Genomic DNA, 56,253 nt, shown 5'->3' on the forward strand with positions numbered 1-56,253 from the left:
AACGCCAGCACGTACCACGCTGGTGCGAGCGGCGACACGCCCATCAACACCGTAACCACTATTGGCGTTAGTCCACCGAAAATGGCATACGAAACGTTATAAGAGAACGAGATCCCGGTGAAGCGTACCTCCGGCGGAAAGGCCCGGACCATCACGTACGGTACGGCGCCAACGACCCCCACGCACAGCCCAACGATGCCGTACAGCAGGAACAGCTGTTCAGGATGGGTGCCCGCCAGATGATAAAAAGCCCAGCTCGACGCGGCCAGCAGCAGGCTGCCGACGATAAAGGTCACGCTGGCACCAAAACGATCCGCCGCCAGCCCGGCGGCCAGACAGCCAAAGCAGAGCATAATCGTCGCGATGCTGTTCGCCTGCAACGTTACCGCAGGCGCAAAACCGTACTGCTTTTGCAGCCAGACCGGCGACATCAAAATGACCACCACGATACCCGCAGACAGCAGCCAGGTGAGCAGCATCGACACCACCACCGCTTTTTTATGCCGCACCACCACCGTTTTCACCGGCAGTTCTTGTGCCAGCGTCTTCCGCTGCTGCATTTCCAGAAATATTGGCGTCTCCTGCAACCAGCGACGCAGGTACATCGCCACCAGCCCGAACGCTCCCCCCAGCAGGAAAGGAATACGCCAGCCCCAGTCGTAAACGGCCTGCTGCGTCATGCTGGTATTGATGAGGGTTGCCACCACGGAGCCAAGCAGAATGCCAACCGTTAGCCCGGCCGTCAGCGTTCCGCACGCAATGCCGATGCGGCGCGCCGGGACGTGCTCGGCGACAAACACCCACGCGCCCGGCACTTCTCCACCAATGGCCGCGCCCTGGAGCACGCGCATCAGCAGCAGCAATAACGGAGCGATAATGCCCATCGACGCATAGGTCGGCAAGAGGCCAATGGCCAGCGTCGGCACGGCCATCAGCAGGATACTGAGGGTAAACATCTTCTTGCGCCCGACCAGATCGCCAAAGTGCGCCATGACGATGCCGCCCAGCGGACGCGCCAGATAACCGGCAGCAAAAATGCCGAAGGTTTGCACCTGGCGCAGCCATTCCGGAATATCCGCCGGGAAGAACAGCGCACCCACGACGGCGGCGAAGAAGACGAAGATGATGAAGTCGTAAAACTCCAGCGCGCCGCCTAAGGCAGCGAGCGTGAGAGTTTTGTAGTCCTGTCGATTCAGAGGTCGGGCGTTATGTGACATAGCGAACCATTGTGCGTGTATTGTGGATTTATTTTTACAGCAATCGTAAAGAAAAAATTACTATATCGTAAATCCATTTACACGCTACTGCCGCTGGCGCGAATGTCACATTTTAATCAACTTCAGGAGATTGTCTCGCGGCGGGCGCTTTTCGGACGAAATGCTGCTACCACGTTGTCGTCAGTTTCAACGTACGGCCCGTCAAGCAGCTGTATACAATACGGTACACTTGCAAAGATGCCGTGGACGATGACGCTACCATCCTCGGCCTTTAAGCCTTCCAGCGTCTCTTTGATCGACTTCGGCTGCCCCGGCAGGTTCAGGATCAGCGCCTGTTTGCGGATCACCCCGACCTGACGGGAAAGAATGGCCGTCGGAACAAAGTGTAGACTGATCTGGCGCATCTGTTCACCGAAGCCCGGCATTTCCCGATCGGCGATAGCGAGCGTCGCGTCAGGCGTCACGTCGCGGCGCGCGGGGCCGGTTCCGCCCGTCGTCAGCACCAGGTGGCAGCTCATCTCATCCACCAGCTCGCACAGGGTCTGCTCGATGATCGGCTGCTCGTCCGGGATCAGGCGAGTCTGGATCTCAAACGGGGTAGTCAGCGCGCTGCCCAGCCATTCTTCCAAAGCAGGGATGCCTTTATCCTGATAAACACCGCTGGAGGCGCGGTCAGAAATCGACACTAAGCCGATGCGTAAGGTATTCATATCCATTCCATTCAAAAAGTACTGATTAATGGGAATGATACACGCAGAGAGAAAATTCAGACAGAGGCGGGGGGAAAGACGCGTGACCGGGAGCCCGGTCACGCAGAATGATTACAGCAGGTCGCCGATCATTTTTTCCAGTTTTTCCTGGTCGATAGCAAACTTACGGATACCGTCTGCCAGTTTGTCTACTGCCATTGGATCCTGGTTATGCTGCCACAGGAACTCGGATTCCGTGATGCGCTCCGGGCGCGCTTTCACTTCACCGGTGTACGACAGTTTACGCTCGATAGCGCCTTCGCTTTCTGCCAGCTCTTTCAGCAGCGCAGGGGCGATGGTCAGGCGGTCACAGCCGGCCAGCTCGATAATTTCACCGACGTTACGGAAGCTTGCGCCCATCACAACGGTCTCATAGCCGTGCTGTTTGTAGTATTCGTAGATTTCCGTCACGGAAATCACGCCTGGATCTTCAGACGCCGCGTACTCTTTCTTGTCGGTGTTGGCTTTGTACCAGTCCAGAATACGGCCCACGAACGGAGAAATCAGGTATACGCCAGCTTCGGCACAGGCACGCGCCTGCGCGAAGGAGAATAGCAGAGTCAGGTTACAGTTGATCCCTTCTTTTTCCAGCTGCTCGGCGGCGCGAATGCCCTGCCAGGTAGAGGCCAGTTTGATCAGGATACGGTCGTTGCTGATGCCCGCATCGTTGTACAGTTTGATCAGGCGTTTTGCTTTGGCGATAGAGGCTTCGGTGTCGTAGGACAGGCGAGCATCAACTTCAGTTGAGATACGGCCAGGAACCAGTTTCAGAATTTCCAGACCGATGTTCACCGCCAGTTTGTCGGTAGCATCCACAACCTGCTGCGCGCGGTCATTGCTCTGCGCTTTCGCCCAGGTCACCGCTTCGTCGATCAGTTTGCGATACTCAGGGATCTGCGCAGCGTTAAGGATCAGAGAAGGGTTGGTTGTAGCATCCTGCGGCTGGTACAGCTTCATAGCCGCAATATCTCCGGTGTCAGCGACGACAGTGGTGAACTGACGAAGGGAGGTCAATTTATCCGTCATGATAGTGTTTCTCTTTTAACGTTCCCTGGATAATTCACACTACCGACAGCCTGCCAGCAGCGGAAAAATGACAGGTTTACTTGTTAGGGGGATGTAACCGGTCTGCCCTGATGATAACACGAGTGAGAGGCAGCGCAACCGCAGACAGTGCGCTTAGGCAGAGTATGATAAACTCACAATATTAACAGGCTGCTAAGTAACAGCATGCACAATCAGTGGTAGCGCTTACATATTCACTTTGGCATCAACAAGAGGGACGTTAGTGCCTGATTTCTTTTTCTTTATCAACGAAGTCCTCTGGGGTTCGATCATGATTTACCTGCTTTCAGGGGCAGGTATCTGGTTTACGTGGCGCAGCGGGCTGATTCAGTTTCGCTATATCCGCAAATTTGGCAGAAGTCTGAAAAACAGCGTCACCCCACAGCCGGGCGGTTTGACCTCGTTTCAGGCGCTCTGTACCAGCCTCGCCGCACGCATCGGCAGCGGCAACCTGGCCGGTGTTGCGCTGGCGATCGGCGCGGGCGGTCCGGGCGCCGTGTTCTGGATGTGGGTAACGGCGATTATCGGCATGGCCACCGCCTTTGCCGAATGCTCGCTGGCCCAGCTCTATAAAGAAAAAGACAGCAAAGGCCAGTTTCGCGGCGGACCTGCCTGGTATATGGCTCGCGGGCTGGGAATGCGCTGGATGGGCGTTCTGTTCTCGATCTTTTTGCTGGTGGCGTATGGCCTGATTTTCAACACCGTTCAGGCAAATTCCGTCGCCCACGCGCTGCGCTTTGCCTTCAATTGTCCGGAGTGGCTGACGGGCGGCGCGCTTGCCCTTCTCACCCTGCTGACCATTGTGACCGGTCTTAAAGGGGTAGCCCGCCTGATGCAGTGGCTGGTTCCCCTGATGGCGCTGCTGTGGGTGTCCACCAGCCTGTTGGTATGCGCGATACATATCGACGAGGTGCCGAACGTCATCGCCACCATCTTCAAAAGCGCGTTTGGCTGGCGCGAAGCGGCGTCCGGCGCGCTGGGTTACACCGTTAGCCAGGCCCTCACTGCCGGGTTTCAGCGGGGGATGTTCTCCAACGAAGCGGGAATGGGCTCCACGCCAAATGCCGCCGCCGCGGCCGCATCCTGGCCCCCGCATCCCGCCGCGCAGGGCATTGTGCAGATGATTGGCGTCTTCACGGACACCATTGTTATCTGCTCCGCCAGTGCGATGATAATGCTGCTGGCCGGCGCCGTTGAACATCCATCCGGCAGTACGGCAGGCATTCATTGGGTACAACAGGCGCTGGTCTCACTCGTTGGCGGCTGGGGCGCCGGTCTTGTCGCCCTTGTCGTGGGGCTTTTTGCCTTCAGCTCCATTGCGGTGAACTATATCTATGCCGAAAACAACCTTGTCTTCCTGAACGTCGATTCGCGTCTGGCGCGCAACGTCCTTCGCGCGGCTGTGCTGGGGATGGTGTTCGTCGGCTCCCTGCTCAGCATGCCGATGGTCTGGCAAATAGCGGACGTCATTATGGCGCTGATGGCCATCACTAACCTGACGGCCATTTTGCTGCTTTCACCGGTTGTGGCGCTGATCGCGCGGGATTATCTGCGTCAGCGCAAGCTTGGCGTGCCGCCCGTCTTTGACGCCACACGCTATCCCGAAATCGAGTCACAAATTGCCCCTGGCACCTGGGATGATTTGCCGCGGCAATAACAGCTATCGATCAAATCAGGGCGATTTTTTGTTAAAGTCGCTCTAAATTTCCTGCAAGGACTGGATATGCTGATTCTGATTTCACCTGCAAAAACGCTCGACTACCAGAGCCCGCTCGCCACTGAGCGTTATACCCAGCCGGAACTGCTGGACTACTCGCAACAGCTGATCCACGAGGCGCGTAAACTGTCGGCTCCGCAGATCGCCTCGCTGATGAGCATCAGCGATAAACTCGCCGACCTGAACGCCACCCGTTTTCACGAGTGGCAGCCTGACTTCACGCCCGACAACGCGCGCCAGGCGCTGCTGGCCTTTAAAGGTGATGTCTACACTGGCCTGCAAGCAGAAACGTTTAGCGAAGCCGACTTCGATTTTGCCCAGCAGCATCTGCGCATGCTGTCCGGCCTGTATGGCGTACTGCGCCCGCTGGATCTGATGCAGCCGTATCGTCTGGAGATGGGTATTCGCCTGGAAAACGCCAAAGGCAAAGATCTGTACCACTTCTGGGGCGATGTGATCACCGACAAGCTTAACGCGGCGCTGCAAGCCCAAGGGGATAACGTGGTGATCAACCTGGCCTCCGATGAGTACTTCAAATCGGTGAAGCCGAAAAAGCTGAATGCGGACATTATCAAGCCGGTGTTCCTCGACGAGAAGAACGGCAAATTTAAAGTGATCAGCTTCTACGCCAAAAAAGCGCGCGGTCTGATGAGCCGCTTCATCATTCAAAACCGCCTGACAAAGCCGGAGCAGCTCACCGCTTTTAACAGCGAAGGGTATTTCTTCGACGAGGCATCGTCAGGCAAAAATGAGCTGGTGTTTAAGCGTCACGAGCAATAAAAGACAACCCCGCCAGCTGGCGGGGTTTGTGTTAATGGTGTTTCCTGTCCGGGCCCGGAAGATGATCGTCATGACGGTGGCGATCGTGACGATCGCGATGTTCATCGTGCGGACGCCAGTGGTTGTCGCGCCAGTCATAGTGCGCTTTCCACCAGTCATGGTCGCGCCAGCGGCCGCCATCCCAGTAGTGTCCGTTATTATCCCGATCGCCAATTTGCAGCTTTACCGCAGGCACGAGGGTGATCTCAGCGGCCTGCACCGCCATGGGAGAGACCAGCATCAGTGAGAGCGCGATGAGTGCAGGTTTCAGTGTAGACATAGGTGACTCCTTATTCTTCTTGCCCAGCGTGGGCCGATGTAAGGAGAGTACGTGATGGGAACGGCGGATGTTATTCTCTGCAATCCTAAACGCTAAGTGGCCGCATTTATTGGGAATTTCTGCTTTTTCCCTGCTGTTTTTCTCCTTAATTTCTCCATAAAAAAGCCGGGTGGCGGCTGCGCCTTACCCGGCCTACGGACCGGAGCTGTCGTTGCCGGGTGGCGCTGCGCTTACCCGGCCTACGATTGGGTTCGTTGGGGTCGTTGTGGATCTTGTAGGCCCGGTAAGGCGTAGCCGCCACCGGGCAAGAGAATCACGCTCGGGTCATCATCAGCTTACGCAGTGCTGCAAAATCTGCCGGCAGCTCATGGGACAGCAGCGGCAGATCGGCGCGCTCGGCCAGCTCTTTTGGCAGCGGCAGCGTTTCACCCAGGATCGCTTCCACGCTCTCCTTAAACTTCGCCGGATGAGCGGTTCCGAGGAACAGGCCATACTCGCCCGGCTGAAGCGCGTCGCGCAGCGCACGGTAAGCAATCGCCGCGTGCGGCTCAGAGGTATAGCCCACGGCTTTCAGCTCACGCATGGTCGCCTTGGTGGTTTCATCCGTCACCGCAGCGTAGCCGAGGTCGCCCAGACGCCAGACCTTACGGCGGAACAGCTCTTCCACACGCGGCCAGTTGTTAGGCTGTGACACATCCATCGCATTGGAGAGCGTGGCCTGCGTCGCGTTCGGCGCCCATTTCCCGTCTTTCAGGTAGCGTGGTACGGTGTCGTTGGCGTTAGTGGCGGCAATAAAGCGCTTCACCGGCAGACCGAGTGATTTCGCCAGCAGGCCCGCCGTCAGGTCGCCGAAGTTGCCGCTTGGCACGGAAACCACCAGCTGATTGCGCGCGTCCTGCGGCAGTTGCGCCACCGCTTCGAAGTAGTAGCAGATCTGCGCCAGCAGACGGCTGATGTTGATCGAGTTGGCGGAGTTCAGGCCCAGCGCCACCTTCAGCTCTTCGTCGTCGAAGGCCTGCTTCACCAGCGCCTGACAGGCATCGAAATCGCCGTCGATCGCCACGGTTTCAATGTTGCCCCCAAGGGTGCAGAACAGTTTTTCCTGAAGCGGACTGATTTTGCCCTTCGGATAGAGGATCACCACGCGGACGTTTTTCAGGCCGTAGAACGCATGGGCCACCGCCGCACCGGTATCGCCGGAGGTTGCGGTCAGAATCGTCACCGGTTTGTCGCCGCTGATGTGGGTAAGCATCTGCGCCATAAAGCGGCCGCCGAAGTCTTTAAACGCCAGCGTCGGGCCGTGGAACAGCTCCAGACAGCCGACGTCCGGCTCAACCTGCTGAACCGGAGCCGGGAAAGCAAACGCCGCACGCACGCGCTCTTCCAGCAGCTCCTGCGGGATTTCATCGCCGATAAACGCAGACAGAATTTTGGTGCTGCGGGTGACAAAGTCCTGCTTCAGCAGCTCATCGATTTCGGTCAGCTGGAATTCCGGCAGGTCGTGCGGGAAGAACAGCCCCTGATTTTTGCCCAGCCCCTGCGTGACCGCCTGCGCGAAGCTGACCTGCTCGTTATGATCTTTAAGGTTGTAGAGTTTCATTCGTTATCCCAGTACTCGTGCGCCAGCCGTGTCCAGACGGCAAATATGAACAAAGCCTTCCTGATTTTGCAGGTAGTGTTTAGAGAGCCAGTCCGCCACGCGCTGCGCGGTGTCTGGTTTGTCGCACAGGGCGAACAGCGTCGGGCCGGAGCCGGAGATGCCGCATGCCTGCGCGCCGATATCCATTGAAGCCTGTCGCGCCTCGTTAAAGCCAGGCAGCAGCTTCGTGCGGTACGGCTCGGCAATCACGTCTTTCATGAGTTTCGCCGCCAGCTGCGGCTGGCGGGTGTAGCAGGCGTGAATAAAGCCCGCCAGGTGACGCCCGTGAGCGATACAGTCCTGACGACGATACTGCGCCGGCAGGATCGCGCGCGCTTCAGCGGTCGAGACCTTAATGCCCGGATAGGCCAGCACCCACAGCCACTCGTCAAACCCTGGCACCTGCTGGCTGATGATGCCATTTTCTTCAATCATCAGCTGCATGCCACCGAGGAAGCACGGTGCGACGTTATCATAGTGAATACTGCCGGAGATGCGCCCTTCCAGCTCGCCCATCAGCGCCAGCAGACGGCTGTTGTTCAGCGGCTTGCCGCAGTGCTCGTTCATCGCCACCAGCGCGGCGACTACCGAACACGCACTTGAGCCCAGGCCCGAGCCAATCGGCATGCTTTTTTCCAGCGTCATGGCGACCGGCACGTTTTTGCCGATCTCCTGACAGAAGCGTTCCCAGCACTGATAAACGATATTCTCGCGTGGTTCAGGCGGCAGCTTGCTGGCGAAACGGCCAACGTTATTCAGGCTGAAGCGCTCTGCCGCCTCAACCGTTACCGTATCGCCCAGCAGCGAACCGTCCACCGGCGTCACCGCCGCACCCAGCACGTCAAATCCGACGCTCATATTGGCGCTGGAAGCCGGGGCATATACTTTAACCATCTTAAACTCCTAACTTCCATGACAGGGTACGCAGCAGATCGGCAAACACGCCCGCCGCCGTCACATCATTCCCTGCGCCATAGCCGCGAAGCACCAGCGGCAGTGGCTGATAATAGTGGCTGTAGAACGCCAGGGCATTCTCGCCGTTTTTCACCTTGTACAGCGGATCGTTGCCATCCACTTCGGCAATCTTCACCCGGCAGACGCCATCCTCTTCAATGTTGCCAACATAGCGCAATACCTTACCTTCATCACGGGCTTTCGCCACGCGAGCGGCAAAGGCATCGTCAAGCTGAGGTAAATTCGCCATAAAGGCGCTGACGTCGCCGCTGTCATCAAATTCTGCTGGCAGCACCGGCTCAATCACGATATCCGAAAGCTCCAGCTCGCGGCCCGTTTCGCGCACCAGGATCAGCAGCTTGCGCGCCACGTCCATCCCGGAGAGATCGTCGCGCGGATCCGGCTCGGTGTAGCCCAGCTCGCGCGCGGCACGGGTGGCTTCCGAGAGGCTCATCCCTTCATCCAGCTTGCCGAAGATAAACGACAGGGAGCCGGAGAGGATGCCGGAGAAGCGCTGCAATTCGTCGCCCGCGTTCAGCAGGTTTTGCAGGTTCTCGATGACCGGCAGGCCCGCGCCCACGTTAGTGTCGTACAGGAACTTGCGGCGCGACTTGCTCGCCGCCAGACGCAGCTGGTGATAATAATCCATCGACGAGGTGTTGGCCTTTTTGTTCGGCGTCACCACGTGGAAACCTTCGCGCAGGAAGTCGGCGTACTGGTCGGCCACGGCCTGGTTCGAGGTACAGTCGACGATCACCGGGTTGAGCAGATGATACTCTTTCACCAGGCGGATCAGGCGGCCCAGGTTGAACGGCTCTTTCGCCTCTTCCAGCTCCGCCTGCCAGTTTTCCAGGTTCAGACCGTGGACGTTAGTGAGCAGCGCTTTCGAATTCGCAATTCCGCAGACGCGCAGATCGATGTGCTTTTTCTTAAGCCACTCCTGCTGGCGCTTCACCTGCTCCAGCAGCGCACCGCCGACGCCGCCGACGCCAATCAGGAACAGCTCGATGACCTGATCGGTGTTGAACAGCATCTGGTGAACCACGCGCACGCCGGTGGTCGCATCGTCGTTATCGACTACAACTGAAATTGAACGCTCGGACGAGCCCTGCGCAATCGCCACGATGTTGATATTGGCACGCGCCAGCGCGGCAAAGAATTTAGCAGAGATACCGCGCAGGGTGCGCATGCCGTCGCCAACGACGGAGATCACCGCCAGACGCTCCTGAATAGAGAGCGGCTCCAGCAGCTCCTCTTTAAGCTCCAGATAGAACTCTTCTTCCAGCGCGCGACGGGCGCGCAGGCAATCGCCCTGCGGTACGCAGAAGCTGATGCTGTATTCGGAAGAGGACTGGGTGATCAGCACCACCGAGATACCGTTGCGGGACATGGCGGCAAACACGCGTGCAGCCATGCCGACCATCCCCTTCATACCCGGGCCGGAGACGCTGAACATCGCCATGTTATTCAGGTTTGAAATGCCTTTCACCGGCAGGTCATCTTCATTCGCGCTGGCGCCAATCAGCGTGCCCGGCGCTTGCGGGTTACCGGTGTTTTTAATCAGGCATGGGATCTGGAACTGGGCAATCGGGGAGATGGTGCGCGGGTGAAGTACTTTGGCGCCGAAGTAGGAAAGCTCCATCGCTTCCTGATACGACATGGACTTCAGCAGCCTGGCGTCCGGCACCTGGCGCGGATCGCAGGTATAAACGCCGTCGACGTCAGTCCAAATCTCACAGCAGTCTGCGCGCAGGCACGCGGCCAGCACGGCAGCGGAGTAGTCAGAGCCGTTACGGCCCAGCACGACTAATTCGCCCTTCTCGTTCCCGGCGGTAAAGCCCGCCATCAGGATCATATGGTCAGAGGGGATTTTGCTCGCGGCGATACGGCGGGTTGATTCGGCAATATCAACGGTGGATTCGAGGTAGTGGCCCACCGCCAGCAGTTTTTCAACCGGGTCGATGACCGTCACGCGGTGACCGCGCGCTTCCAGCACGCCCGCCATGATGGCGATGGAGAGTTTTTCACCCCGGCAAATCAGCGCCGCGTTGATGCTGTCCGGGCATTGACCCAGCAGGCTGATACCGTGAAGGACATGTTTAATCTGGGCAAATTCGAGTTCAACGGTGGTTTTCAGCTGCGCCAGCGGGAAGCCCGGCTGGGCATCTGCCAGCCCCTGAAGCAGCTCGGTGAAGATACGCTCAGCGTCGCTGATGTTCGGAAGTGCATCCTGACCACCAATGGTTTTTTCAATCATCGCCACCAGGTGGTTCGTGATTTTGGCCGGGGCAGAGAGCACGGTGGCAACCTGCCCCTGCCTGGCGTTGCTTTCCAGGATATCGGCAACGCGCAGAAAACGCTCCGCATTTGCCACTGACGTACCGCCGAACTTCAACACTCGCATGGTTCTACCTCATTTCCTTTAGCCGAAAAAAAAGCCCGCACTGTTCAGGTGCGGGCTTTTTTCTGTTTTTCCTGTACGCGTCAGCCCGCATCGTTACCTGTGGTAATGATGGTGGTTGTAGTAATGGTGGTGATGCTGATGCGTTTCATGGATGTTGTGTACTCTGTCATTATTATCTGTCTGTGCTCTATTCTTTTAGGGTTAAAGGATCGGGCACCTTAAGTCAATGAATTTTTACTTTGATCACAATTCGGGACATTCTCACGTCCCGCTGCGAGCAGATTTATTTTCATCCGATTACCCCATATGCAACCCCAGTTATCAGCGAGATCGGCCATATTAAAAACTTATGACAGCATTTTACTCCGCTAATTTTTTTTCAATATCATGGAGCAATCGGTGCAGCATTGCCGTGTCTCGCTGTTCCAGACGCCCCAGGCGCTGCTGCAACCAGTCCACCATTTTCCGATCGTCAGCCACGCCCAGCTGCATAAGCAGTTTGTCAGCGCGAACGCGCAGGGCCGCCAGCTGGTTTTCATCCGTTGCTGTCACCGGTGGCTGAGAAATTTGCATTAAAGATGCTAATTGATAGCAGTAAACCATCACCGCCTGGCCCAGATTAAGTGACGGATAATCTGCCACCATCGGCGCGCCCGTCAGCACATCAGCCAGCTCCAGCTCTTCATTCGTCAGCCCCGAATCTTCGCGCCCAAACACCAGCGCGGCTTTCTCCAGCCACTGGCTTTTTTCTTCCAGCATGGGCACCAGTTCAGCAGGCGTGGCGTAATAGTGAAACTTCGCCCGGCTGCGCGCGGTGGTCGCGACGGTAAACGAAATATCGTGCAGGGCGTCAGCGAGCGTCGCGTAAGTGGTTATATTATCGAGAATATCACCCGAACCGTGCGCCACCCACCGTGCGGCAGGCTCCAGATGCGCCGTGCTATCTACAATACGCAAATCGGTAAAACCCATGGTCTTCATGGCACGCGCCGCAGCGCCAATATTTTCAGCCCTTGCTGGTGCCACCAGCACAATCGACAGATGCATTTATGCTCTCTTTTTAATCAGTTAGCAGGTAAAAATGTGATTCACTTCAACATATTACGCAGCACGAATTTACAATTTTGCAACACAAATCACCGAAATAGCGTTTCATAACAATTAAAAAAAGCTAAACTATTTTGTGACTGAACAATCAGTTAGAATGTTAACAGAAGTCTATTATCCTTATGTTTTGTAATGATAATGACTATATGAATACTCTTTTCTGATTGGATTCGTATCGTTTATCAATCAATGTCCGCAACTAGTTGGTTTATTGAAAAATTGTGACAAAGGCTAGCATTCAGCTACGATGATTTCATCAAACTGTTAACGTGCTACAATTGAACTTGATATATGTCAACGAAGCGTAGTTTTATTGGGTGTCCGGTGTCACTTAGCCTGTTATGTTGCTGTTAAAATGGTTAGGATGACAGCCGTTTTTGACACTGTCGGGTCCAGAGGGAAAGTACCCACGACCAAGCTAATGATGTTGTTGACGTTGATGGAAAGTGCATCAAGAACGCAATTACGTACTTTAGTCACGTTAGGCCGATCATGTTAATTTGCGACATGCATCAGGCAGGTCAGGGACTTTTGTACTTCCTGTTTCGATTTAGTTGGCAATTTAGGTAGCAAACATGCAGACCCCGCACATTCTTATCGTTGAAGACGAGTTGGTAACACGCAACACGTTAAAGAGCATTTTCGAAGCAGAAGGCTACGATGTCTTTGAAGCGACCGATGGCGCAGAGATGCATCAGATCCTTTCTGAAAATGATATCAACCTGGTGATTATGGATATCAACCTGCCGGGCAAAAACGGCCTTCTTCTGGCGCGCGAGTTGCGTGAACAGGCGAACGTCGCGTTGATGTTCCTGACAGGCCGTGACAACGAGGTTGATAAAATTCTTGGTCTGGAAATCGGCGCGGACGACTACATCACCAAGCCGTTTAACCCACGCGAGTTAACCATTCGTGCACGCAACCTGCTGTCCCGCACCATGAATCTGGGTACGGTCAGTGAAGAGCGTCGTAGCGTCGACAGCTACAAATTCAACGGCTGGGAACTTGATATCAATAGCCGTTCGCTGATTAGCCCGAACGGTGAGCAGTATAAACTGCCGCGCAGTGAATTCCGCGCGATGCTGCACTTCTGCGAAAACCCGGGCAAGATCCAGTCCCGTGCAGAACTGCTGAAGAAAATGACCGGTCGTGAGTTGAAGCCACACGATCGCACCGTTGACGTTACCATCCGTCGTATTCGTAAACATTTCGAATCTACGCCTGATACGCCGGAAATCATCGCCACGATCCATGGTGAAGGCTATCGTTTCTGCGGTGACCTACAGGAATAATCCGTCACGTCACGCAGTAAAAAACGGCGCATTTGCGCCGTTTTTTTTTATCAATGCCACGGCATAATGGGCACCGCGCTGATCGCGTTTTTCGGTGAGCCTTCCACGACTTTGTCGGAATAAGCCAGATAAGCTAACGTGTTGCGTTTCGCATCGTAGAAACGCACCACCTGTAGCTTTTTGAACACCAGCGAGGTCCGTTTCTGGAATACGACGTCGCCCTGCGCTTTGCCGTTTTTAATTTTGTCGCTCAATTCAACCGGGCCAACCTGCTGGCAGGAAATGGCCGCGTCAGACGTATCCTCAGCCAGCCCCAGTCCGCCTTTAATCCCGCCCGTCTTTGCCCGGCTGACATAGCAGGTGACGTTTTTAACATCCGGATCGTCAAAGGCCTCCACCACAATTTTGTGGTCCGGCCCAAACATTTTGAACACGGTATCCACAGAGCCCACCTGTTCAGCCTGCGCTGCGCTTCCCGCCATGAGTACCAACGCCGTAAAGAGTAAAGCCTTGTATTTCATATTGTTACCATTCATAAAAAATTACGCTGAGCGATTATTCAACACGTTAGCTAAAAATGTAGCAAGATCACAGGATTAGAATATATCCGCACATAAACCCCTACAAAAAGCATTTATGCGCAAAAAAAACACTGAATGCTAAAACGTCAAAAAATGCTATTATCCGCTAACCTGTAAACAGGCACCTGCGGCAGTTTTAAGGATGAGGATAGTATATGGATCAGGCTGGAATTATTCGCGACCTGCTCACCTGGCTGGAAGGTCATCTCGACCAGCCATTGTCACTGGATAATGTGGCGGCAAAAGCAGGCTATTCCAAGTGGCATCTGCAAAGGATGTTCAAGGATGTCACCGGTCATGCTATCGGTGCCTATATTCGTGCACGTCGGTTATCAAAGTCTGCTGTTGCGTTGCGCCTGACCGCGCGACCCATCCTCGATATTGCCCTGCAATATCGCTTCGATTCACAGCAAACCTTTACCCGCGCCTTTAAGAAACAGTTCTCGTTAACGCCTGCGCTTTATCGCCGCTCGCCTGACTGGAGCTCCTTTGGTATGCGTCCGCCGCTGCGTCTGGGCGAATTTGCGATGCCAAAATATGAAATCATCACCCTGCCGGAAACGCACCTGGTCGGCACCACCCAGAGCTACTCCTGTTCCCTGGAGCAGATCTCCGAGTTCCGCCATCAGATGCGCGTTCAGTTCTGGCGCGAATTTTTAAGCCACGCGCCGGCGATCCCGCCGATTCTGTATGGCCTGAACGAAACGCATCCAAGCCAGGAAAAAGACGACGAGCAGGAGGTGTTTTATACCACGGCGCTCACGCCTGACATGGCGAACGGGTACATTCATGGCTCGCAGCCTGTCGTGCTGGAAGGCGGCGAATATGTAATGTTCTCATACGAAGGGTTAGGAACGGGCGTTCAGGAGTTCATCCTGACCGTTTACGGGACCTGCATGCCGATGCTGAATCTGAATCGCCGTAAAGGTCAGGACATTGAGCGCTACTATCCGGCACAGGATGCTAAACCGGAAGAAGGCCCTATCAATCTGCGTATGGAATTCCTGATTCCGGTACGTCGTTAACGCTGTAATTCGTCCAGTGCAGGGGCATCAAGATGCGAAATGTCCCCTGCCGTTTCAACCACCCACCCCGATGCCAGCCAGGCGCTTTCCTGATAGTCGATACGGGAAATGGAACAGTTGCGCAGACGCAAACGGCGCTCGGCGTAAGCCGGCAGACCCAGAATGGTGCTTACCAGGCAACCCAGCGCGATACCGTGACTCACCAGCAGCGGACGGCTACCTGCCGGAAGCTTCAGGCACTCGGCCAGCGCGGCATGCATACGCACGCTCAGCTCCTGCATGGATTCCCCCTCCGGGATGCGACCATCTTCGGTACCGTTCACCAGCATGCGACGCCAGCCTTCTTCGGTTTCCGTCAGCGTATCGATAGGACGTTTTTCCAGCACGCCCATATCCAGCTCGCGCAGGCGCGGTTCGAGGGTGACGTCACAGCCACAGGCATCGGCGATGATGCGTGCCGTCTGCTGCGTGCGGCCTAAATCACTGGAGATAACGTGAGTGATGCCCAGCGTTCTGGCGCGCTCCGCCACCTGCCACGCTTGTTGCACACCCTTGTCGGTGAGAGGACTGTCTGACTGCCCTTGAATACGTCGCTCGGCGTTCCACTGCGTTTCACCGTGGCGAACAAGGTATACCTGTAACATGCTTTTTTTCCGTTATACTGCGATGAATTTTTTAATCGAGCTTAATTATGCACCATGTTGTCTCTGCTACCACCAATCCTGCCAAAATTCAGGCAATTCTAAGGGCATTTAACGAGATCTTCGGCGAAGGATCCTGCCATATTGACGCCGTCGGCGTCGAGAGTGGCGTGCCGGAACAGCCGTTTGGCAGCGAGGAAACGCGCGCTGGCGCACGAAATCGCGTGGCGAATGCAAAAGCCGCCGCACCCGACGCTGACTTCTGGGTCGCGATTGAAGCGGGCATCGACGAAGGGGCAACCTTTAGCTGGGTTGTTATCGAAAGCCGCGAGCAGCGCGGCGAAGCGCGCTCAGCCACCCTGCCGCTGCCGGAGATCATTCTGGAAAAAGTCCGCGCAGGTGAAGCGCTCGGGCCGGTGATGTCACAGTACACCGGCATTGATGAAATTGGGCGTAAAGAAGGGGCGATTGGCGTCTTTACCGCCGGCAAGCTCACCCGTTCGAGCGTTTATCACCAGGCGGTGATCCTGGCGCTGAGCCCGTTTCATAACGCGATATATCGTTAAGTTTTTAGGCCGGATAAGGCGAAGCCGTCATCCGGCGTTTTTCAGCAATACCGCTTCCAGCCACTGGCGCAGCTCAACCGGCGCAGACTTCAGGCTGTTCGATCCACGGGTGATCGTCGCGATGCCCGCGCCCAGCTCGTTTTTCAGCTCGCGCTGGCTCATCTCACCGCGTAATAGCTCTTCAATAATCCGCACGCGCGTGCCCAGCGCCTCACGCTCGTCCGGCGTAAGCATCAGCTGCATGAGGGGTAGGTGCAAATCCTGCTCGTAAGACTGTCGAAGCAGCTCCACAAAACGAAGCCACTCCTGATGACGCTGTTCGGCCATGGCCGAGGAATACGGGGAATGCTGGGTCATGTTATGCTGCCTCTTGTACTCATTAACGAGTACAGCATAACACAACCCACGCCGATCAGTAACGTCTCTGCCACTCGGCATCGCTCATCAGGGCATCTTTCTCCCCCATGAAGTGCCGATAGTAGGCGTCATACGCCAGCACGTTCTTCACGTATCCGCGCGTTTCCGAGAACGGAATGCTTTCAACGAACGCCACGGCGTCGAGTCGCCCTGCGCTGTTGCCGAGCCACGTCCGCACGCGCCCAGGCCCTGCGTTGTACGCCGCTGACGCGAAGATGCGGTTATTACCGAACTGCTGATAGACGTACTGCAAGTAGCTGGTACCGATGTTGATGTTGGTATCCGGATCCAGCAGCTGGGACGGGCTGCTGTATCCCGGGATATTAAACATCTTCACCGTGTGCGTCGCGGTGCCCGGCATAATCTGCATCAGGCCGCTGGCCCCCACCGGAGAACGCACTTTCGGGTTCCAGGCGCTCTCCTGGCGTGCGATCGCCATTGCGTAGCTCTGCGGGATATCTTTGTCGCGGGTGTAGCGCTCAAAGAGATCGTTGTACGCCAGCGGGAAACGCTCCTCGAGATGATCCCACAGCTTGCCGGCGATCGTCGCCTGTACGCTCAGATCCCACCAGCGATTATCAAACGCGTAGCGGGCAAGCTGCGCCTTCTCATCGACGGTACGGCTGGTAACCAGATTGGCCCACTCGCTGCGCGCGGTATTATCCAGATTCCAGTACATCAGCTCGCGCACGCGGGCCATTTCTGGCCCCTGGGTCAGCGCCGGGTTCGCGTTGGCGGGCGCTTTGTCGATCTTCAGCGTGTACTCCTCGCCCAGACGCTGTGCCGCCGCCATCGGGTAGAAGCCGCGCTGCTGCATCAGGGAGTGGAGGATCGCTTTGGCTTCGTCTTCACGGCCACGCTCCAGCAGCAGGTCCGCCTGCCAGTAACGCCACTCATCTTTCTCTTTGGCATCCATCGGCAGACGCGCCAGCCAGGTATTGAGGCCGCGGCGGTCGCCCGTGCCCAGCGCCATGCGCACGCGGCGCTCCACCAGCGAAACGGAGTTTGAACGCATCACCGCATCGTCACGCCAGCGCGCCTGTTCGTCGGTGACATCCGTGCCCATCAGTCGCCACGCCACAATGTCGCGCAGCTCCTGGGTTTGATCGTCATTAAGCTGCTGAGCCTGCACCAGCTGCGGGATCATCAGCCGCGCGTTTTCCACATCGTCACGCGCCACGCTGGCAAAGGCCACCGCCGCCATTTGACGGGTAAAATCGGTCGCGCCGGTGGTACGCGCAAACGTCAGCACGGTGTTGGGATCGTTTGCCAGACCGATAACGGCAGACGCAATGGTCTGATAATCCGCTGGCATCTGGCCCGCCAGCACGTTGACCAGCCGGGTGTTTCCGGCCTTCATTGCCAGGCGAATACGTTCCAGGTAAGCGAGCGGATCCTGCTTGCCCGAGGCGCGCCAGGCGCTGAAAAGCGGGTCACAGGCGTTTGGCTGGCTTTTGCCCGTCAACCACAAATCTTTCGCCCCGGCCCAGGCTTCCTCCTGCTGACCGGTCGCCCATTTCGCATAATAGTAATTACACTGCGCTTCCGTCGCACCCGGTTTATCCGGGCTGAAGGCCAGCAGGCCGCGCCAGTCTTCACGACGGGCCAGCTCGTTCACGAACCGGGATTTCAGGGTGCGCGCAGGCGGCAGGGTCGGGTTTGCCTGAATGAAGTTATTCACGGTGACGGTCGGTTGATTCATGAGATCGTCCGTGATCTGGCGATACTCAAGGTACGGATACAGCGGATAATCCTTCAGCGTCGGCATCAGCGCCTGCACGGTATCCATCTGCTTGTTGTCCCATGCCTGTTTAATCTGGGCATAGCGGTTACGTTGTTCATCCAGTGAATCGGCATGCACCGCCTGGCTTACCGCCATTACGCATACGCTGGCAGCCAGCAGACGCCAGACCACCCGTTTGGCTTTTTCCACAAGCTCTTCCTCATTGTTTTTCGTTAGTTGCAGCGTCTTGCCACGTCAAAGTTACCTCAACTTATGCTAACCAGGCATCCCACAACGCGCCACGTCGTGGACACTTTTTTACCTTTCTTGCGCGTTTTAACACTCCCGACGTTCCTGGCTGGGATTAGGGCGTGAAAAAGGCTACACTTCGAGGCTGAAATTCATTCTCATCACGATAAAAGAGGCGAAGTCCAACGTGGCTCAATTCGTTTATACCATGCATCGTGTCGGCAAAGTTGTCCCGCCGAAACGTCATATTCTTAAAAATATCTCGCTGAGCTTCTTCCCGGGCGCAAAAATTGGTGTTCTGGGTCTCAACGGTGCCGGTAAGTCCACCCTGCTGCGCATCATGGCCGGCATCGATACAGACATCGAAGGTGAAGCCCGTCCGCAGCCTGGCATCAAGATCGGCTACCTGCCGCAGGAACCTCAGCTGAACCCGGAACACACCGTACGTGAATCCGTTGAAGAAGCGGTATCCGAAGTGGTTAACGCGCTGAAAGGTCTGGATGAAGTGTATGCCAAATACGCCGAGCCGGATGCGGACTTCGACAAACTGGCCGCTCAGCAGGGCAAATATGAAGAGATCATCCAGGCGCACGACGGTCACAACCTGAACGTGCAGCTGGAGCGCGCGGCCGATGCCCTGCGTCTGCCGGACTGGGATGCAAAAATCGCGAATCTCTCCGGTGGTGAGCGCCGCCGCGTGGCGCTGTGCCGCCTGCTGCTGGAAAAACCAGACATGCTGCTGCTCGACGAACCAACCAACCACCTGGATGCCGAATCCGTGGCCTGGCTGGAGCGCTTCCTGCACGACTTCGAGGGTACCGTAGTGGCCATTACCCACGACCGTTACTTCCTCGACAACGTCGCCGGCTGGATCCTGGAGCTGGACCGCGGTGAAGGGATTCCGTGGGAAGGCAACTACTCCTCCTGGCTGGAGCAGAAAGATCAGCGTCTGGCGCAGGAAGCTTCTCAGGAAGCGGCGCGCCGTAAGTCTATTGAGAAAGAGCTGGAGTGGGTTCGTCAGGGCGCGAAAGGCCGTCAGTCCAAGGGCAAAGCCCGTCTGGCGCGCTTCGAAGAGCTGAACAACACCGAATACCAGAAGCGTAACGAAACCAACGAACTGTTTATCCCGCCTGGAGCACGTCTGGGGGATAAAGTGGTTGAAGTGACCAACCTGCGTAAGTCATACGGCGACCGCCTGCTGATCGACGATCTGACCTTCTCCGTACCGAAAGGTGCGATTGTGGGCATTATCGGTCCGAACGGCGCGGGTAAATCGACCCTGTTCCGTATGATGTCCGGTCAGGAGCAGCCTGACAGCGGCTCTATCACCCTGGGTGAGACCGTGAAGCTGGCGTCCGTTGACCAGTTCCGCGACGCGATGGACAACAGCAAAACCGTGTGGGAAGAAGTGTCCGGCGGGCTGGATATCATGCGTATCGGCAATACCGAGATGCCAAGCCGCGCCTATGTTGGCCGCTTTAACTTCAAGGGCACCGACCAGGGCAAACGCGTGGGCGAGCTGTCCGGCGGTGAGCGTGGTCGTCTGCACCTGGCGAAACTGCTTCAGGTTGGCGGCAACGTTCTGCTGCTCGATGAACCGACCAACGACCTGGACATCGAAACCCTGCGCGCGCTGGAAAACGCCCTGCTGGAGTTCCCGGGCTGCGCCATGGTTATCTCGCACGACCGCTGGTTCCTTGACCGTATCGCGACCCACATCCTGGACTACCAGGACGAAGGTAAAGTGGAGTTCTTCGAAGGTAACTTCACCGAATACGAAGAGTACAAGAAACGCACGCTGGGCGCTGACGCGCTGGAGCCGAAGCGTATTAAGTACAAGCGTATTGCTAAGTAAGTGCCAAAAAAAGCCGGGTGGCGCTCACGCTTACCCGGCCTACGGTTCTGCTCTGTTTGTAGGCCGGGTAAGGCGAAGCCGCCACCCGGCTTTTTTATTTGCCCACGTAATACCGCTTCACCTCGTCAAACTCCATCGCAAACTCGATATAGCTCATCAGCGCGGGCGAATTGAGCTTACGGCTCGGATAGGCCAGCCACAGATCGTTTCCCTCAACGCTCCACTCCGGCAGCACTTTCACCAGCGCGCCTCTCTCGATTTTGTCTTCCAGCAGGAATGCGGGTAACAGCGTGATCCCCGCCCCGGCAATCGCGCACTCGCGGGCGTACACCAGGTTATCCGTCAGATGGGCGTTATCCGGCAGAAAGCGATAATCCTCGCTCTCGCTCTGCAACAACCACTCAGCCCAGGATTTATGGGTAATACAACGGTGATCCACCAGCTGTCGGGGATGGGTTAACGGCTCCCGGCGCGCCAGATAGTCGGGCGATGCCAGCATGTAGCGTGGACAGTGCCCTATCATGCGGCCGATCAGGGAAGAGTCCTGAGGTTTCCCGGTTCGCAGGGCAACGTCGAAACCCGACTCCACCAGATCGAGGACATCATCTGAAATTGAAACATCGAGCGAAACGTCAGGATAGCGAAGCTGGAACTCGGCATTCATATGCGCCAGCAGGGTCGCGCCAATCCCCGCCGGACACGTAATACGCAGCCGTCCGCTGGGGTTTTCGCGCAGGCGCTGAATGGCATACTCCGCCCGCTCGCTGGCCGCCAGCATCTCGCGACAGTGCACCAGATAGTGCTCGCCCGCGAACGTCAGGCTGATCCTGCGCGTGGTGCGATTCAGCAGACGGATCCCCACCTGCTGTTCAAGCTGGCTGATGCGCTGGCTGACGCTGGATTTCGGCAGCTCAGCTTTCAGCGCCGCCGCGGTAAAGCTGCCCATTTCTGCCACCAGCGCAAACAGCGCCATATCCTGAAGCTGTTTAAACATGATTGTTCACCCCGTGCGAACGGTGAGCTCTGGATTGTCCATCTTATCACGCAGCTGATCCCTTACCAGACTAGCCTCAACAAGACGCATTTCATCGAGGAGCACAGGTCAGTGAAATGATACGCCGCAGGGGCATAGGCGTGGGAAGGTAGTGGTTGAGTTCTGAGTGGATAATTCCCCTCACCCTAACCCTGCTCCCCCATCATCTCCTTCACCAGCTCGACGCAGCGCAGGAAACGGGTGTCGTAGTCCGACTCTTCAACATGCACAAAATCAACGTTGTTTTCGTTAAGCATCTCAACCAGCATGGTCTGGAACTCGCGCCTGTCCACCGAGCTGCCCAGGCTGCGCATGCCGTCGGCCACCCACGGCGTGTTGTTTTCCAGCAGGATCACCAGGTCAAAGCGATATTCGTCAATCAGCGCCTGCACAAACGGGTGCTCACGTCCTTCGTACTTTTTACAGAACGCCTGCGTGGTAACGAAATCAGTATCAATAAACGCGACTTTGTTGGCGTATTTCACCGCAAAATCAATGTACTGGGCGTGTCCCAGCGCAATTTTATCGTAGTCGGAATACTGCAATGCCATCTCGTCACCGCCGAGGTGTGAGAAGACATAATCGCGTCCGTACTCCCACGCGCTGGTGGTGTTGAAGATATTCGCCAGCTTATTGACCAGCGTCGATTTGCCGCTCGACTCGCCGCCAAGGATCGCCACCGTACGCACGAAGAACGGCTTCACCTCGGTCGGGATATAGTCCCAGTAACGGAACGGGTTCTCACGGATCTGCGCACCGCTGATGTTCATAAAGGTGCGTTTAGGATCGATCAGCACCGTCTCGATGCCCAGATGCTCGCGGAACTGCGGCGCATCGGACTCTTCAGAGGTGTAGATCCAGTTAGGCGTAATGCCCTTCTCTTCCATAAACGCTTTGACGCCGTTGCTCCACACGTCCCAGCCATGCGGATACGGCTCCATGCCCTCTTCATTAAAGGCATGAATGCGAATATTTTTCTGATACTTAAACGTCTGAAGCAGCCAGCGCAGGCGGTCCGGCACCGTGGGCTGCTGCGACATGGCGCTGTCTTCAAATAGCTGGCGATCGCGGGTTTCGTCGTAGCCCATGATGATATGCAGCTCGTCGACCTGGCTACAGGCGCGCTGGATCAGGTAGATGTGCCCGGTATGCAGCGGGTAGAACTTGCCGAACACCACGCCTATATTCTTTTGCATCCGCGGAAATTCAAGCCCCAGAAAACGGTGCAGCGCTTCAAGCTTCTGCGCGCTGGGGCTTTTGATTTTGGCGTTCAGCAGTTGGCTCAGGTAGCCCTTGGTCATGCCGCTGGCGTCCGCCACCTGCTGCAACGTGCAGCCCTTCTGGCGGATCGCGGTCTTGATGTAGTCAAATGATGACATAAATTACGGTGCCTCCTGCAAAATCGAATACGTAATTATAAGTCGTCAAAGACATTTAACGCATCTGCGAGTTTTTTAACGCCAAAAACCTGCATCCCTTCCGGGATTTTTTTCGGCACGTTGGCGGCCGGAACAATCGCGCGGCGGAAGCCATGTTTTGCCGCTTCGGAGATACGCTCCTGTCCGCTCGGCACCGGGCGAATTTCGCCCGCCAGCCCCACTTCGCCAAACACCACCAGATCCTGCGGCAGCGGCCTGTCGCGCAGGCTCGAGACCATCGCCAGCAGCAGCGCCAGGTCCGCGCTGGTTTCGGTCACCTTCACGCCCCCCACCACGTTGACGAACACATCCTGATCCGCCATTTGCAGGCCGCCGTGACGGTGCAGCACCGCCAGCAGGATCGCCAGGCGGTTCTGTTCCAGACCGACCGCCACGCGCCGTGGGTTGCCCATCATCGAATGATCCACCAGTGCCTGAATTTCGACGAGCAGCGGACGCGTCCCCTCCCACAGCACCATCACCGAACTCCCGGACGTAATCTCGTCGCCACGGCTCAGGAAGATGGCCGATGGGTTGCTGACTTCGCGAAGCCCCTGCTCGGTCATGGCAAAAACGCCCAGCTCATTCACCGCGCCGAAGCGGTTTTTGTGGCTGCGCAGGGTACGGAAGCGGGAGTCCGCATCGCCGTCGAGCATCACCGAGCAGTCGATACAGTGCTCCAGCACCTTCGGCCCCGCCAGCGAGCCGTCTTTGGTGACGTGGCCGACCATCACAATCGCCACGCCGCGCGTTTTGGCAAAGCGCGTTAAATACGCAGCCGTTTCACGCACCTGCGCCACGCTGCCCGGCGAGGACTGAATGTCCGCCATGTGCATCACCTGGATGGAGTCGATCACCATCAGCTTCGGCTGCTCTTCTTCGGCGATCATGCAGATCTGCTCGATGCTAGTTTCCGACAGCATATTCAGGTTACCGGTCGGCAGGCCGAGACGGTGAGCGCGCATCGCCACCTGCTGGAGGGATTCTTCACCCGTCACGTACAGGGTTTTCATCTGTTCGGCGAGCTTGCAGAGCGTTTGCAGCAGCAGGGTCGATTTGCCCGCGCCCGGGTTACCGCCGATCAGAATCGCGCTGCCCGGCACCACGCCGCCGCCGAGCACGCGGTCAAATTCTTTGAATCCGGTTGAGAAGCGCGGCAGCGCCTCAAGGCTGATATCCGAAAGTTTTTGTACCTTCGACACGCCTGCAATGCCCGCATAGCCGCTCAGCCGTTCATTGCGGGCCACGCTCGGCGAAGCCGCCACACCACGCACTTCGGTGATGGTGTTCCAGGCATGACAGGCGCTGCATTGCCCCTGCCAGCGCGGATAATCCGCACCACATTCATTACAGACAAATGCGCGTTTTGGAGCTTTCGCCACGGTTTACCTCGTTATTTCTGTGCGGCCTGCGTGCCGGGTGGCGCTTACGCTTACCCGGCCTACAGCGCAGACCGTTATTTCTGGTTGATGCTGCCGGAGAGAATGCAGAACACCCCCATCAGGTCAGCGTGACGGATAGTGACTTCCGTCTTTTCATTCACTTTTGGCTTGGCGTGGTAGGCAATACCCAGACCGGCAGCTTTGATCATCGGCAGATCGTTCGCGCCATCGCCGATGGCGACGGTCTGCTCGACCGGAACCTCATATTTTTCCGCCAGACGCGTCAGCGTACTGGCTTTGTACTGCGCATCCACGATGTCGCCGATGACCTGTCCGGTCAGCTTGCCGTCCATGATCTCGAGCTCGTTTGCCACCACGGTGGTCAGACGCAGCTTGTCACGCAGGTAATCGGCAAAGAAGGTGAACCCACCGGAGGCAATCGCCACTTTCCAGCCGAGCGTCTCCAGCTTGAGCACCAGCTGCGTCAGCCCCGGCATCAGGGGCAGTTCATCGCGCACCTGACGCAAAATGTTCGCATCGGCCCCCTTCAGCGTCGCCACGCGTTGTCTCAGGCTGGCGGTGAAATCCAGCTCGCCGCGCATCGCGCGCTCGGTGACGTCCGCCACCAGCTCGCCGCTGCCCGCCAGTTTAGCGATCTCGTCGATACATTCGATCTGAATGGCGGTAGAGTCCATGTCCATCACCAGCAGGCCCGGCGTTTTCAGGTGAGGGATCTTGCCGAGCGGGGCAACGTCCAGCCCGGCATCGTGTGCCAGGCGCGTGGCGCGCTGCGTCAGGGAACCCGCGAGGCGAATGACCTGATAATCTTCCACGCACCAGGCCGCAACGATGACCATCGCTGCGCCCAGTTTGGTTTGATACTGGGTCAGGCGTTGCTTATCCAGGCCGCGTCCGTACAGCAGCCAGCCGCTACGGCCAGCGTGGTAATCGAGGGGCATCACCTCATCGCCACTTAACGAGAGCGGCAATCCTGGCCATAAAGAGACATCCGTTGGCAGGTCGCACCAGGTAATGTTCGGCATTGAAGCTCCTGTAATTTCGTTCGCGCCGGAAGGTTCCAGAGGGAAAATAACGCATGAGGCTACCCTGTAACCATCACTTCTGGCAACATTAAGCCGTAAATTTTCAGCAGGTGGAATATGGCTCGCGCAAAACTGAAATTCCGGCTTCATCGCGCCGTGATTGTCCTTATCTGTCTCGCCCTGTTAGTGGCGCTGATGCAGGGGGCATCCTGGTTTAGCCAGAATCACCAACGGCAACGTAACCCGCAGTTTGAAGAGCTGGCCCGCACGCTGGCGCGCCAGGTGACGCTTAACGTTGCGCCGTCTATGCGCACCGAAACGCCGGACGACAAGCGGATAGCCCAGGTATTGCGCCAGCTCACGGAAAACAGCCGCATTCTGGACGCAGGCGTGTACGATGAACAGGGCGACCTGATTGCCCGCGCGGGTGAGCATGTCGACGTGCGCGACAGGCTGGCGCTGGACGGCAAAAAAGCCGGCGGTTATTTCAATCAGCAAATCGTCGAACCTATTGAGGGCAAAAATGGTCCACTCGGCTATTTACGCCTGACGCTCGATACCCACACCCTGCCAACCGAAGCCAAACAGGTGGATAACACCACCAATATTTTGCGCCTGATGCTGCTCCTCTCGCTGGCGATTGGCGTGGTACTGGCGCGTACGCTGCTCCAGGGCAAGCGCACCCGCTGGCAGCAGTCGCCGTTCCTGCTAACCGCCAGCAAGCCGGTTCCCGAAGAGGAAGAGAGCGAGAAGAAAGAATAGTGATAAAGTAGGCAGATGATTCGGAAAAGGAACTCTGCCATGACGACGTTACGCCTGCTTATCTCTGACTCTTACGATCCCTGGTTTAACCTGGCGGTGGAAGAGTGCATCTTCCGCCAGATGCCCGCCACTCAGCGCGTGCTGTTTCTCTGGCGCAACGCCGATACGGTCGTCATTGGCCGCGCGCAAAACCCGTGGAAAGAGTGTAACACCCGCCGTATGGAAGAGGACAACGTCCGCCTTGCGCGCCGCAGCAGCGGCGGCGGCGCGGTGTTTCACGATCTGGGCAATACCTGCTTTACCTTTATGGCGGGCAAGCCGGAATACGATAAAACCATCTCGACCGCCATTGTCCTCAACGCGCTCAATTCGCTCGGCGTGAAGGCCGAAGCCTCCGGACGTAACGATCTGGTCGTGAAAACGCCCGAGGGCGACCGGAAAGTGTCAGGCTCCGCCTACCGCGAAACCCTGGATCGCGGATTCCACCACGGTACCCTGCTGCTGAACGCCGACCTGAGCCGTCTGGCGAACTACCTCAACCCGGACAAGAAAAAGCTCCAGGCGAAAGGGATCACCTCCGTACGCGGTCGCGTGACGAATCTGGTGGAACTGCTGCCGGGCATTACCCACGAGCAAATTTGCGATGCGATCCGTGAAGCCTTCTTTGAGCATTACGGCGAGCGCGTGGAGGCGGAAGTGATCTCTCCCGATAAGACCCCCGACCTGCCCAACTTCGCTGAAACCTTTGCCCGCCAGAGCAGTTGGGAGTGGAACTTCGGCCAGGCACCGGCGTTTTCACACCTGCTGGACGAGCGCTTCACCTGGGGCGGCGTCGAGCTGCACTTTGACGTGGAAAAAGGCCATATCACCCGTACGCAGGTGTTTACCGATAGCCTGAACCCGGCTCCGCTGGAGGCGCTGGCGGCACGGTTGCAGGGCTGTTTGTATCGGGCGGATATGCTGCAACAGGAGTGTGACGCGTTAATCGGTGACTTCCCGGCCCAGGAAAATGAATTACGGGAATTATCGGCGTGGATTGCGCAGGCAGTACGCTAGTAAAAAAGCCCGCTGGCGCTGCGCTTAGCGGGCCTGGAAAACCGTAGGCCGGGTCAGGCAAAGCCGCCCCCCGGCACAACAGCTTTTACTCTTTATCGCCCAGCAGAACGGATTCCAGCGCGATTTTGATCATGTCGTTGAAGGTGGTCTGACGCTCGGCAGCGGTGGTCTGCTCGTGGGTACGGATGTGGTCAGACACGGTGCAGATGGTCAGCGCTTTCGCACCAAACTCAGCCGCCACGCCGTAGATACCGGCCGCTTCCATTTCCACGCCCAGGATGCCGTATTTTTCCATCACGTCGAACATGTCACCTTCTGGCGAGTAGAACAGATCGGCAGAGAACAGGTTACCCACGCGCGCGTCAACGCCCAGTGCTTTTGCCGCGTCAACCGCGTTACGCACCATGTCGAAGTCGGCGATTGCCGCAAAATCGTGATCCTTAAAGCGGATGCGGTTAACTTTAGAGTCGGTACACGCGCCCATGCCGATCACCACGTCACGCAGCTTAACGTCCATACGCACCGCACCGCAGGAGCCAACGCGGATGATTTTCTTCACGCCGAAATCGGTGATCAGCTCTTTGGTGTAGATGGAGCAGGACGGGATACCCATACCGTGGCCCATAACGGAGATCTTGCGGCCTTTATAGGTACCGGTGAAGCCCAGCATGCCGCGCACGTTGTTCACTTCACGCACGTCTTCGAGGAAAGTTTCTGCAATGTGCTTCGCGCGCAGCGGGTCGCCAGGCATCAATACGACGTCAGCGAAATCACCCATTTCTGCATTAATGTGAGGAGTTGCCATCTTCAGTTCCTTTTCATTTGTTTTTTTGCCCGGTGGCGCTTCGCTTACCGGGCCTACGGTTTTGTAGGCCGGGTAAGGCGCAGCCGCCACCCGGCAATGACATCAGAACATAGCCTTGCCATATTCCATGTCAGACGTACCAAAGTATTTCGCAATCGTCTGGCCGATGTCCGCGAAGGTTTCACGGTGCCCCAGCGAACCCGGTTTTACTTTCGGGCCGTACACCAGCACCGGAATGTGCTCGCGGGTGTGGTCAGTACCGGTCCAGGTTGGGTCACAGCCGTGGTCGGCGGTCAGGATCAGAATGTCATCTTCCCCCACCAGCTCCATCAGCTCTGGCAGACGGCGGTCGAACAGCTCCAGCCCTGCCGCGTAACCGGCTACATCGCGACGGTGGCCCCAGGAGGAGTCGAAGTCCACGAAGTTGGTGAAGACAATGGTCTTATCGCCCGCCTCTTTCATCTCTTTGATGGTGGCGTCGAACAGCGCATCCAGACCGGTCGCTTTGACCTTTTTGGTAATGCCGCAGTTGGCGTAAATGTCCGCGATTTTACCCACGGAAACAACCTGACCGCCTTTCTCGTCGACGAGCTTTTGCAGCACGGTAGGTGCCGGTGGCTCAACGGCCAGGTCGTGACGGTTACCGGTACGCTGGAAGTTACCCGCTTTGTCGCCGATAAACGGACGTGCGATCACGCGGCCAATGTTGTAGCCGCCTTCGGTCAGCTCTTCACGGGCGATTTCGCACAGTTCATAGAGTTTATCCAGGCCAAACGTCTCTTCGTGGCAGGCAATCTGGAACACGGAGTCAGCAGAGGTGTAGAAAATCGGCTTGCCGGTTTTCATGTGCTCTTCGCCGAGCTGATCCAGAATCACGGTACCGGAAGAGTGGCAGTTACCGAGGTAGCCCGGCAGGTTGGCGCGCTTCACCAGCTTATCGAGCAGCTCCTGCGGGAAGCTGTTCTCGTGATCGGAGAAGTAACCCCAGTCGAACAGCACCGGCACACCGGCGATTTCCCAGTGGCCGGACGGGGTATCTTTCCCGGAAGAGAGCTCGTGCGCCCAGGCGTAGGCGCCCACGACTTCCGCGTTACCGTCCATACCGGCTGCGATTTTACCGGTAGAGCCTTCATGCGCTTTTACCAGCCCGAGGCGGGTCAGATTTGGCAGGTTCAGAGGGCCTTTACGACCGTTATCCGCTTCGCCTTTTGCACAGGCTTCCGCGATGTGACCCAGGGTATCGGAACCCACGTCACCAAAACGTTCTGCATCTTCGGTTGCGCCGATGCCGAATGAGTCCAGCACCATAATAAATGCACGTTTCATAATTGTTCTCCGTACTTAGTGCTTCATAAAAATGCGATCAGATCAGTATACCGCTATTCAGTGATACGACGATAGACCGTCGGTGTGGTTTCCGGTGCTTTATCGTCAAGAGATATTGCCGCTTTCACCGCTTTCGCCGCGTCCTGCCAGCTGGCTTCGTCCTTCGCGTGGACCACCGCCAGCGGACGTTGACCGTCAACGCTGTCGCCCAGACGGGCCATATCGGTAAAGCCGACGCTGTAATCAATGGTGTCCGATGCCTGACGACGACCGCCGCCCATAGACACAACAGCCATGCCGAGCGCGCGGGTGTCCATGGCGGAGACAAAACCTTCGCTGTCCGCGTAGACCGCCTTGCTGAGCATCGCGGTTGGCAGGTATTTCGCGTAGTTTTCCACGAAGTCGGTCGGGCCTTTCTGCGCCGCCACCATACGGCCAAAGATCTCCGCCGCTTTGCCGTTGTCCAGCACCGCCTGAAGCTTCGCACGGGCTTCCGCATCGTCTTTGGCCAGCTTGCCGGAAATCAGCATCTCCACGCACAGCGCCATGGTGACGTCGAACAGGCGCGGGTTGCGGTATTCACCCGTCAGGAACTGCACGGCCTCGCGCACTTCAACCGCGTTACCGGCGCTGGAGGCCAGCACCTGGTTCATGTCGGTCAGCAGCGCGGTGGTGCGCACGCCTGCGCCGTTGGAGACGCCAACGATCGCTTCGGCAAGCTGAGCAGAGAGTTCATAGGTCGGCATAAACGCGCCGCTGCCCACCTTCACGTCCATCACCAGCGCGTCCAGCCCTTCCGCCAGTTTTTTGGCGAGGATAGAGGCGGTGATCAGCGGAATGGAGTCTACGGTGGCGGTAATATCGCGCGTCGCGTAAAAACGCTTGTCTGCCGGCGCAAGAGAGCTGGTCTGGCCGATAATCGCCACGCCAACGTCTTTAATAATCTCGCGGAAGCGATTGTCATCCGGGAAGATATCGAAGCCCGGAATGGCTTCCAGTTTGTCGAGCGTACCGCCGGTGTGGCCCAGGCCGCGCCCGGAGATCATGGGAACGTAACCGCCGCAGGCTGCCACCATAGGGCCGAGCATCAGCGAAGTCACATCACCCACGCCGCCAGTGGAGTGTTTGTCCACAATCGGGCCGTTAAGGTTAAGGCTTTTCCAGTCCAGAACGGTTCCTGAATCTCGCATCGCCATGGTCAGCGACACGCGCTCAGGCATCGACATATCGTGGAAGAAAATGGTCATCGCCAGAGCAGCAATCTGCCCTTCTGAGACGGTGTTGTCACGAATGCCGTTGATGAAGAAGCGGATCTCTTCGTCGCTTAAAGCAAGACCATCACGTTTTTTACGAATAATTTCTTGTGCGAGAAACACGGTAACCTCCATGCGGAATCGGGGGAGTTGTGGCGGGTACACTTACCCGCCCTACGATCCTGTAGGCCGGATAAGCGAAGCGTCATCCGGCATTGTCTGGCAATCAGTAGCTGCTTGCGCTCTTACCGTCGCCGTGACCCAGCGCTTTCAGCAGGCTGGCCAGCAGGCTGGACGCGCCGAAACGGTAGTGACGGGAATCCGCCCAGTCGGCACCAAACAGTTCATCGGCAATCGCCAGGAACTGCTGCGCGTCTTCGGCGGTACGTACGCCGCCCGCAGGTTTGAAGCCAACGGTTTTGGATACGCCCATATCGCGAATGACTTCCATCATGATGCGCGCGCTTTCCGGCGTGGCGTTGACGGGCACTTTACCGGTAGAGGTTTTGATGAAATCTGCGCCAGCGTTGATGGAGATTTCAGATGCTTTACGAATCAGCGCTTCTTCTTTCAGCTCGCCGGTTTCGATGATCACCTTCAGCAGCACGTTTGCCGCCGCACAGGCGTCTTTACAGGCTTTCACCAGGTCAAAGCCAACCTGCTCGTTGCCGGCAATCAGTGCGCGGTACGGGAACACCACGTCAACTTCGTCTGCGCCGTAGGCAATCGCCGCGCGGGTTTCCGCCAGCGCAATCTCAATGTCGTCATTGCCGTGCGGGAAGTTAGTCACGGTTGCAATGCGCACGTCCGGCGTGCCCTGCTCTTTCAGCGTTTTGCGGGCAATCGGAATAAAGCGCGGGTAGATACAAACGGCGGCGGTGTTACCCACTGGCGTTTTCGCCTGATGGCACAGGGCGATGACTTTTTCATTGGTGTCGTCATCGTTCAGGGTGGTCAGGTCCATCAGCTTCAACGCGCGCAGGCTGCTTGCAGTTAAATCGGTCATAACATTCTCCAACGGCAGTGCCGTATCAATTTTACCTTGCGGGTCTGTGAGTATTCTAACATTCACCCGCCTCTACACTTCGACATTCATCACAGTTAATGAAAACTGTGTGCAAATTTGCATTACTGTAATGAGATCTTCTTCAAACTTTCATGCGCCAACCGCCGACTAAAGCAGCGATACCCCCTGTCGGATCAAAAGCGCCAACGGGCTGGCTTTCTACAATTCGTTCACCATCCGCAGAACCCTCAAGGAAGTTGAACATGCCCGACGCCCTGCAACAACGATGCCAGCACATTGTGACAAGCCCGGTGTTAACCCCGGAACAAAAACGTCATTTTCTGGCGCTGGAAGCGGAAAACAATCTGCCCTATCCCGCTCTGCCAGAGGCGGCACGCGCCGCGCTGGATGAGGGATTTATCTGCGACATGTTCGAAGGCCATGCGCCTTACAAACCGCGCTACGTGCTGCCGGATTACGCTAAATTCCTGACTAACGGTTCAGAATGGCTGGAGCTGGAAGGGGCGAACGATCTGGATGACGCCCTCTCGCTGCTCACTATACTTTATCACCACGTTCCGTCCGTCACGTCCATGCCGGTCTATCTGGGCCAGCTCGATGAAATCCTCAGTCCTTATGTTAAAATTCTAACACAGGATGAAATCGATAGCCGAATAAAACGTTTTTGGCGCTATCTGGACCGCACCCTGCCAGACGCCTTTATGCATGCCAATATCGGCCCGGCGGATACGCCCGTCACCCGCGCCATTCTGCGCGCAGATGCTGAACTGAAGCAGGTTGCGCCGAATCTGACCTTTATCTACGACCCGGACGTTACCCCCGACGATTTGCTGCTGAGCGTGGCGAAAAACATTTGTGAGTGCAGCAAGCCGCATATTTCCAACGGCCCGGTGAATGATAAAATTTTCACAAAAGGTCGCTATGGCGTGGTGAGCTGTTACAACTCTCTGCCACTCGCGGGCGGCGGCAGCACGCTGGTGCGCCTTAACCTGAAAGCGATTGCGGAGCACAGCCACTCCCCGGAAGACTTTTTCACCCGTACCCTGCCCCACTACTGTCAGCAGCAAATCGCAATAATCGACGCGCGCTGCGATTTTTTATATGAGCAGTCCGGCTTCTTTGAGAATAGCTTCCTGGTGAAAGAGGGGCTGATTGACGCCGATCGGTTTGTGCCGATGTTTGGCATGTACGGTCTTGCCGAAGCGGTGAACGTACTGTGTGAGAAAGCAGGCATGGCGGGGCGTTACGGGAAAGACGAGCAGGCCAACGCGCTGGGCTACCGCATCAGCGAACAGCTTGCGGCGTTTGTTGAAAATACGCCGGTGAAGCACGGCTGGCAGCATCGCGCTATGCTGCACGCCCAGTCAGGCATCAGCTCCGATTCGGGCACCACGCCGGGCGCTCGCCTGCCCTATGGCGACGAGCCGGATCCTATCAGTCATCTGCTGGCCGTAGCGCCGCACCATAAGCACTATCATTCCGGGATCAGCGATATTTTAACGCTGGATGAGACGGTAAAACGCAATCCGCAGGCGGTGGTTCAGCTTTGCCTTGGCGCGTTCAGGGCCGGTATGCGTGAATTCACCGCAAATGTGGCCGGTAACGATCTGGTACGCGTGACCGGCTATATGGTTCGCTTGTCGGATCTGGAGAAATACCGGGAAGCGGGTTCGAGAACGAACACCACGTGGCTGGGCGAAGAGGCCGCACGCAAAACCCGTATTCTGGAACGTCAGCCGCGCGTGATTAGCCATGAACAGCAGATGCGCTTTAGTTAGTCAGGTCATCCCCTTCTCCTGCGTGGACGGACCGGGCAGCCGCCTGGCGCTGTTCCTCCAGGGCTGTAACCTGCGCTGCAAAACCTGCCACAATCCGTGGACAATAGGGCGCTGCAACGACTGCGGCGACTGTGTTCCTCACTGCCCTCATGACGCGCTGACTCTTCAGGCCGGGCGCGTCTGGTGGCAGGAAAGTCACTGTCAGCAGTGCGACACCTGTCTGCACCTGTGTCCGCAGCAGGCGACGCCGATGGCGCAGCGCTACAGCGTCGAGGAGATCCTCGCCCGAGTCCGCACGTCCGCGCCTTTTATCGAGGGCGTGACCGTCAGCGGGGGTGAAGCCACCACACAGCTGCCGTTTGTGGTGGCGCTGTTCACCGCGATCAAAGCCGATCCGTCCCTGCGCCATCTGACGTGCCTGGTAGACAGCAACGGTATGTTAAGCGAAACCGGCTGGCAAAAGCTGTTACCGGTGTTTGACGGCGCGATGGTGGATCTGAAAGCCTGGGGCAATGAGCATCACCGTTTTCTGACCGGGCGCGAAAATTCGCTGATCAAGCAGAGCATCCGCTGGCTGGCCGAGCGTCATCGCCTGACGGAACTGCGCCTGCTGGCGATCCCCGATCGGTGTGATTATCTGCAACATCTGCCATCGCTGACCGCTTTTATCCACGCATTGGGGAACGTTCCGGTCCGGATCAACGCGTTTCATGCCCATGGGGTTTACGGGGAGGCGGCGCAATGGCGGAGCGCCACGCCGGAGGACGTCGAGCCGCTGGCGCGGGCGCTGGAACAGCAGCACATTACGGTGATCCGCCCGGCCCTTTATCTATAGCGTGATGCCAAAGACCGCGCGGGTATTTTCCAGCAGCGCGCCGGCAATCACCTCTTCAGGTTCCTGACGCAGTTCACACAGCACGTCAAAAACGCGCGCCGCCTGCTCCGGGCGGTTGGGCTGGCCCTGAAAACCATTCAGCGGCATGTCAGGCGCATCCGTTTCCAGCAGGAGCGAAGACAGGGGGAGTTGCGCCATCACGTCGCGGGTTTTGCTGGCTCGCGGATAGGTGATGGTGCCGCCGACGCCAATCTTATAGCCCAGCCCGATAAAACGCTGCGCCTGCTGAAGGCTGCCGGCGAAACCGTGGACCACGCCCGTGCGCGGCAAATCGATGCGCTTCAGGTGCATCGCCAGTTTGTCATGGGTACGTCTGGAGTGGAGGATCACCGGCAGATCGTGGCGCTTTGCCAGCCGGAGCTGCGCATCCAGGATCGTCTGCTGGCGTTCAAACTGCGGATCTTCACGATAGAGATCGAGACCGATCTCCCCGATGGCAACCAGCTTCGTATCCGCGTTTTGCAGCGTGGCATCCAGCCTGTCGATATGTTCATCAAGATGGTGCTCAATCACGATCGGATGCAGACCCAGCGCGGCGTACAGCGCATCGTGAACGCGGGCAAGTTCCAGGACGTTCTCAAACCTCGCCGCCTCAATAGCCGGGACAATAATGGCCCTCACGCCGGCCTGAGCCGCGCGCGCGATACTTGCGGCTTCCTCACCGCTAAACGGGGGGAAATCAAAGTGGCAATGGGTATCGATAAAGCAGTGCGTCACGCCAGATCCTCATTATCGAGTAGGCTATCGTTGGCTTGTGGCGCGTCCACCAGCGGCATCGCCACCGCGTCATTGGCCACAACGGCGGGCGGCAATATGATGCTTTTATGCCGATGAAGCGGCGGTTGCTCGGCCAGCATTTTCCCGACGGTCGCAAGGAAGTAACGCCCGCACAGCCGCCCCGTTTTGTAGTCCATACGCAACGCAGGCAGCCGGCTGCCCAGCGCCATGCTCAGCAGCGGCTTAGGCGGATAAATTTCAAAGATGCGCAGCTTGCCCGGGGGTTTTTCAATAAAGCGCTGCATCGCGCCGTAGGTCGTTTCATGCTGCTTTGCGATATTCACCAGCGGTTGCAGGCTGCTGTCGCCCAGCCAGCGTTCCATACGCTTAAACCACTGTGGGGTGTAATACATCTGCGAAGGCACCGTGCGGATCACCACAATGGTGTTCGCCCCGCGCCGCGCCGCCTCCTGTACCGGTACCGCGTCGCTGATACCGCCATCAAGATAGCTGATCCCCTCCAGCAGCGCGCCGGTGCGGTAGAAACCGGGGATCGCGCTGGAGGCGCGGATGATATCCAGCCAGTTCTCTTTCTGCGGCGAAAAGTAACCCGGTGAATAGTCATCGCCGCGGCTGGCGCACATCCAGAACTCTTTTCCGGTATCGAACAGTCGTGACGCGGTATCCATGGCCAGCGGCATCTGGCTGGAGGTGGCATCCAGCAGCCAGTCGAGATCGATCAGGTTCCCGCCGCGCACGAAGCGTACCGGGTTGAAGAACGCTTTGGAGGTGGTGTAGCGCATAATCACTTTGCGCGCATAGCCGGGCTGGTTACAGACGTAGGCAGAGAGATTCTGCGCCCCGGCAGAGGTGCCGAAATAGAGATCGAACGGGTTAAACTCAGCGCGCATAAATTCGTCCAGCACGCCTGCTGTGAAAATACCGCGCTGTCCGCCCCCTTCACAGACCAGCGCAAGCTGGCCTGCATGAAATGGTTTTAACGTCAGCGGCGCAATATTGCCGATCGTCACGGGAATTCGCTGCCCCACCTCTGCCTTCCTGTTTTCATTATTATGTTCAGACACAGTAACGCAGATCCCTGCCGGTTCTCAAACGAGAAAAAGCCAGTCACGAGGACTGGCTTGAGTTTGTTTAATGAATATTGCGTTTGCTACGGGCGACGTCGACCCGTAAACAGGCTCACCAGGAACAGAATAATACCAACGACGAAGACAATTTTCGCTGCCCATGCCGCGGTACCCGCCAGTCCACCAAAGCCCAATGCGGCGGCAATTAACGCGATAACCAGAAATATAATGCCCCAACGAAACATAAGCCTCTCCTTTACCATAGTTAATGTCGGCCGCTAAACGTGAGCGCTCAGGCCACTCACCGGCGTTTTTCCAGAGTCGTTTTTATTTCGCCCGCGGCTTTAAGCCAGACGGGCGAGTGGTGCTGCTTTACTTCGTTTTCAGATCGTTTTTAACGCTTTTCACACCATCAATCGCTTTCGCAATTGATTCAGCACGATCGCTTTGTGCCTGGTTCTCAACCGTACCGGACAGCTGGACCACACCATCGGTGGTTTCAACTTTCACCATACGGGATGGCACGATGTCGTCAGCTAACAGTTTAGCTTTGATTTCGCTGGTAGTTGCTGCATCTCCGGCATAACCCTTCACCGAAGACTCTTTGCTGTCACGTACGTGCAGTTTGTCGCTGACGGAGCTTACGCCCTCAACGCCTTTGGCCACTTTAACGGCCTCTTCGGCCTGGGTCTGGCTTTCAACGAAACCGCTCAGGGTGACAACCTTGTTGTCGGTTTTAACAGAAATATCGGTGCTCTTAATGGATTCATGATCCACCAGTGCGGCTTTCACTTTTGCTGTGATAGAGCTGTCATCCATGAAATTACCGACTTTATTCATAGAGCTATCGATTTTTTCCCCTGCGGTATTGGCGGTATTTTGCGCTTTATCCATGGTGCTGGTTTCCGCCAGAGCAGAACCGCTTACCAGGACACTACCCAACGTTACAGCCAGCAGAGTTTTAGAAATCTTCAGTCTTGTCATATTCATCGATTTATTCCTGTGTTTTGCCCGTTATTCGGGCGACATACTTCCCTAAATCTTGGTTTTATATATTGCGAATTAACACACGGGCGAAATGGAGAACCAGTGGACATGCATTGAACAGTTAATTCATCCATGCCCGGTGCTAAACACTGAGTTAAATATAGATCACAATTACGGGGGTGCATTCAGAATTGGGGAAAAAACGAACGAATAGCGAAAAATTGCGTTGAATTAAGAACATTCCGCAAGGGTTTAATAACACAGGAATTAAAGAAGAGCACGGCGGCTGCCGTGCTCTGAGAGGGAATTAATGCTCGCGCGTTTTGCGGAACTGAACGTCAGGATAACGTTCCTGTGTCAGGTTCAGGTTCACCATGGTCGGGGCGATATAGGTCAGATTATCGCCGCCATCCAGCGCCAGCTGAACTTCGTTCTTACGCTTAAATTCTTCGAATTTCTTCACGTCTGAACACTCAACCCAGCGCGCGGTCGCCACGTTCACCGATTCGTAAATCGCTTCCACGTTGTACTCGCTCTTAAGACGGGCAACCACCACGTCAAACTGAAGCACACCCACCGCGCCCACGATCAGATCGTTGTTGGCGATTGGGCGGAACACCTGTACAGCCCCCTCTTCGGAAAGCTGAACCAGACCTTTCAGCAGCTGCTTCTGCTTCAGCGGATCGCGCAGGCGAATGCGGCGGAACAGTTCCGGCGCGAAGTTCGGGATACCGGTGAACTTCATCATTTCGCCCTGCGTGAAGGTATCGCCAATCTGAATGGTACCGTGGTTGTGCAGACCAATGATATCGCCCGGATAGGCTTCTTCCACGTGCGAACGGTCGCCCGCCATGAAGGTCAGCGCGTCGGAGATCACCACGTCTTTACCGATACGCACCTGACGCAGCTTCATGCCCTTCTCGTATTTACCGGACACTACGCGCATAAAGGCGACGCGGTCGCGGTGTTTCGGGTCCATGTTGGCCTGAATTTTGAAGACGAAGCCGGAGAACTTCTCTTCCTTCGCTTCGACTTCACGGGTATCGGTTTTACGCGGCATCGGCTGCGGGGCCCACTCAACCAGACCGTCGAGCATATGGTCAACGCCGAAGTTGCCGAGGGCGGTACCGAAGAAGACCGGGGTAATTTCACCGCTCAGGAACAGCTCTCTGTCGAACTCGTGAGAGGCGCCTTGCACCAGCTCCAGCTCATCGCGCAGCTGGGCGGCCAGCTCTTCACCGACGGCGGCGTCCAGCTCCGGGTTGTCCAGACCTTTTACGATGCGGACTTCCTGAATGGTGTGGCCCTTACCGGTCTGGTACAGGTAGGTTTCGTCTTTATAGAGGTGATAAACCCCTTTGAACAGCTTGCCGCAGCCAATCGGCCAGGTGATAGGCGCACAGGCGATCTTCAGCTCGTTTTCCACTTCATCCATCAGCTCCATCGGGTCACGGATGTCACGGTCGAGTTTGTTCATAAAGGTGAGGATAGGCGTATCGCGCAGACGGGTCACTTCCATCAGCTTGCGGGTACGATCTTCAACACCTTTCGCGGCGTCGATTACCATCAGGCAGCAGTCCACCGCCGTCAGGGTACGGTAGGTATCTTCGGAGAAGTCTTCGTGCCCCGGGGTGTCCAGCAGGTTCACCAGGCAATCATGATACGGGAACTGCATCACGGAGGTGGTAATCGAAATACCACGCTGCTTTTCCATCTCCATCCAGTCAGATTTTGCATGCTGGCTGGAGCCACGGCCTTTAACGGTACCCGCGGTCTGGATCGCCTGTCCGAACAGCAACACCTTCTCGGTGATGGTCGTTTTACCGGCATCCGGGTGCGAGATAATGGCAAAAGTGCGGCGTTTGGCCACCTCTTGCAGATAAGGAGACAACGTCATAATCAATTCTTCTTAGGTAGGCGCGGCAGCAGGCCGCGCATCATGGAATACGAAAAATGCGGCTATTTTACCCATCAACAGGGGGCAGGCAATCATTGTTTACACAGGAGCTGCTCCAGTTCGTTCAATGACGTGACGGTCCAGGTCGGCTTGATGCCTTCCGGCAGCTCGCGACCATGCGCGTTCAGCCAGACGGTCGACAGACCCGATCTCATACCCCCCAGAATATCAGATTCTGCGGTATCGCCCACCATTAGCACGCGATCGCGGTCAGGATTGCCAGCCTGCGCCAGCGCATAATCGAAAATACGCGGATCCGGCTTCGGTACGCCCACCTGCTCGGAGATCACCAGCGCGTCGAAATGATCGCGCAGGCCGGTACGCTCAAGGCGGATCTGCTGAAGCGCGGTAAAACCGTTGGTGATGATCCCAAGCTTCACCTTCCCTTTGAGCGAATCTAAAAGGGAAACGGCGCCGGGCAGCGGCGCGCAGATATCCGCCATCGCATTCAGGAACGCCTCATTCAGCGCCCCTGGACTGACTTTTAACCGCTCCGCCCACGCGTCAAAACGCTGATGCTGAAGCTGTAACGCAGTGATGGCTCCGTTCTGGTAGTCCACCCACAGCGGTTTATTCACCGCCTGATAGTCCTGAAAATCTTCAGCGGTGAAGGTCACGCTATAGTCGAGAAACATCCGCTGTAGGCCGCCGAACGAGTCAAACGTAAACAGCGTTTCGTCGGCATCAAAGAAAATCCAGTCCCATTTCATCGTTACAACCTTATTTTCGTTATCCAATCGGCAGAGCCATGATAATGGCGTCTTCACGTCCCTCTGCGGTGGGGTAGTAGTTACGGCGGATGGTCGCCTCGTTAAAGCCTAAGCTTTCATAAAGTGCGATGGCGGCGACATTAGACGCGCGCACCTCCAGCCACAGAGTGAAAACGTCACGGGTTTCCAGCTCACGAATGAGGTGCTCAAGCAGTTCTCTGCCCAGCCCGCGGCGCTGGAAAGCGGGATCGACCGCGATATTAAACAGCGTCGCTTCGTCCAGAACAACCTGCGTAATGGCAAACGCGGCCAGGGTGCCGTCCACGTCCAGGCGCAGATTTAAATAGCGTTCGCCCTGATTGCTGGCAAACGTCTTTTCGCTCCACGGAAAGGCATGGGCGCGGGTTTCAATCGCGAACGCGGTGGTCAGGTCAGCCGTCGTGAGGGAAGAAATCGTGTTCATATTCACAAATTTGTTGCCATAGCGCGCTACGCGCCTTTGGGTTGGCTTTCAGTTCGTCCAGCGCTGGCGAGCTGATCTGGCTGCCTTCAAGGGGTAGCTCATCCACCGCCCCGATTCGCCAGCTGTTACAGCGGCTGTCAGGGGGAAGCATCGCGACGCTTTCGGGCGCCAGCTGTAATACCTGATCGTTTGTCACCTTCAGGCTGCGAAGGACATCTTCAATCAGGGGTTCATTCAGGGCAGGCGGCGCGTCTGCCACCATCACCAGGCGGACATGCGCAGGGATGGAGATGGCTATTTCGCCCCGCAACGCCGTCGGGCGACGCAAAGCCCACTGGGTGATGCCCAGCTGCTGCAACTGCCAGTCTCGTCGGGATGTCATAGCGAAAACTCCTGTCTCTCAGGCGCGCAAATATAGCAAATGTGTCGAAACTGCGCCATCTACCTACTATAATCCCCGCCTGAGTTTATTGAGGAACAATTCATGTCTGCATTTACCCCGGCAAGTGAAGTCTTGCTGCGTCACAGTGATGATTTCGAAGAAAGCCGTATTCTGTTTGCCGGAGATATGCAGGATGACCTGCCCGCGCGTTTCGACTGTGCTGAAAGCCGTGCCCACACCCAGTACTACCACCACTGGCAGGTGCTGAGCCGCCAGATGGGCGAGCGCGCGCGCTTTAGCCTGGTGGCGGAGCAGAGCGATATTGCTGACTGCGATACGTTCATTTACTACTGGCCGAAGAACAAACCGGAAGCCCAGTTCCAGCTGATGAACCTGCTTTCTCTGCTGCCGATCGGCTGCGATATTTTCGTCGTCGGTGAGAACCGCAGCGGAGTGCGTAGCGCAGAGCAAATGCTCGAAGCCTACGCGCCGCTGACGAAAATCGACAGCGCCCGTCGCTGCGGCCTGTATCATGGCCGTCTGGAAAAACAGACAACCTTTGATGCCGACACCTTCTGGGACGAGTATCAGCTCGACGGGCTGACCATCAAAACGCTGCCGGGCGTATTCAGCCGTGACGCGCTTGATACGGGCAGCAAGCTGCTGCTGTCCACCCTGACGCCGCACACCAAAGGCAAGGTGCTGGACGTTGGCTGTGGCGCGGGCGTGCTGTCAACGGTTCTCGCCAGCCACTCGCCGAAGGTGCGTTTAACCCTGTGTGACGTGAGCGCTCCGGCGGTGGAAGCCAGCCGCGCCACGCTTGCGGCGAACGGTATCGAAGGCGACGTTATTGCCAGCAACGTCTTCTCCGACGTGACCGGTCGCTTTGATATGATCATCTCTAACCCACCGTTCCACGACGGGATGGAGACCAGCCTTGAAGCGGCGCAAACGCTGATCCGTGGCGCAACCCGTCACCTTAACAGCGGCGGCGAGCTGCGTATCGTGGCGAACGCCTTCCTGGCCTATCCGAAAGTGCTGGATGAAACCTTCGGCTTCCACGAGGTGATCGCCCAGACGGGCCGCTTTAAGGTGTATCGCACCGTAATGACGCGCCAGGCGAAAAAGTAATCCCCGCCTTTGTCCGGCGATGGCTGACGCTGCCATCGCCCATTTTTGCAGCAATCAAAACAACGTGCGCAATTTTCTGTTGACGTAAAGCTGAAAACATCTAGAATGCGCCTCCGTGGTTACGATACTTTTACAGTGTCGATGGTATGCGAAGGTGGCGGAATTGGTAGACGCGCTAGCTTCAGGTGTTAGTGTCCTTACGGACGTGGGGGTTCAAGTCCCCCCCCTCGCACCATAAATCACGTTGATATTGCTCGCACTGGGCGAAGGTGGCGGAATTGGTAGACGCGCTAGCTTCAGGTGTTAGTGTCCTTAGGATGTGGGGGTTCGAGTCCCCCCCCTCGCACCAACGAGGCGATATCAAACCAGTAAGATGACTGTGCGAAGGTGGCGGAATTGGTAGACGCGCTAGCTTCAGGTGTTAGTGTCCTTACGGACGTGGGGGTTCAAGTCCCCCCCCTCGCACCAATTATCTTACATCCTCCCGGCAGTACCTCTCGTTTTTCCCGGCTATTTCAGACTCATCAAAATCACCAGTATTCCACTGACCAGCGCAACGCAAGACGGCAGCAGCACGTAATGCCGAAGCTGTTTATGCCAGATCATCGCCGACGTCACCAGCAGCCCTGAAACAATGATCGCCTTCCAGACGTCAATGGAGAGATCGGCAAACGTCAGGCCGCCAAGGATGACACCAGGCAGTAAAATCCCCCACCCACTTCCCAGCGCTTTGCTCAACATGGTTTATCCTCTCACACTGATAATGATAACCAATATCATATGATAATAATTATCACCTGTCAGCATGCGCGGGCACAAATTGCTTCTACATTCGCTTTCCCATAATGACAGAGAATGTGTAAGGTGATAAATTGCACACCTGTTAACTTTCTATAAAGTTTTTCTGATAATAAGAATTCAATTTCCTTGCATCCATAACGAATAAATAACGCCTGGCGCATTGTTTTAATTGAGTTTTAATAAAAACGCACGCATATGACATCACAATCCTGGCTGTCTTTGGTCAACAAGAAATATCAGTTATCTTTACGTTTATTTTTATTTCTGAATGCCGCCTCAGCGCTGTTCTCGATAACAAACCCGCTCTATTCCGTGCGCGTGTTATCGGTGCCCCTGGTTGCCGTATTGACTATCAGCACCGGCTTACTCATCTGGCACTGGAAAAACAGCGCGCGGAAAATAAATATTCCTGCGGTTTCCGCGATTTTCGGCTTTTTATGGGCCTGGCAGATCGTCTCTAAATTTTTAGTTATCACGCACGATCGCGCGCCGTTTTTAATGATGGCGCTTTTAACGGTGCTTTTTATAGGGGCTCTGGCGTTTGCCAGTAATATCAAAGCATTTACGCTACATTCATTACCCGCGTTTATTATCTGCCTGTGGTTAAGCCCTGCCGAAAACTGGCTGAGAATGACCTATTTCTTCGCGCTCCCCATGGTCGCCATTGGCATTCATCATGTGATCCAGCGGCGCAACGACCGTTTCGCTCAGGAGCTGCTCTCCGAGCTGCTGGAGGAGCGTGAAACCCTGACCGATCTCAGCATGATGGACCCGCTGACCGGCTTGTATAACCGTCGCGGGCTGCAAAGCCGGCTGGAGAATCTCCCCACGCCCGACGGCGGCGAGCACTTCGTGCTGCTGATGGATATCGACCATTTCAAAGCCTATAACGACCATTACGGCCATATGATGGGCGATCAGGCGTTGATCCGCGTCTCGGCAGCGATCCGCGATGCCGTGCGTTCACGCGACGTGGTCGCCCGGTTTGGCGGGGAAGAATTTATGGTTCTGTTAAGTAACATTCCGCTGGAGCAAGCACGCCAGACGGCAGAACGCATACGCCAGAAAGTTTACGATCTTAAAATCCCCCATATGTTTAACGAAAGCGTCGCCACTAACGTGACCATCAGCATTGGCATTGCCATGTACGAAGGTGAAGACGTTGAGGGTGCGCTGGCGAAAGCCGATAAAGCCCTCTATGAAGCCAAGCACATGGGACGCAACAGCATTCTGATGAGCGAAGAGCTGCATACCGCCTGACCCCCCTCACAGAGCCAGGATAAATCTCTTGCGCTCGGTTTTATCTATAGTTAGGATTGGCAATCATTATCATTTAGATTTGTAATCCACACTATGGCGACTCGTACTGCACACATCGTTGAGCCCCTGCTCTGGCGCGCTCCACTCTCCGCCGGGGAGACGACGCTTGCGGACGCCATTCGGGAAAAAATCGCCGTAACGCGCGCCCATCTGCTGGATTTCATCAAGCTGGATGAAGCCCCACCGCATCATGCTCTGACGCTGTCCCAGTGGCAACGTCCTGCCGAGCTGCGCTCGCTGCTGGCGGCCTATTCCGATCATATCTACCGTAATCAGCCTACGCTTGCGCGGGAAAACAAACCGCTGCTTTCCCTCTGGGCTCAGTGGTACATCGGGCTGATGGTGCCGCCGATCATGCTGGCGTTGTTGACCCAGGAAACCATGCTCGATCTCTCTTCGGAGCATTTCCACGTCGAATTTCATGAGACCGGGCGTGCCGCCTGTTTCTGGATTGACGTGCATGAGGATCGCAGCGCGATGCACCTGTCTGCGCAGGCGCGTATGGAATCGCTGATTACGCGCGCGCTGGTTCCGGTGGTGGATGCCCTGGAAGCGACGGGAGAGATTAACGGCAAACTGATCTGGAGTAATACCGGATATCTTATCCACTGGTATTTGACGGAGATGAAGCCGCTGCTCGGCGACGAAAAAGTGGATGCACTGCGTCAGAGCTGTTTCTTTGCCAAACAGCTTTCAGATGGACGGGATAACCCTCTTTACCGCACCGTCGTTCCGCGTGAGGGACTTCTGGTGCGTCGTACCTGCTGCCAGCGCTACCGTCTGCCGGACGTGCAGCAGTGCGGCGATTGCACGCTTAAGTAGTCTGGCCCGGACTTGATGCCCTCACCCACGGGGGAGAAGCAACAAACACTAAAAACGGCAACCTGCGTTGCCGTTTTGCTTTTACCTACGCTATCTGCTGATTTTCCTCTTCCCCGTTACGCTGTGCTTCTTCCGCTTCCTGCTGAAGCAGCTGCTTCTCATACACCTTGAAGAACGGGAAATAGATAATGGCGGAAACGCAGGCCAGGACAAGCACCAGAATGGCGGCGCGGAAATCCCAACCTAGCGCCCAGGCTGCGCCTACCGGCGCCGGCGCCGTCCACGGCACCACGGAAATCACGCGGCCAATCAGATCAAACTTCATCGCTGCCCATGCCAGCACGGCGTTGACCATCGGCGCCAGCAGGAAAGGAATAAAGAACACCGGGTTCATCACAATCGGCGTGCCAAAAATCACCGGTTCATTGATGTTGAATATGCTCGGCACCACGCTGAGGCGGCCAATCGAACGCAGGTGCGCGGAGCGGCTGCGCAGGTAGCAGAACACCAGCCCCATCGTCGCGCCGGACCCACCGATAACGATAAAGAACGTCCAGAAGGCCTCCATAAAGATGTGTGGCAAAGGCAGGCTCGCCGCCAGCGCGGTCTGGTTCGCCCCCAGGTTGGTCAGCCAGAACATTTGCAGCATCCCGGAGACAATCGCTGCGCCGTGGATCCCGGCAAACCACAGCAGGTGGCCAATCAGCACCGCCAGCAGGATGGCAGGCAGCGAGTCAGCCGCAGAGACCAGCGGCTTAAAGATCGACATAATGGCCTGCGGGATCAGCATGCCGAACTGCGACTGGATCAGCAGGCTCAGCGGATAAAGCGTCAACACCACCACCAGTACCGGGATCAGCAGGTCAAACGAGTTTTTGATCATCGGCGGAACCTGGTCCGGCAGGCGGATCCCGATGTTGTGTGCCTTCAGAAAACGCATCATCTCAACGCAATAAATCGCCACCAGAATCGCGGTGAAAATCCCGGTCCCTCCCAGGCTATCGACCGGCAAAGCGCCTTTAGTTTTAGGGGCCGCCACCAGCAGAAACGCCATTAGCGACAGCATGGCGCACATGAACGGATCCAGCTGATGGGTTTTAACGTAATGTTTGCCCAGGTTGTAGGCGATAGCCGCACAGATATAAAGGGACATCACGCCCATCGTCATATCAAACGGCGTCAGAATTTGTCCTTCAAACTGCTTCGCCATATCCAGCCAGGCGCGGGCAAAACCCCAGGTGGTATCAGGCGAAAAAGGAGGATAAGCGAACACTAATAAAAACGAACCCACGATCATAAACGGCATCGCCGAGATGAACCCGTCGCGAATCGCCATCACATGACGCTGAGAAGAGATCCGCCCGGCAACGGGGCTGACGTAATTCTCAACGAAGCGGAAAATCAGATTAAATGCAGCATGGTTGGCAGACATAGCAGATCTCCTGTCAGACGTTCGTTTCGGACGTTCTCACGTCACACGTTGTTCCATAATTCAGCGTCACAACCTTGCCGGATCGTGTACCCGCGGTAATGCTCAAACGGAATGGTTTCATAATTAGCTCTTATTATTAGATACAGGGGAAGTTACACCCTCAGTATTAATCTCTGCATCACGCTCTGCAACCGGTTACTGTAACCGGTTTCTGTGAATGTGAAGGCGATCCAGAAATCGACCCTGACGAATATTTGTTACCTAAGGGATATTTACAGCGACTAAATTCTTATGACAGATTACGCAGGATATTTGTCAGGAGGAATCAATGAGTTTGCAGTCTGTACAGCAGTTTTTCGCCGAACACGCTCCGGATATAGAGATCATTGAGCTTAATCAAAGCACAGCGACTGTTGCACTTGCTGCTGCCGCGCACAACGTTGAACCCGGCCAGATTGCCAAAACGCTATCACTGAAGATTAAAAATGACGTGATTCTGGTGGTCGCAAAAGGCGATGCGCGTCTTGATAACAAAAAGCTCAAAGAGACATTTGGTGCAAAAGCCCGCATGCTCAGCAGCGATGAGGTCGTCACCCTGACGGGTCATCCTGTAGGCGGCGTCTGCCCTTTCGGGCTGGAAAACCCCCTCTCTGTTTACTGTGACATCACATTAAAACAGTACGCGGAAGTATTACCCGCAGCGGGTGCCATCCACAGCGCGGTGCGTATCTCGCCCGACAGAATGGCGGAACTGACCGCAGCAAAATGGGTTGATGTCTGTATTTGAACGTTGCGCCAGAAGCACTCTGGCGCACCTCTTAACGCTAAGAGAAGGAAGGAACGGTGAGAGCGCAGCGATGCACTTCCCTGGCGGGGAGATGCGCCAGGATATCCGCCGCATCCAGTAACCCCACGTCAGAATTGACGCCCAGCTTTACCATTGCGTTAAACTTATGCGCCCGAATGGTTTTAATATTGCGTTCAAGCTGTGCCGCAATTTCAGGGATCGAAAAACCCGAGGACATATAGCGCAGTATGGCCCTTTCGGTTGGGCTTAACATGCGATTCTGGCTCATATCCCCTTGATTGTACACGTTATCATTCACCTGATGTGTTTCGCTGAGCAGTGTCTCCAGCCCTTCCAATAATTGCTTTAGCGGAACCGATTTACTGATGATCCCATGTAAGCGAGAAGGCGAAAGCTGGCTGACCAGCCTCGCCTCCATTTCATCAGAAGCCAGCACGATACGCTGGACGTCGCTGTGGGTGAAGGTGAGATCCCGCAAACAGGCCAGACAGTTTCGCCGCTCCTCACGCTCATCAGACAATGAATAGATTACCGAAAAGAATGAGATTTCCGAGAGCGCCGCTCTGAAGCTGTCGAATCGGCTAAACAGATGCACCTGGTAATGGCTCAGGACGGGCATCGCAAAGAGATGCCTCAGCCCCACAGCGCTCATTGAGCAGCTTTCGATGACGGCGATATGTCTTGTTGCAGTGGTCTTTTCCATTCCTCAAACTCTCCATAAGCCGACATTAAACTGAGTTCTCGCATACCCTGAGTACTGCTTATCCACGCGTACATATCGGCATTGCTGCGCAGTGATAAGCGGCGCATTGCACTGTTTTTCTGTGCACTGATCGTTTTATTACTTTTATTCAGCAGCGTGGCTATTTGGTTGATTCCCCAACCTTTACCTAATAAACGCAACACCTTACGTTCAGAGTGGGTGAGCGCGATCGTTTGCTCACTCTCCTCTTCAATATCAGGATTTTCTGGTATTAATAACGTCTGGCTTATTCGCTCGGCACGTTCACTGCCCGCGCGAATAGCGTTAATAACGCCTTCAATCGGTTCCATATCTGAAAGCAGCGTGCTTTCCGGGCGCATAAGCAGCTCTACCGCAAGCGGATAAAGAGGACGCGAGACGAGGAAAATCCAGTGAATATCCCGGTACTGATTCATTAATCCATAATACTGCTCAAGCGTGCCACGCGGATTACGATATTCACCCGAAATATCGGCAATAACGACCCCAGCGCGACGCAGCTGGAGTAGCGTCAACTCCTGCATCGAACGGCAGTACGTTATCTCAAAATCGGGAAAATGGCGCGTCATGACGCCCCCTAACCCATTTTGCATTACGGGTACTCTACTGATCACAACTCCGTGTTTACCATTCAATGGCAACATAGACCCTCCATGTCTTTAATACATTTATTTAATGACGAGCAAACCCTACGAGGTTAAACACGCTTGCATCCCTAAGTACAAAACGGCTTAATACTCGCACTTTCTAAAATATGTCACATGGGTTATGAAACGCCCAATACTGGCTTAATATCGCATAAAGACCATAAATATTTAATTAAAACCACCTGAAAATATCGACAATATGAAATTAGAAATACTTAATGTATTATTTATATATATTCTTCGTTTATATTCATTAAATAAATAAAATACGTTTTCTCTTCCTGACTTCAGACGCGCAGCCAATCGCACAAATCTTGATCTGGCCCAGCACAACGGCCACCGCACTTTGTGTTAAAAGTAAGCAATCTCTCTTCTTTTCAGGGCGTTTCATGCAGGCAGATCGGTCTACGCAGCGTGCCGCAACGCGGCTATGTATTCAGTGCGGGCTTTTCCTCTTACAGCACGGGGCCGAAAGCGCCCTCGTCGAAGAACTTTCCACGCGCCTCGGGCTGGCGCTGGGGATGGACAGCGTGGAGAGTTCCATCTCGTCAAATGCCATTGTGCTGACCACCATTAAGGACGGACAGTGCCTGACCTCCACGCGTAAAAATCACGATCGCGGCATTAACATGCACGTGGTAACGGAAGTGCAGCACATCGTGATCCTTGCCGAACACAAGCTGCTCGATCTCCGGGAGATAGAAAAACGTTTCAACCAAATCAAACCCCTGCGCTATCCGCGCTGGCTGGTTGTTTTGATGGTGGGGCTGTCCTGCGCCTGCTTCTGTAAGCTCAACAACGGCGGGTGGGACGGCGCGGTGGTGACTTTTTTTGCCAGCAGCATCGCGATGTACGTCCGCCAGCTTCTGACGCACAGGCAGCTGCATCCGCAGATTAATTTCTGCATTACGGCCTTTGTGGCGACAACCGTCTCCGGCCTGCTGCTGCGCCAGCCCGTCTTCGCCAGCACGCCTACGGTTGCGATGGCCGCCAGCGTATTGCTGCTGGTGCCGGGTTTTCCCTTAATCAACGCCGTCGCCGATATGTTTAAAGGCCATATCAATACCGGTCTGGCGCGCTGGGCGATAGCCAGCCTGCTGACGCTGGCAACCTGTATCGGGGTGGTCATGGCAATGACGATGTGGGGGTTACGCGGATGGGCGTGATAGATTTTCTGCTCGTACTGGCGCAGGACATGCTCCTGGCAGCCCTTCCCGCCGTTGGATTTGCGATGGTGTTTAACGTCCCCCAGCGTGCGTTACCCTGGTGCGCGCTGCTCGGCGCCATTGGCCACGGCTCGCGTATGGTGATGATGACCGCGGGCTTTAATATCGAATGGTCGACGTTTATTGCCGCCATGCTGGTCGGCAGCATCGGTATCCAGTGGTCACGCTGGTATCTGGCACACCCGAAGGTGTTCACCGTGGCGGCAGTCATTCCTATGTTCCCGGGCATTTCGGCCTATACGGCCATGATTTCCGCCGTAAAAATCAGCCACTTTGGCTACAGTGAACCCCAAATGATCCTGCTCCTGAGCAACTTCCTCAAGGCCTCGTCGATTGTGGGCGCGCTCTCAATCGGTCTGTCGATACCCGGATTATGGCTTTACCGTAAACGTCCGCGTGTATAATAAAATCGCTTGCAATTGTATCGCGCACTATCTATATTCATTTCATGGACGCAAAAACGAACGACACCACCAATGCGCTTCTGCTGGATAACCAGCTCTGTTTTGCCCTCTATTCGGCAAACCTGGCGCTTAACAAGCTGTACCGGCAACTGCTAGCACCGCTTAACCTGACCTACCCGCAATACCTGGTGATGCTGGTGCTGTGGGAGCAGGATGATATTACGGTGTCGGACATTGGCGAGCGGCTGTTTCTGGATTCCGCCACGCTGACGCCCCTGCTGAAACGCCTGGAAAGCGCAGGACTGATCTCCCGCCAGCGCTCCCGTCAGGACGAACGTCAGGTTGCCGTCACCCTGAGCGACGCAGGTCGGGATCTGCAACAGCAGGCCGTGACGATCCCGCATGCCGTGGGCTGCGCCGCGCAGTGTGATACCGACACCATGCTGGCACTTAAACAACAGCTCGAACTGCTGCGCCAACAGCTGCATCGCGCGTGAGGCTATACTTTACGCGTCTAATTTTAACCATATATATCGCGCGCTATTTAATAGTGCACTTAAACACAAGATGAGGAACCTGCCATGTCTTTAGAAAAAGTTGTCTACACTGCCAAAGCCAAAGCAACCGGAGGCCGTGACGGTCGCGCAACCTCTTCCGATGGCGTCCTGGACGTCAAGCTGGGTGTGCCAAAAGAGATGGGCGGCATGGGGGGAGAAGTCACTAACCCTGAGCAGCTGTTCGCGGCGGGCTACTCTGCCTGCTTCCTGGGCGCGATGAAGTTCGTTGCAGCCCGCGATAAATTCGCCCTGCCAAAAGACGCTTTTATTGAAGGCGAAGTGGGGATCGGGCCGCTGCCAACCGGTTTCGGTATCGAAGCGAAGCTGAACATCCACGTTGAAGGGATGGACGCTGCGGAAGCCAAAAAGCTGGTGGATGCCGCCCACATCGTATGCCCGTACTCTAACGCAACGCGCGGCAATATCGACGTGACGCTCAACATCATCGCGTAAACAGCGCCTGTGATTGTTGCCCCGGTGGCGCAGCGCCGCCGGGGAAATCCTCTCCTTTCCTCCCCTCTCTCTGTGCTACCATATCCCTCAATCACGCCCGTAGTAATCAGTTGAGAAGTGTTATGTCCTCCAGAATCCTGACCACCAGCATTGCTGGCCTTGATGCCTTTATGCGCGACCCTCGCGGTGCGTTGACGCGCGCCGAAGGCGGCACGCTCGCGGTATTTGCCGACAACGCCCCGGCGTTTTATGCGGTCACGCCGGAACGTCTGGCGCAGCTTCTGGACATTGAAGCGAGGCTCTCGCGTCCGGCGAGCGACGTCATGCTGGATAATCAGTTTTTTGATGAACCCACCAGCGCCCCGGTGACCGTGCCGATGGGGAAATTTCCCATGTACGCTGGCTGGCAGCCGGATGCCGATTTTCAGCGCCAGGCGGCCTTATGGGGAATAGCCCTCTCGCAGCCCGCGACGCCGGAAGAGCTGGCGGCCTTTACCGCTTACTGGCAGGCTGAGGGAAAAGTATTCCACCATGTTCAGTGGCAGCAAAAGCTTGCGCGCAGCCTGCAAATCAACCGCGCCAGCACCAACGGCCAGCCAAAACGTGATATCAATGCCTTTTCAGAACCGGACAAAAAAATTCCTGATGGATTCCGAGGTGCGAAATGAAAAACGTCGGCGACCTGATGAAACGTTTGCAGAAGATGATGCCAGCTAACGTGAAGCCCGCCTTCACCACCGGTGAAGAGCTGCTGGCGTGGCAAAAAGAGCAGGGTGAAATCCGTGCGGCTGCCCTCGCCCGCGAAAACCGCGCGATGAAAATGCAGCGCACCTTTAACCGCTCGGGCATTCGCCCCCTGCACCAGAACTGCTCCTTCGACAATTATAAGGTCGAATCGCAGGGGCAGATGAACGCCCTTAACCAGGCGCGCCAGTACGTGGATGAATTTGACGGCAACATCGCCAGCTTCATCTTTAGCGGTAAGCCCGGCACCGGGAAAAATCACCTGGCGGCCGCTATCTGCAACGAGCTGCTGCTGCGCGGGAAATCAGTGCTGATTATCACCGTGGCCGACATCATGTCAGCCATGAAGGACACCTTCAGCAACCGCGAAACCAGCGAAGAGCAGCTGCTGAATGATTTAAGTAACGTGGATCTGCTGGTGATCGACGAGATCGGCGTTCAGACCGAATCCCGCTACGAAAAAGTGATCATTAACCAGATTGTCGATCGCCGTTCGTCGTCAAAACGCCCCACCGGTATGCTGACGAACCACAATATCGACGAGATGACCCGCCTGCTGGGCGAGCGGGTGATGGACCGCATGAAGCTGGGCAACAGCCTGTACGTCATCTTCGACTGGGACAGCTACCGCAGCCGCGTCACCGGCAAAGAGTATTAAGACATTTCCAGGGAGCGCCGGAGGAGCAGAGGTATATACTGGAGCCCCTTCCGGCCCTAATGAGTAAGTCATTATGAAAAAACAGTTTCTTTTCAGCATTCTTTCTGGCGCCCTGCTGGTGGCTGGCGCAGCGCAGGCCGCTTCATGGCAGGAGTCGCTTTCCAGCGCGGCGAATGAGCTAACCAAAGAGAGCGGCACGTCTCAGGGCGGGCTGTCCGCCTCTTCCCTCACCGGCCTGCTGGGCAACAGTTCCCAGAGCCTGAGCGCCGGCACGATGAACAACGCCGCGGGCATCCTGGAATACTGTGCGAAGCAGAAGCTGGCGTCCGTGACCGATACCGAAAACATTAAGAATCAGGTGCTGGGCAAGCTGGGCCTGGACACCCAGGAGCAGAAAGCGGATACCAACTATATGGACGGTATTCAGGGTCTGCTGAACGCGCAAAATGGTCAGCAGCTGAACCTGAGCACCCTTGGAAACTCCTCTCTGGCAAAACAGGTGAAAACAAAAGCCTGCGATCTGGTGCTGAAACAGGGCGTTAATTTCCTCTCCTGACCCCCGTTTTCTGCCACAACACGCCGCGTTTATGACGTTACTCCTTCAGCGCGGCGTGAAGCGTGCATTTTTCTCTTTCTCTACCGCCTCAGCGTCCGTCTGTCAGGATGCGACCGTCCTCAAAAAACCGGTTTTATAAACCAAATCCTAACCACAGCACACTTTCGTGACACTAAAATTGCAGCTAAGCGACATCGCAATTACAGTGTATTACCCAAAAAAATAAGCTATTAGCCGGCTAAGCGTCCGGCATGATGAGGATCTGCTGTTGTCAGAGTTACTATCCCTTGTCCTTTTTCTGGCATCCATCGGCGTTTATGCCTGGAAAGCCGGTCGTCACACCTGGTGGTTTGTTGCCACCCTGGTCGTGCTCGGCATTTTTATTGTTTTAAACATTACCTTATATGCCAGCGACTACTTTACCGGCGACGGTATTAACGACGCGGTGCTCTATACCCTGACGAACAGCCTCACCGGCGCAGGCGTGGGCAAATACATTCTCCCCGGCCTGGGGCTGGTGGTTGCGCTGGTGGGTATTTTCGCTGCGCTGGCCTGGGTGCTGCGCCGTCGCCGTCACCGTCCGCATCACCATGGCTACAGCCTGCTGGCGCTGTGCCTGGCGCTGGCCTCCGTGGATGCCAGCCCGGCCTTCCATCAGATTACCGAGCTGGTAAAATCCCAGTCGCGCGATGGCGATCCGGACTTCGTGGCCTATTACAAAGAGCCGGCGAAAAAAATCGACAACCCCAAACTCAACCTGGTCTACATCTACGGGGAGAGTCTGGAGCGCACCTGGTTTGACAACGAGGCGTTTCCGAACCTGACGCCGGAGCTCGGCGCGCTGAAAAATCAGGGCCTCGACTTCAGCCACACCGCGCAGCTGCCCGGCACGGATTACACCATTGCCGGGATGGTGGCCTCCCAGTGCGGCATCCCACTGTTCGCCCCGTTTGAGGGTAACGCCTCTGCCTCAATGTCGAGCTTCTTCCCGCAGAACGTATGCCTCGGCGATATCCTGAAAAACTCGGGCTATGAGAACTACTTTATGCAGGGCGCTAACCTGCGCTTCGCCGGGAAAGACGTGTTCCTGAAATCCCACGGTTTCGATCACCTGTACGGTTCTGAAGAGCTGAAAACTACCGTGGCCGATCCGGCTTACCGTAACGACTGGGGCTTTTACGACGATACCGTTCTGGATGAAACCTGGAAGAAATTCGAGGAGCTTTCTCGCGCCGGTAAACGCTTCTCGCTGTTTGCGCTGACCGTTGACACGCACCATCCGGATGGTTTCGTCTCGCGCACCTGTAAGCGTAAGGGCTACGACATTGACGGCAAAAACAATAAGTCGTTCAGCGCCGTAACCTGTAGCCAGGAGCATATCGCGGCGTTAATCGAGAAAATTAAAGCGTCGCCCTATTTCAAAAATACGGTCATCGTCGTGTCGTCTGACCATCTGGCGATGAAAAACAGCGCCTGGGATGAGCTGAACAAGCGCGATCGCAGCAACCTGTTCTTTGTACTGCGCGGCGATAAACCGCAGCAGGAGGTCATTGCCGCTAAGCGTAACTCGATGGATAACGGCGCTACCGTGCTCGACATTCTGGGCGGCGACAACTTTATCGGCCTGGGCCGCAGCACGCTGTCGGGGCAGTCCCTGTCGGAAATCTTCCTCAACATGAAGGAAAAAATCCTCGCCTGGAAGCCGGATATCATCCGCCTGTGGAACTTCCCGAAAGAGATAAACGATTTCACCATCGATCGGGATAAAAAAACGATCGCCTTCTCCGGCAGCCACTTCCGCCTGCCTCTGCTGCTGCGCGTGTCGGATAAGCGCGTCGAGCCGCTGCCGGAAAGCGAATACTCCGCGCCGCTGCGCTTCCAGCTGGCGGAATTCGCCCCGCGCGATAATTTCGTCTGGGTCGACAGGTGCTACAAAATGGGCCAGCTCTGGTCGCAACAGCTGTCGCTGTCCACCGACTGGTGCGTTTCTCAGGGGCAACTCGGCGGTGAGCAGACCGTGCAACACGTTGACAAACCGCAGTGGCAGGGAAAAACCGCGTTTAACGATACGGTCATTGATACCGCACGCTATCAGCGCAACGTTGACCTGCTGAAAATCGTCGACAACGACATTCGCTACAAAGCAGACAGCTTCATCTTCAATGTTGCCGGCGCGCCGGAAGAGGTGAAGCAGTTCAGCGGAATTTCACGTCCCGAATCCTGGGGGCGCTGGTCTAACGCACAGCTGGGGGATGAGGTGAAAATTGAGTATACCCATCCGCTGCCGGAGAAATTCGATCTGGTGATCACCGCCAGGGCATTTGGTCCCAATGCAAACCGCCCGATTCCGGTGCGCGTCGGTGATAAAGAACAGATGCTGACGCTGAGCAATGATGTCTCCACCAGCACGCTGCATTTTGATAACCCCTCGCACAGCAATACGCTGGTGATCGTGCCGCCAGACCCGCAGTCCACTAACGAAGGAAATATCCTCGGCCATGCCCCGCGCCAGCTTGGGATCGGCATGGTGGAAATCAAAATCGTCAAAAACAGCGGCTAACGCGCGCAAAGCCCGGCTTCCAGCCGGGCGTTTTTTGAAATTATATAATCCTTTATAATGTTTATAAATTAGATAAAAACGCTATATATAAGCAATTTTTATTTATAAATATCCCGCCAAATTCACAATTTATAAAATGTGCAGCTTCTGAATTTACCACGGAGCGTTACGCACTTTTATCATGCTAACCGGCTACAAGTTCGAATCCATCCGGGCACTGCGCAGCGAAAACGTCATTGCCTGGGAGGTATTGTCCACGGCGATGCCTCACGTCGATCTCGAAGACTATTTTTGCTCAATGTCCGCGACGCAGCGTAAAGCGCATTTCTTTGCGCAGCTTCGTCATGCCATGTTCTGCGAAGCGGGCGACAAATATTATCTCAACGCGACGACGGATCTGCTGCTGGAAACGGACTTCCTGGACAGGCTGAAAGAAGAGACGCCCAGCCCGGAGAGGCTTGCTATCGAAGTCACCGATCTTCACAGGCTGGTACACCTTGACGATACGCAAAGCCGGGCCCTGCGGACGTGCATCGCCACGCTGCACCAGTGGGGAATAGAAGTGTGGGCCGACGATGTGTGCGAAGACATTCTTCCCGACCTGCTTGCCAGCCAGATCCGCTTCTGCGGCGTAAAAATTGACAAGCATACCTTCTGGAGCGGACGCACCGAGCGGGAAAAGTTTTTACAGCTCACCCGCCAGTGCAAACGTCTCGCCGGCAAGGTGTTGATAGAAGGCATCGAAACCGCGGGGGATTTCGCACTGGCCCGCGCCAGCGTGGCCGATTACGGCCAGGGTTATCTGTGGGGCAGATCGTGACGTCTTGTATCGTTAACGCTGGCTATCAGGTCATCGTCCTGAGCGAAAACGCCTATTTATGGCTTGGCCTCGAGTGGCTCATCTCGACGGCGGTCACCCCTCGCCCTGATATGTACTGGATCAAAAACGCGAGCCCGGAAGGGCTTGTGCGCCTACAGGAGCGCCTGCTGGATACGCATGCCGGCGCGGA

The 56,253-nt window shown here is 56.1% G+C and carries 58 protein-coding genes, 3 tRNA genes and 1 other annotated feature (1 of these 62 only partly in view); of the genes, 27 read left to right on the forward strand and 34 right to left on the reverse strand.

Going from position 1 to position 56,253, the window contains the following annotated elements; genetic code table 11:
- The 3 genes from N5C09_RS14790 to tal form a co-directional block, all read right to left on the reverse strand.
- The coding region (locus N5C09_RS14790) for an MFS transporter (RefSeq protein WP_279749307.1) at positions 1-1,217 on the reverse strand (1,217 nt) is incomplete at its 3' end.
- A gap of 122 nt (positions 1,218-1,339) precedes the next feature.
- Entirely contained in the window at positions 1,340-1,927 is a 588-nt protein-coding gene (gene mog, locus N5C09_RS14795; RefSeq protein WP_063867421.1) for a molybdopterin adenylyltransferase, read from the reverse strand.
- 111 nt (positions 1,928-2,038) lie between these two features.
- On the reverse strand, positions 2,039-2,992 hold the full coding sequence (tal, locus tag N5C09_RS14800) for a transaldolase (protein WP_003856481.1): 954 nt from the start codon (positions 2,990-2,992) through the stop codon (positions 2,039-2,041).
- A gap of 262 nt (positions 2,993-3,254) precedes the next feature.
- Between tal and N5C09_RS14805 the strand changes: the two genes are divergently transcribed.
- Together N5C09_RS14805 and yaaA are read left to right on the forward strand one after the other, a co-directional pair.
- Positions 3,255-4,688, forward strand: a complete 1,434-nt coding sequence (locus N5C09_RS14805; RefSeq protein WP_279749308.1) for a sodium:alanine symporter family protein — start codon at positions 3,255-3,257, stop codon at positions 4,686-4,688.
- Between the two features lie 66 nt (positions 4,689-4,754).
- Positions 4,755-5,528: a peroxide stress protein YaaA gene (yaaA, locus tag N5C09_RS14810; RefSeq protein WP_063867419.1), complete on the forward strand. Its 774-nt coding sequence runs from the start codon at positions 4,755-4,757 to the stop codon at positions 5,526-5,528.
- 31 nt (positions 5,529-5,559) lie between these two features.
- On the opposite strand, the gene N5C09_RS14815 is transcribed toward yaaA, so the two are convergent.
- The 7 genes from N5C09_RS14815 to yjjY all read right to left on the reverse strand — a co-directional run bounded on the left by N5C09_RS14815 (position 5,560) and on the right by yjjY (position 12,431).
- Positions 5,560-5,847, reverse strand: coding sequence for a DUF2502 domain-containing protein (locus N5C09_RS14815; RefSeq protein WP_279749309.1), 288 nt, complete (start codon positions 5,845-5,847; stop codon positions 5,560-5,562).
- 313 nt (positions 5,848-6,160) lie between these two features.
- Positions 6,161-7,447 (reverse strand): threonine synthase, encoded by a 1,287-nt coding sequence (gene thrC / locus N5C09_RS14820; protein WP_063450707.1) that lies wholly within the window; start codon positions 7,445-7,447, stop codon positions 6,161-6,163.
- A 3-nt stretch (positions 7,448-7,450) separates the two neighbouring features.
- Positions 7,451-8,380, reverse strand: a complete 930-nt coding sequence (gene thrB / locus N5C09_RS14825) for a homoserine kinase (protein ID WP_023299286.1) — start codon at positions 8,378-8,380, stop codon at positions 7,451-7,453.
- A gap of 1 nt (position 8,381) precedes the next feature.
- Entirely contained in the window at positions 8,382-10,844 is a 2,463-nt protein-coding gene (gene thrA / locus N5C09_RS14830; RefSeq protein WP_107534662.1) for a bifunctional aspartate kinase/homoserine dehydrogenase I, read from the reverse strand.
- Positions 10,845-10,868: 24 nt separating this feature from the next.
- Positions 10,869-10,986, reverse strand: a sequence feature (Thr leader region).
- Entirely contained in the window at positions 10,925-10,993 is a 69-nt protein-coding gene (gene thrL / locus N5C09_RS14835) for a thr operon leader peptide (RefSeq protein WP_072039575.1), read from the reverse strand. Its footprint overlaps the feature before it by 62 nt.
- A gap of 211 nt (positions 10,994-11,204) precedes the next feature.
- Positions 11,205-11,891 (reverse strand): tRNA/rRNA methyltransferase, encoded by a 687-nt coding sequence (locus N5C09_RS14840; RefSeq protein ID WP_063867416.1) that lies wholly within the window; start codon positions 11,889-11,891, stop codon positions 11,205-11,207.
- 399 nt (positions 11,892-12,290) lie between these two features.
- The gene (gene yjjY / locus N5C09_RS14845) at positions 12,291-12,431 is read right to left on the reverse strand and encodes a protein YjjY (protein ID WP_001541509.1); all 141 of its coding nucleotides are present in this window, start codon (positions 12,429-12,431) and stop codon (positions 12,291-12,293) included.
- A 95-nt stretch (positions 12,432-12,526) separates the two neighbouring features.
- On the opposite strand from yjjY, the gene arcA reads away from it, so the two are divergent.
- Complete coding sequence (gene arcA, locus N5C09_RS14850; protein ID WP_003856501.1) at positions 12,527-13,243, forward strand: two-component system response regulator ArcA; 717 nt, start codon at positions 12,527-12,529, stop codon at positions 13,241-13,243.
- A gap of 50 nt (positions 13,244-13,293) precedes the next feature.
- Here arcA and creA read toward each other — a convergent pair whose 3' ends face one another.
- Positions 13,294-13,764, reverse strand: a complete 471-nt coding sequence (gene creA, locus N5C09_RS14855; protein ID WP_063450711.1) for a protein CreA — start codon at positions 13,762-13,764, stop codon at positions 13,294-13,296.
- Between the two features lie 215 nt (positions 13,765-13,979).
- On the opposite strand from creA, the gene robA reads away from it, so the two are divergent.
- Positions 13,980-14,849 (forward strand): MDR efflux pump AcrAB transcriptional activator RobA, encoded by an 870-nt coding sequence (robA, locus tag N5C09_RS14860; RefSeq protein WP_063450712.1) that lies wholly within the window; start codon positions 13,980-13,982, stop codon positions 14,847-14,849.
- Here robA and gpmB read toward each other — a convergent pair.
- On the reverse strand, positions 14,846-15,493 hold the full coding sequence (gene gpmB / locus N5C09_RS14865) for a 2,3-diphosphoglycerate-dependent phosphoglycerate mutase GpmB (RefSeq protein WP_063867415.1): 648 nt from the start codon (positions 15,491-15,493) through the stop codon (positions 14,846-14,848). The genes robA and gpmB overlap by 4 nt on opposite strands.
- Before the next feature lie 47 nt (positions 15,494-15,540).
- On the opposite strand from gpmB, the gene yjjX reads away from it, so the two are divergent.
- A complete protein-coding gene (gene yjjX, locus N5C09_RS14870) occupies positions 15,541-16,056 on the forward strand; it encodes an inosine/xanthosine triphosphatase (protein ID WP_279749310.1) in 516 nt (171 codons plus the stop codon).
- 27 nt (positions 16,057-16,083) lie between these two features.
- On the opposite strand, the gene trpR is transcribed toward yjjX, so the two are convergent.
- Entirely contained in the window at positions 16,084-16,413 is a 330-nt protein-coding gene (trpR, locus tag N5C09_RS14875) for a trp operon repressor (RefSeq protein ID WP_010427104.1), read from the reverse strand.
- 55 nt (positions 16,414-16,468) lie between these two features.
- Complete coding sequence (gene sltY / locus N5C09_RS14880) at positions 16,469-18,406, reverse strand: murein transglycosylase (protein WP_131636656.1); 1,938 nt, start codon at positions 18,404-18,406, stop codon at positions 16,469-16,471.
- A gap of 226 nt (positions 18,407-18,632) precedes the next feature.
- Here sltY and ettA point away from each other — a divergent pair, with 226 nt between their 5' ends.
- Positions 18,633-20,300, forward strand: coding sequence for an energy-dependent translational throttle protein EttA (gene ettA / locus N5C09_RS14885; RefSeq protein ID WP_006810191.1), 1,668 nt, complete (start codon positions 18,633-18,635; stop codon positions 20,298-20,300).
- Between the two features lie 94 nt (positions 20,301-20,394).
- Here the strand turns inward: ettA and N5C09_RS14890 are convergent, their stop codons facing one another.
- The 4 genes from N5C09_RS14890 to serB form a co-directional block, all read right to left on the reverse strand.
- Positions 20,395-21,294, reverse strand: a complete 900-nt coding sequence (locus N5C09_RS14890) for a LysR family transcriptional regulator (protein WP_193526870.1) — start codon at positions 21,292-21,294, stop codon at positions 20,395-20,397.
- Between the two features lie 185 nt (positions 21,295-21,479).
- Positions 21,480-22,712 carry a multifunctional transcriptional regulator/nicotinamide-nucleotide adenylyltransferase/ribosylnicotinamide kinase NadR gene (gene nadR / locus N5C09_RS14895; RefSeq protein WP_063450717.1) on the reverse strand — a complete coding sequence of 411 codons (1,233 nt, stop codon included), beginning with the start codon at positions 22,710-22,712 and terminating at the stop codon, positions 21,480-21,482.
- A 35-nt stretch (positions 22,713-22,747) separates the two neighbouring features.
- Positions 22,748-24,133, reverse strand: coding sequence for a DNA repair protein RadA (gene radA / locus N5C09_RS14900; protein ID WP_279749311.1), 1,386 nt, complete (start codon positions 24,131-24,133; stop codon positions 22,748-22,750).
- 74 nt (positions 24,134-24,207) lie between these two features.
- Positions 24,208-25,176, reverse strand: a complete 969-nt coding sequence (gene serB / locus N5C09_RS14905) for a phosphoserine phosphatase (protein WP_063867410.1) — start codon at positions 25,174-25,176, stop codon at positions 24,208-24,210.
- A 117-nt stretch (positions 25,177-25,293) separates the two neighbouring features.
- On the opposite strand from serB, the gene N5C09_RS14910 reads away from it, so the two are divergent.
- Together N5C09_RS14910 and lplA are read left to right on the forward strand one after the other, a co-directional pair.
- Complete coding sequence (locus N5C09_RS14910) at positions 25,294-25,938, forward strand: YtjB family periplasmic protein (protein ID WP_064910148.1); 645 nt, start codon at positions 25,294-25,296, stop codon at positions 25,936-25,938.
- A gap of 39 nt (positions 25,939-25,977) precedes the next feature.
- Positions 25,978-26,994 (forward strand): lipoate--protein ligase LplA, encoded by a 1,017-nt coding sequence (gene lplA / locus N5C09_RS14915; RefSeq protein WP_279749312.1) that lies wholly within the window; start codon positions 25,978-25,980, stop codon positions 26,992-26,994.
- A gap of 85 nt (positions 26,995-27,079) precedes the next feature.
- Here the strand turns inward: lplA and deoD are convergent, their stop codons facing one another.
- The 4 genes from deoD to deoC all read right to left on the reverse strand — a co-directional run bounded on the left by deoD (position 27,080) and on the right by deoC (position 31,384).
- A complete protein-coding gene (gene deoD, locus N5C09_RS14920) occupies positions 27,080-27,799 on the reverse strand; it encodes a purine-nucleoside phosphorylase (RefSeq protein WP_003856538.1) in 720 nt (239 codons plus the stop codon).
- A 102-nt stretch (positions 27,800-27,901) separates the two neighbouring features.
- Positions 27,902-29,125 carry a phosphopentomutase gene (gene deoB / locus N5C09_RS14925; protein WP_063867407.1) on the reverse strand — a complete coding sequence of 408 codons (1,224 nt, stop codon included), beginning with the start codon at positions 29,123-29,125 and terminating at the stop codon, positions 27,902-27,904.
- 53 nt (positions 29,126-29,178) lie between these two features.
- Positions 29,179-30,501, reverse strand: coding sequence for a thymidine phosphorylase (gene deoA / locus N5C09_RS14930; protein ID WP_279749313.1), 1,323 nt, complete (start codon positions 30,499-30,501; stop codon positions 29,179-29,181).
- Between the two features lie 103 nt (positions 30,502-30,604).
- Positions 30,605-31,384, reverse strand: coding sequence for a deoxyribose-phosphate aldolase (gene deoC, locus N5C09_RS14935; protein ID WP_063867406.1), 780 nt, complete (start codon positions 31,382-31,384; stop codon positions 30,605-30,607).
- A gap of 263 nt (positions 31,385-31,647) precedes the next feature.
- On the opposite strand from deoC, the gene N5C09_RS14940 reads away from it, so the two are divergent.
- Both N5C09_RS14940 and N5C09_RS14945 read left to right on the forward strand, forming a co-directional pair.
- Positions 31,648-33,183 carry a YjjI family glycine radical enzyme gene (locus N5C09_RS14940; RefSeq protein ID WP_279749314.1) on the forward strand — a complete coding sequence of 512 codons (1,536 nt, stop codon included), beginning with the start codon at positions 31,648-31,650 and terminating at the stop codon, positions 33,181-33,183.
- Entirely contained in the window at positions 33,158-34,018 is an 861-nt protein-coding gene (locus N5C09_RS14945) for a YjjW family glycine radical enzyme activase (protein ID WP_279749315.1), read from the forward strand. Before N5C09_RS14940 ends, N5C09_RS14945 begins: the two co-directional genes overlap by 26 nt.
- Here N5C09_RS14945 and N5C09_RS14950 read toward each other — a convergent pair.
- From N5C09_RS14950 to N5C09_RS14985, 8 genes are all read right to left on the reverse strand, one after another.
- Positions 34,013-34,795: a TatD family hydrolase gene (locus N5C09_RS14950; protein WP_203465624.1), complete on the reverse strand. Its 783-nt coding sequence runs from the start codon at positions 34,793-34,795 to the stop codon at positions 34,013-34,015. The genes N5C09_RS14945 and N5C09_RS14950 overlap by 6 nt on opposite strands.
- Positions 34,792-35,844, reverse strand: coding sequence for a patatin family protein (locus N5C09_RS14955; RefSeq protein WP_193033832.1), 1,053 nt, complete (start codon positions 35,842-35,844; stop codon positions 34,792-34,794). Before N5C09_RS14955 ends, N5C09_RS14950 begins: the two co-directional genes overlap by 4 nt.
- Positions 35,845-35,966: 122 nt before the next feature.
- Positions 35,967-36,128 (reverse strand): DUF1328 domain-containing protein, encoded by a 162-nt coding sequence (locus N5C09_RS14960; RefSeq protein WP_003856556.1) that lies wholly within the window; start codon positions 36,126-36,128, stop codon positions 35,967-35,969.
- A gap of 127 nt (positions 36,129-36,255) precedes the next feature.
- Positions 36,256-36,873: a molecular chaperone OsmY gene (gene osmY / locus N5C09_RS14965; RefSeq protein WP_063450727.1), complete on the reverse strand. Its 618-nt coding sequence runs from the start codon at positions 36,871-36,873 to the stop codon at positions 36,256-36,258.
- A gap of 304 nt (positions 36,874-37,177) precedes the next feature.
- On the reverse strand, positions 37,178-38,767 hold the full coding sequence (gene prfC, locus N5C09_RS14970; protein ID WP_063450728.1) for a peptide chain release factor 3: 1,590 nt from the start codon (positions 38,765-38,767) through the stop codon (positions 37,178-37,180).
- Positions 38,768-38,859: 92 nt separating this feature from the next.
- Complete coding sequence (yjjG, locus tag N5C09_RS14975; RefSeq protein ID WP_112792012.1) at positions 38,860-39,537, reverse strand: pyrimidine 5'-nucleotidase; 678 nt, start codon at positions 39,535-39,537, stop codon at positions 38,860-38,862.
- Between the two features lie 19 nt (positions 39,538-39,556).
- The gene (rimI, locus tag N5C09_RS14980) at positions 39,557-40,000 is read right to left on the reverse strand and encodes a ribosomal protein S18-alanine N-acetyltransferase (protein ID WP_063450730.1); all 444 of its coding nucleotides are present in this window, start codon (positions 39,998-40,000) and stop codon (positions 39,557-39,559) included.
- A complete protein-coding gene (locus N5C09_RS14985; protein ID WP_063867399.1) occupies positions 39,969-40,382 on the reverse strand; it encodes a DNA polymerase III subunit psi in 414 nt (137 codons plus the stop codon). The genes rimI and N5C09_RS14985 overlap by 32 nt, the downstream gene beginning before the upstream one ends.
- Positions 40,383-40,484: 102 nt before the next feature.
- On the opposite strand from N5C09_RS14985, the gene rsmC reads away from it, so the two are divergent.
- The 4 genes from rsmC to N5C09_RS15005 all read left to right on the forward strand — a co-directional run bounded on the left by rsmC (position 40,485) and on the right by N5C09_RS15005 (position 41,981).
- Entirely contained in the window at positions 40,485-41,513 is a 1,029-nt protein-coding gene (gene rsmC / locus N5C09_RS14990) for a 16S rRNA (guanine(1207)-N(2))-methyltransferase RsmC (protein WP_279749316.1), read from the forward strand.
- A 148-nt stretch (positions 41,514-41,661) separates the two neighbouring features.
- A tRNA-Leu gene (locus N5C09_RS14995) sits at positions 41,662-41,748 on the forward strand.
- A gap of 28 nt (positions 41,749-41,776) precedes the next feature.
- Positions 41,777-41,862: transfer RNA gene (locus N5C09_RS15000), tRNA-Leu, on the forward strand.
- Between the two features lie 32 nt (positions 41,863-41,894).
- Positions 41,895-41,981: transfer RNA gene (locus N5C09_RS15005), tRNA-Leu, on the forward strand.
- A 42-nt stretch (positions 41,982-42,023) separates the two neighbouring features.
- Here N5C09_RS15005 and N5C09_RS15010 read toward each other — a convergent pair.
- On the reverse strand, positions 42,024-42,254 hold the full coding sequence (locus N5C09_RS15010) for a DUF1435 domain-containing protein (RefSeq protein WP_063867397.1): 231 nt from the start codon (positions 42,252-42,254) through the stop codon (positions 42,024-42,026).
- 255 nt (positions 42,255-42,509) lie between these two features.
- Here N5C09_RS15010 and N5C09_RS15015 point away from each other — a divergent pair, with 255 nt between their 5' ends.
- Positions 42,510-43,574: a GGDEF domain-containing protein gene (locus tag N5C09_RS15015; RefSeq protein ID WP_063867396.1), complete on the forward strand. Its 1,065-nt coding sequence runs from the start codon at positions 42,510-42,512 to the stop codon at positions 43,572-43,574.
- Between the two features lie 93 nt (positions 43,575-43,667).
- Positions 43,668-44,456 carry a siderophore-iron reductase FhuF gene (gene fhuF, locus N5C09_RS15020; protein WP_107534651.1) on the forward strand — a complete coding sequence of 263 codons (789 nt, stop codon included), beginning with the start codon at positions 43,668-43,670 and terminating at the stop codon, positions 44,454-44,456.
- An 85-nt stretch (positions 44,457-44,541) separates the two neighbouring features.
- Here the strand turns inward: fhuF and N5C09_RS15025 are convergent, their stop codons facing one another.
- A complete protein-coding gene (locus N5C09_RS15025; protein WP_063450736.1) occupies positions 44,542-45,888 on the reverse strand; it encodes a PTS sugar transporter subunit IIC in 1,347 nt (448 codons plus the stop codon).
- Positions 45,889-46,216: 328 nt separating this feature from the next.
- Here N5C09_RS15025 and N5C09_RS15030 point away from each other — a divergent pair, with 328 nt between their 5' ends.
- Positions 46,217-46,675 (forward strand): YbaK/EbsC family protein, encoded by a 459-nt coding sequence (locus N5C09_RS15030; protein ID WP_003856572.1) that lies wholly within the window; start codon positions 46,217-46,219, stop codon positions 46,673-46,675.
- A 37-nt stretch (positions 46,676-46,712) separates the two neighbouring features.
- On the opposite strand, the gene bglJ is transcribed toward N5C09_RS15030, so the two are convergent.
- Together bglJ and N5C09_RS15040 are read right to left on the reverse strand one after the other, a co-directional pair.
- The gene (bglJ, locus tag N5C09_RS15035; protein ID WP_279749383.1) at positions 46,713-47,348 is read right to left on the reverse strand and encodes a DNA-binding transcriptional activator BglJ; all 636 of its coding nucleotides are present in this window, start codon (positions 47,346-47,348) and stop codon (positions 46,713-46,715) included.
- Complete coding sequence (locus N5C09_RS15040) at positions 47,345-48,082, reverse strand: LuxR C-terminal-related transcriptional regulator (protein ID WP_279749317.1); 738 nt, start codon at positions 48,080-48,082, stop codon at positions 47,345-47,347. Before N5C09_RS15040 ends, bglJ begins: the two co-directional genes overlap by 4 nt.
- 392 nt (positions 48,083-48,474) lie before the next feature.
- Between N5C09_RS15040 and N5C09_RS15045 the strand changes: the two genes are divergently transcribed.
- The 10 genes from N5C09_RS15045 to N5C09_RS15090 all read left to right on the forward strand — a co-directional run.
- Positions 48,475-49,251: a threonine/serine exporter ThrE family protein gene (locus tag N5C09_RS15045; protein WP_107534649.1), complete on the forward strand. Its 777-nt coding sequence runs from the start codon at positions 48,475-48,477 to the stop codon at positions 49,249-49,251.
- Positions 49,242-49,715, forward strand: a complete 474-nt coding sequence (locus tag N5C09_RS15050) for a threonine/serine exporter (RefSeq protein ID WP_279749318.1) — start codon at positions 49,242-49,244, stop codon at positions 49,713-49,715. Before N5C09_RS15045 ends, N5C09_RS15050 begins: the two co-directional genes overlap by 10 nt.
- Positions 49,716-49,759: 44 nt before the next feature.
- Positions 49,760-50,212, forward strand: a complete 453-nt coding sequence (locus N5C09_RS15055) for a MarR family transcriptional regulator (RefSeq protein ID WP_063867389.1) — start codon at positions 49,760-49,762, stop codon at positions 50,210-50,212.
- Between the two features lie 84 nt (positions 50,213-50,296).
- Positions 50,297-50,725 (forward strand): organic hydroperoxide resistance protein, encoded by a 429-nt coding sequence (locus N5C09_RS15060; protein WP_003856578.1) that lies wholly within the window; start codon positions 50,297-50,299, stop codon positions 50,723-50,725.
- Between the two features lie 122 nt (positions 50,726-50,847).
- Positions 50,848-51,393 carry a primosomal protein DnaT gene (dnaT, locus tag N5C09_RS15065; protein ID WP_279749320.1) on the forward strand — a complete coding sequence of 182 codons (546 nt, stop codon included), beginning with the start codon at positions 50,848-50,850 and terminating at the stop codon, positions 51,391-51,393.
- Positions 51,390-52,127: a DNA replication protein DnaC gene (gene dnaC / locus N5C09_RS15070; protein WP_063450743.1), complete on the forward strand. Its 738-nt coding sequence runs from the start codon at positions 51,390-51,392 to the stop codon at positions 52,125-52,127. Before dnaT ends, dnaC begins: the two co-directional genes overlap by 4 nt.
- 73 nt (positions 52,128-52,200) lie before the next feature.
- Entirely contained in the window at positions 52,201-52,683 is a 483-nt protein-coding gene (locus N5C09_RS15075; protein ID WP_279749321.1) for a DUF2501 domain-containing protein, read from the forward strand.
- A gap of 268 nt (positions 52,684-52,951) precedes the next feature.
- A complete protein-coding gene (gene opgB, locus N5C09_RS15080; protein ID WP_279749322.1) occupies positions 52,952-55,243 on the forward strand; it encodes a phosphatidylglycerol--membrane-oligosaccharide glycerophosphotransferase in 2,292 nt (763 codons plus the stop codon).
- A gap of 181 nt (positions 55,244-55,424) precedes the next feature.
- The gene (locus N5C09_RS15085; protein WP_063867385.1) at positions 55,425-56,063 is read left to right on the forward strand and encodes an EAL domain-containing protein; all 639 of its coding nucleotides are present in this window, start codon (positions 55,425-55,427) and stop codon (positions 56,061-56,063) included.
- Positions 56,060-56,253: the 5' portion of a LuxR C-terminal-related transcriptional regulator gene (locus tag N5C09_RS15090; RefSeq protein WP_131636643.1), read on the forward strand. 361 nt of this gene lie beyond the right edge of the window; the window shows 194 of its 555 coding nt (coding positions 1-194); its start codon is at positions 56,060-56,062; its stop codon lies beyond the right edge, outside the window. Before N5C09_RS15085 ends, N5C09_RS15090 begins: the two co-directional genes overlap by 4 nt.

It is taken from the genome of Enterobacter sp. GD03975, assembly GCF_029838645.1.
Lineage (GTDB): Bacteria > Pseudomonadota > Gammaproteobacteria > Enterobacterales > Enterobacteriaceae > Enterobacter > Enterobacter quasihormaechei.

Bases quoted from the DNA above. Each gene is read 5' to 3' on its own strand.
- mog (WP_063867421.1), bottom strand. From the start codon at position 1,927: ATGAATACCTTACGCATCGGCTTAGTGTCGATTTCTGACCGCGCCTCC.
- tal (WP_003856481.1), bottom strand. From the start codon at position 2,992: ATGACGGATAAATTGACCTCCCTTCGTCAGTTCACCACTGTCGTCGCT.
- yaaA (WP_063867419.1), top strand. From the start codon at position 4,755: ATGCTGATTCTGATTTCACCTGCAAAAACGCTCGACTACCAGAGCCCG.
- N5C09_RS14815 (WP_279749309.1), bottom strand. From the start codon at position 5,847: ATGTCTACACTGAAACCTGCACTCATCGCGCTCTCACTGATGCTGGTC.
- thrC (WP_063450707.1), bottom strand. From the start codon at position 7,447: ATGAAACTCTACAACCTTAAAGATCATAACGAGCAGGTCAGCTTCGCG.
- thrB (WP_023299286.1), bottom strand. From the start codon at position 8,380: ATGGTTAAAGTATATGCCCCGGCTTCCAGCGCCAATATGAGCGTCGGA.
- thrA (WP_107534662.1), bottom strand. From the start codon at position 10,844: ATGCGAGTGTTGAAGTTCGGCGGTACGTCAGTGGCAAATGCGGAGCGT.
- N5C09_RS14840 (WP_063867416.1), bottom strand. From the start codon at position 11,891: ATGCATCTGTCGATTGTGCTGGTGGCACCAGCAAGGGCTGAAAATATT.
- arcA (WP_003856501.1), top strand. From the start codon at position 12,527: ATGCAGACCCCGCACATTCTTATCGTTGAAGACGAGTTGGTAACACGC.
- creA (WP_063450711.1), bottom strand. From the start codon at position 13,764: ATGAAATACAAGGCTTTACTCTTTACGGCGTTGGTACTCATGGCGGGA.
- robA (WP_063450712.1), top strand. From the start codon at position 13,980: ATGGATCAGGCTGGAATTATTCGCGACCTGCTCACCTGGCTGGAAGGT.
- gpmB (WP_063867415.1), bottom strand. From the start codon at position 15,493: ATGTTACAGGTATACCTTGTTCGCCACGGTGAAACGCAGTGGAACGCC.
- yjjX (WP_279749310.1), top strand. From the start codon at position 15,541: ATGCACCATGTTGTCTCTGCTACCACCAATCCTGCCAAAATTCAGGCA.
- trpR (WP_010427104.1), bottom strand. From the start codon at position 16,413: ATGACCCAGCATTCCCCGTATTCCTCGGCCATGGCCGAACAGCGTCAT.
- N5C09_RS14890 (WP_193526870.1), bottom strand. From the start codon at position 21,294: ATGTTTAAACAGCTTCAGGATATGGCGCTGTTTGCGCTGGTGGCAGAA.
- nadR (WP_063450717.1), bottom strand. From the start codon at position 22,712: ATGTCATCATTTGACTACATCAAGACCGCGATCCGCCAGAAGGGCTGC.
- serB (WP_063867410.1), bottom strand. From the start codon at position 25,176: ATGCCGAACATTACCTGGTGCGACCTGCCAACGGATGTCTCTTTATGG.
- N5C09_RS14910 (WP_064910148.1), top strand. From the start codon at position 25,294: ATGGCTCGCGCAAAACTGAAATTCCGGCTTCATCGCGCCGTGATTGTC.
- lplA (WP_279749312.1), top strand. From the start codon at position 25,978: ATGACGACGTTACGCCTGCTTATCTCTGACTCTTACGATCCCTGGTTT.
- deoD (WP_003856538.1), bottom strand. From the start codon at position 27,799: ATGGCAACTCCTCACATTAATGCAGAAATGGGTGATTTCGCTGACGTC.
- deoB (WP_063867407.1), bottom strand. From the start codon at position 29,125: ATGAAACGTGCATTTATTATGGTGCTGGACTCATTCGGCATCGGCGCA.
- deoC (WP_063867406.1), bottom strand. From the start codon at position 31,384: ATGACCGATTTAACTGCAAGCAGCCTGCGCGCGTTGAAGCTGATGGAC.
- N5C09_RS14940 (WP_279749314.1), top strand. From the start codon at position 31,648: ATGCCCGACGCCCTGCAACAACGATGCCAGCACATTGTGACAAGCCCG.
- N5C09_RS14945 (WP_279749315.1), top strand. From the start codon at position 33,158: ATGAACAGCAGATGCGCTTTAGTTAGTCAGGTCATCCCCTTCTCCTGC.
- N5C09_RS14960 (WP_003856556.1), bottom strand. From the start codon at position 36,128: ATGTTTCGTTGGGGCATTATATTTCTGGTTATCGCGTTAATTGCCGCC.
- osmY (WP_063450727.1), bottom strand. From the start codon at position 36,873: ATGAATATGACAAGACTGAAGATTTCTAAAACTCTGCTGGCTGTAACG.
- prfC (WP_063450728.1), bottom strand. From the start codon at position 38,767: ATGACGTTGTCTCCTTATCTGCAAGAGGTGGCCAAACGCCGCACTTTT.
- yjjG (WP_112792012.1), bottom strand. From the start codon at position 39,537: ATGAAATGGGACTGGATTTTCTTTGATGCCGACGAAACGCTGTTTACG.
- rimI (WP_063450730.1), bottom strand. From the start codon at position 40,000: ATGAACACGATTTCTTCCCTCACGACGGCTGACCTGACCACCGCGTTC.
- N5C09_RS14985 (WP_063867399.1), bottom strand. From the start codon at position 40,382: ATGACATCCCGACGAGACTGGCAGTTGCAGCAGCTGGGCATCACCCAG.
- rsmC (WP_279749316.1), top strand. From the start codon at position 40,485: ATGTCTGCATTTACCCCGGCAAGTGAAGTCTTGCTGCGTCACAGTGAT.
- N5C09_RS15010 (WP_063867397.1), bottom strand. From the start codon at position 42,254: ATGTTGAGCAAAGCGCTGGGAAGTGGGTGGGGGATTTTACTGCCTGGT.
- N5C09_RS15015 (WP_063867396.1), top strand. From the start codon at position 42,510: ATGACATCACAATCCTGGCTGTCTTTGGTCAACAAGAAATATCAGTTA.
- fhuF (WP_107534651.1), top strand. From the start codon at position 43,668: ATGGCGACTCGTACTGCACACATCGTTGAGCCCCTGCTCTGGCGCGCT.
- N5C09_RS15025 (WP_063450736.1), bottom strand. From the start codon at position 45,888: ATGTCTGCCAACCATGCTGCATTTAATCTGATTTTCCGCTTCGTTGAG.
- N5C09_RS15030 (WP_003856572.1), top strand. From the start codon at position 46,217: ATGAGTTTGCAGTCTGTACAGCAGTTTTTCGCCGAACACGCTCCGGAT.
- bglJ (WP_279749383.1), bottom strand. From the start codon at position 47,348: ATGAGCGCTGTGGGGCTGAGGCATCTCTTTGCGATGCCCGTCCTGAGC.
- N5C09_RS15040 (WP_279749317.1), bottom strand. From the start codon at position 48,082: ATGTTGCCATTGAATGGTAAACACGGAGTTGTGATCAGTAGAGTACCC.
- N5C09_RS15045 (WP_107534649.1), top strand. From the start codon at position 48,475: ATGCAGGCAGATCGGTCTACGCAGCGTGCCGCAACGCGGCTATGTATT.
- N5C09_RS15050 (WP_279749318.1), top strand. From the start codon at position 49,242: ATGGGCGTGATAGATTTTCTGCTCGTACTGGCGCAGGACATGCTCCTG.
- N5C09_RS15055 (WP_063867389.1), top strand. From the start codon at position 49,760: ATGGACGCAAAAACGAACGACACCACCAATGCGCTTCTGCTGGATAAC.
- N5C09_RS15060 (WP_003856578.1), top strand. From the start codon at position 50,297: ATGTCTTTAGAAAAAGTTGTCTACACTGCCAAAGCCAAAGCAACCGGA.
- dnaT (WP_279749320.1), top strand. From the start codon at position 50,848: ATGTCCTCCAGAATCCTGACCACCAGCATTGCTGGCCTTGATGCCTTT.
- dnaC (WP_063450743.1), top strand. From the start codon at position 51,390: ATGAAAAACGTCGGCGACCTGATGAAACGTTTGCAGAAGATGATGCCA.
- N5C09_RS15075 (WP_279749321.1), top strand. From the start codon at position 52,201: ATGAAAAAACAGTTTCTTTTCAGCATTCTTTCTGGCGCCCTGCTGGTG.
- N5C09_RS15085 (WP_063867385.1), top strand. From the start codon at position 55,425: ATGCTAACCGGCTACAAGTTCGAATCCATCCGGGCACTGCGCAGCGAA.